Annotated in this window: 46 protein-coding genes and 1 pseudogene; 35 read left to right on the forward strand and 12 right to left on the reverse strand. The window is 40.0% G+C overall.

Annotated features, from left to right (window positions below; genetic code table 11):
* Nucleotides 1-118: 118 nt before the first annotated feature.
* The 6 genes from J7E81_RS18755 to J7E81_RS18780 form a co-directional block, all read right to left on the reverse strand.
* Nucleotides 119-2,047 (reverse strand): GAP1-N2 domain-containing protein, encoded by a 1,929-nt coding sequence (locus J7E81_RS18755; protein WP_215044836.1) that lies wholly within the window; start codon nucleotides 2,045-2,047, stop codon nucleotides 119-121.
* Nucleotides 2,044-3,309, reverse strand: a complete 1,266-nt coding sequence (locus J7E81_RS18760; RefSeq protein ID WP_215044838.1) for a TRAFAC clade GTPase domain-containing protein — start codon at nucleotides 3,307-3,309, stop codon at nucleotides 2,044-2,046. The genes J7E81_RS18755 and J7E81_RS18760 overlap by 4 nt, the downstream gene beginning before the upstream one ends.
* A gap of 11 nt (nucleotides 3,310-3,320) precedes the next feature.
* Nucleotides 3,321-3,959, reverse strand: coding sequence for a hypothetical protein (locus tag J7E81_RS18765; protein ID WP_215044840.1), 639 nt, complete (start codon nucleotides 3,957-3,959; stop codon nucleotides 3,321-3,323).
* Between the two features lie 406 nt (nucleotides 3,960-4,365).
* Nucleotides 4,366-6,714 carry a tubulin-like doman-containing protein gene (locus J7E81_RS18770; RefSeq protein WP_215044842.1) on the reverse strand — a complete coding sequence of 783 codons (2,349 nt, stop codon included), beginning with the start codon at nucleotides 6,712-6,714 and terminating at the stop codon, nucleotides 4,366-4,368.
* 83 nt (nucleotides 6,715-6,797) lie between these two features.
* Nucleotides 6,798-10,190 (reverse strand): tubulin-like doman-containing protein, encoded by a 3,393-nt coding sequence (locus tag J7E81_RS18775; protein WP_215044844.1) that lies wholly within the window; start codon nucleotides 10,188-10,190, stop codon nucleotides 6,798-6,800.
* Nucleotides 10,191-10,230: 40 nt separating this feature from the next.
* A complete protein-coding gene (locus J7E81_RS18780; RefSeq protein ID WP_215044846.1) occupies nucleotides 10,231-12,012 on the reverse strand; it encodes a vWA domain-containing protein in 1,782 nt (593 codons plus the stop codon).
* 177 nt (nucleotides 12,013-12,189) lie between these two features.
* On the opposite strand from J7E81_RS18780, the gene J7E81_RS18785 reads away from it, so the two are divergent.
* On the forward strand, nucleotides 12,190-12,339 hold the full coding sequence (locus J7E81_RS18785; RefSeq protein WP_215044848.1) for a hypothetical protein: 150 nt from the start codon (nucleotides 12,190-12,192) through the stop codon (nucleotides 12,337-12,339).
* A complete protein-coding gene (locus J7E81_RS18790; RefSeq protein WP_215044850.1) occupies nucleotides 12,332-13,279 on the forward strand; it encodes a hypothetical protein in 948 nt (315 codons plus the stop codon). The genes J7E81_RS18785 and J7E81_RS18790 overlap by 8 nt, the downstream gene beginning before the upstream one ends.
* 166 nt (nucleotides 13,280-13,445) lie before the next feature.
* Here J7E81_RS18790 and J7E81_RS18795 read toward each other — a convergent pair whose 3' ends face one another.
* A complete protein-coding gene (locus J7E81_RS18795) occupies nucleotides 13,446-13,754 on the reverse strand; it encodes a DUF4359 domain-containing protein (protein ID WP_215044851.1) in 309 nt (102 codons plus the stop codon).
* Between the two features lie 319 nt (nucleotides 13,755-14,073).
* On the opposite strand from J7E81_RS18795, the gene J7E81_RS18800 reads away from it, so the two are divergent.
* A complete protein-coding gene (locus J7E81_RS18800) occupies nucleotides 14,074-14,988 on the forward strand; it encodes a CPBP family intramembrane glutamic endopeptidase (protein WP_215044853.1) in 915 nt (304 codons plus the stop codon).
* Nucleotides 14,989-15,020: 32 nt separating this feature from the next.
* On the opposite strand, the gene J7E81_RS18805 is transcribed toward J7E81_RS18800, so the two are convergent.
* Together J7E81_RS18805 and J7E81_RS18810 are read right to left on the reverse strand one after the other, a co-directional pair.
* On the reverse strand, nucleotides 15,021-15,620 hold the full coding sequence (locus tag J7E81_RS18805; protein ID WP_215044855.1) for a hypothetical protein: 600 nt from the start codon (nucleotides 15,618-15,620) through the stop codon (nucleotides 15,021-15,023).
* 139 nt (nucleotides 15,621-15,759) lie between these two features.
* A complete protein-coding gene (locus J7E81_RS18810; protein ID WP_215044857.1) occupies nucleotides 15,760-16,149 on the reverse strand; it encodes a GtrA family protein in 390 nt (129 codons plus the stop codon).
* Between the two features lie 131 nt (nucleotides 16,150-16,280).
* Here J7E81_RS18810 and J7E81_RS18815 point away from each other — a divergent pair, with 131 nt between their 5' ends.
* The 17 genes from J7E81_RS18815 to J7E81_RS18895 all read left to right on the forward strand — a co-directional run bounded on the left by J7E81_RS18815 (nucleotide 16,281) and on the right by J7E81_RS18895 (nucleotide 37,269).
* Nucleotides 16,281-16,991 (forward strand): peptidoglycan recognition protein family protein, encoded by a 711-nt coding sequence (locus J7E81_RS18815; RefSeq protein WP_215045195.1) that lies wholly within the window; start codon nucleotides 16,281-16,283, stop codon nucleotides 16,989-16,991.
* 252 nt (nucleotides 16,992-17,243) lie between these two features.
* Nucleotides 17,244-20,558, forward strand: coding sequence for an SH3 domain-containing protein (locus J7E81_RS18820; RefSeq protein ID WP_251028751.1), 3,315 nt, complete (start codon nucleotides 17,244-17,246; stop codon nucleotides 20,556-20,558).
* 240 nt (nucleotides 20,559-20,798) lie between these two features.
* Nucleotides 20,799-22,265, forward strand: coding sequence for an oligosaccharide flippase family protein (locus tag J7E81_RS18825; protein ID WP_215044861.1), 1,467 nt, complete (start codon nucleotides 20,799-20,801; stop codon nucleotides 22,263-22,265).
* A 171-nt stretch (nucleotides 22,266-22,436) separates the two neighbouring features.
* Nucleotides 22,437-22,826, forward strand: a complete 390-nt coding sequence (gene tagD / locus J7E81_RS18830; protein ID WP_215044863.1) for a glycerol-3-phosphate cytidylyltransferase — start codon at nucleotides 22,437-22,439, stop codon at nucleotides 22,824-22,826.
* A gap of 65 nt (nucleotides 22,827-22,891) precedes the next feature.
* Nucleotides 22,892-24,097 carry a CDP-glycerol glycerophosphotransferase family protein gene (locus J7E81_RS18835; RefSeq protein WP_215044865.1) on the forward strand — a complete coding sequence of 402 codons (1,206 nt, stop codon included), beginning with the start codon at nucleotides 22,892-22,894 and terminating at the stop codon, nucleotides 24,095-24,097.
* A gap of 239 nt (nucleotides 24,098-24,336) precedes the next feature.
* Complete coding sequence (locus J7E81_RS18840) at nucleotides 24,337-25,302, forward strand: LCP family protein (RefSeq protein ID WP_215044867.1); 966 nt, start codon at nucleotides 24,337-24,339, stop codon at nucleotides 25,300-25,302.
* A gap of 296 nt (nucleotides 25,303-25,598) precedes the next feature.
* Complete coding sequence (locus tag J7E81_RS18845) at nucleotides 25,599-27,209, forward strand: peptide ABC transporter substrate-binding protein (protein WP_215044869.1); 1,611 nt, start codon at nucleotides 25,599-25,601, stop codon at nucleotides 27,207-27,209.
* Between the two features lie 254 nt (nucleotides 27,210-27,463).
* A complete protein-coding gene (locus J7E81_RS18850) occupies nucleotides 27,464-28,561 on the forward strand; it encodes a hypothetical protein (RefSeq protein WP_215044871.1) in 1,098 nt (365 codons plus the stop codon).
* Entirely contained in the window at nucleotides 28,545-29,441 is an 897-nt protein-coding gene (locus J7E81_RS18855) for a glycosyltransferase family 2 protein (protein ID WP_215044873.1), read from the forward strand. Before J7E81_RS18850 ends, J7E81_RS18855 begins: the two co-directional genes overlap by 17 nt.
* On the forward strand, nucleotides 29,434-30,366 hold the full coding sequence (locus J7E81_RS18860; protein ID WP_215044875.1) for a glycosyltransferase family 2 protein: 933 nt from the start codon (nucleotides 29,434-29,436) through the stop codon (nucleotides 30,364-30,366). The genes J7E81_RS18855 and J7E81_RS18860 overlap by 8 nt, the downstream gene beginning before the upstream one ends.
* 15 nt (nucleotides 30,367-30,381) lie before the next feature.
* Nucleotides 30,382-31,197, forward strand: coding sequence for a glycosyltransferase (locus tag J7E81_RS18865; RefSeq protein ID WP_215044877.1), 816 nt, complete (start codon nucleotides 30,382-30,384; stop codon nucleotides 31,195-31,197).
* A 108-nt stretch (nucleotides 31,198-31,305) separates the two neighbouring features.
* Nucleotides 31,306-32,181 (forward strand): glucose-1-phosphate thymidylyltransferase RfbA, encoded by an 876-nt coding sequence (gene rfbA / locus J7E81_RS18870; RefSeq protein ID WP_215044879.1) that lies wholly within the window; start codon nucleotides 31,306-31,308, stop codon nucleotides 32,179-32,181.
* Nucleotides 32,182-32,191: 10 nt separating this feature from the next.
* Nucleotides 32,192-32,752: a dTDP-4-dehydrorhamnose 3,5-epimerase gene (gene rfbC / locus J7E81_RS18875; protein WP_215044881.1), complete on the forward strand. Its 561-nt coding sequence runs from the start codon at nucleotides 32,192-32,194 to the stop codon at nucleotides 32,750-32,752.
* A gap of 10 nt (nucleotides 32,753-32,762) precedes the next feature.
* Nucleotides 32,763-33,785, forward strand: coding sequence for a dTDP-glucose 4,6-dehydratase (rfbB, locus tag J7E81_RS18880; protein ID WP_215044883.1), 1,023 nt, complete (start codon nucleotides 32,763-32,765; stop codon nucleotides 33,783-33,785).
* On the forward strand, nucleotides 33,786-34,631 hold the full coding sequence (gene rfbD / locus J7E81_RS18885) for a dTDP-4-dehydrorhamnose reductase (RefSeq protein ID WP_215044886.1): 846 nt from the start codon (nucleotides 33,786-33,788) through the stop codon (nucleotides 34,629-34,631). It abuts the gene before it with no gap.
* 341 nt (nucleotides 34,632-34,972) lie between these two features.
* A complete protein-coding gene (locus tag J7E81_RS18890; protein WP_215044888.1) occupies nucleotides 34,973-36,070 on the forward strand; it encodes a glycosyltransferase family 4 protein in 1,098 nt (365 codons plus the stop codon).
* Nucleotides 36,071-36,210: 140 nt separating this feature from the next.
* Entirely contained in the window at nucleotides 36,211-37,269 is a 1,059-nt protein-coding gene (locus J7E81_RS18895; protein WP_215044890.1) for a glycosyltransferase family 4 protein, read from the forward strand.
* A 91-nt stretch (nucleotides 37,270-37,360) separates the two neighbouring features.
* Here J7E81_RS18895 and J7E81_RS18900 read toward each other — a convergent pair whose 3' ends face one another.
* Nucleotides 37,361-38,005: a YigZ family protein gene (locus J7E81_RS18900; RefSeq protein WP_215044891.1), complete on the reverse strand. Its 645-nt coding sequence runs from the start codon at nucleotides 38,003-38,005 to the stop codon at nucleotides 37,361-37,363.
* Between the two features lie 234 nt (nucleotides 38,006-38,239).
* Here J7E81_RS18900 and J7E81_RS18905 point away from each other — a divergent pair, with 234 nt between their 5' ends.
* The 8 genes from J7E81_RS18905 (at nucleotide 38,240) to J7E81_RS18935 (ending at nucleotide 45,501) form a co-directional block, all read left to right on the forward strand.
* Entirely contained in the window at nucleotides 38,240-39,382 is a 1,143-nt protein-coding gene (locus J7E81_RS18905; RefSeq protein ID WP_215044892.1) for a sensor histidine kinase, read from the forward strand.
* A 48-nt stretch (nucleotides 39,383-39,430) separates the two neighbouring features.
* Nucleotides 39,431-40,117: a response regulator gene (locus J7E81_RS18910; protein WP_215044893.1), complete on the forward strand. Its 687-nt coding sequence runs from the start codon at nucleotides 39,431-39,433 to the stop codon at nucleotides 40,115-40,117.
* A gap of 96 nt (nucleotides 40,118-40,213) precedes the next feature.
* A complete protein-coding gene (locus J7E81_RS18915) occupies nucleotides 40,214-41,053 on the forward strand; it encodes a DegV family protein (protein ID WP_215044894.1) in 840 nt (279 codons plus the stop codon).
* Nucleotides 41,054-41,329: 276 nt separating this feature from the next.
* On the forward strand, nucleotides 41,330-41,476 hold the full coding sequence (locus J7E81_RS18920) for a hypothetical protein (protein WP_215044895.1): 147 nt from the start codon (nucleotides 41,330-41,332) through the stop codon (nucleotides 41,474-41,476).
* A 226-nt stretch (nucleotides 41,477-41,702) separates the two neighbouring features.
* Nucleotides 41,703-41,828 (forward strand): hypothetical protein, encoded by a 126-nt coding sequence (locus J7E81_RS30950; RefSeq protein WP_285292032.1) that lies wholly within the window; start codon nucleotides 41,703-41,705, stop codon nucleotides 41,826-41,828.
* A 422-nt stretch (nucleotides 41,829-42,250) separates the two neighbouring features.
* Nucleotides 42,251-43,279 carry a nuclease-related domain-containing protein gene (locus J7E81_RS18925; RefSeq protein ID WP_215044897.1) on the forward strand — a complete coding sequence of 343 codons (1,029 nt, stop codon included), beginning with the start codon at nucleotides 42,251-42,253 and terminating at the stop codon, nucleotides 43,277-43,279.
* Between the two features lie 6 nt (nucleotides 43,280-43,285).
* Nucleotides 43,286-44,788 carry an ATP-dependent helicase ComFA gene (locus J7E81_RS18930; protein WP_215044899.1) on the forward strand — a complete coding sequence of 501 codons (1,503 nt, stop codon included), beginning with the start codon at nucleotides 43,286-43,288 and terminating at the stop codon, nucleotides 44,786-44,788.
* Nucleotides 44,785-45,501, forward strand: a complete 717-nt coding sequence (locus J7E81_RS18935; RefSeq protein ID WP_215044901.1) for a ComFC family protein — start codon at nucleotides 44,785-44,787, stop codon at nucleotides 45,499-45,501. The genes J7E81_RS18930 and J7E81_RS18935 overlap by 4 nt, the downstream gene beginning before the upstream one ends.
* Nucleotides 45,502-45,525: 24 nt before the next feature.
* On the opposite strand, the gene J7E81_RS18940 is transcribed toward J7E81_RS18935, so the two are convergent.
* Nucleotides 45,526-46,023 (reverse strand): spore coat protein, encoded by a 498-nt coding sequence (locus J7E81_RS18940; RefSeq protein ID WP_215044903.1) that lies wholly within the window; start codon nucleotides 46,021-46,023, stop codon nucleotides 45,526-45,528.
* 274 nt (nucleotides 46,024-46,297) lie between these two features.
* Here J7E81_RS18940 and hpf point away from each other — a divergent pair, with 274 nt between their 5' ends.
* Nucleotides 46,298-46,846 carry a ribosome hibernation-promoting factor, HPF/YfiA family gene (hpf, locus tag J7E81_RS18945; RefSeq protein WP_215044905.1) on the forward strand — a complete coding sequence of 183 codons (549 nt, stop codon included), beginning with the start codon at nucleotides 46,298-46,300 and terminating at the stop codon, nucleotides 46,844-46,846.
* 73 nt (nucleotides 46,847-46,919) lie between these two features.
* A pseudogene (locus J7E81_RS18950) lies at nucleotides 46,920-47,760 on the forward strand (DUF1028 domain-containing protein).
* A 640-nt stretch (nucleotides 47,761-48,400) separates the two neighbouring features.
* On the opposite strand, the gene secA reads toward J7E81_RS18950, so the two are convergent.
* Nucleotides 48,401-50,911, reverse strand: a complete 2,511-nt coding sequence (secA, locus tag J7E81_RS18955) for a preprotein translocase subunit SecA (RefSeq protein ID WP_215044907.1) — start codon at nucleotides 50,909-50,911, stop codon at nucleotides 48,401-48,403.
* A 524-nt stretch (nucleotides 50,912-51,435) separates the two neighbouring features.
* Here secA and J7E81_RS18960 point away from each other — a divergent pair.
* The 5 genes from J7E81_RS18960 to J7E81_RS18980 all read left to right on the forward strand — a co-directional run bounded on the left by J7E81_RS18960 (nucleotide 51,436) and on the right by J7E81_RS18980 (nucleotide 57,669).
* The gene (locus tag J7E81_RS18960; protein ID WP_215044909.1) at nucleotides 51,436-52,830 is read left to right on the forward strand and encodes a NapC/NirT family cytochrome c; all 1,395 of its coding nucleotides are present in this window, start codon (nucleotides 51,436-51,438) and stop codon (nucleotides 52,828-52,830) included.
* A gap of 26 nt (nucleotides 52,831-52,856) precedes the next feature.
* Nucleotides 52,857-54,020, forward strand: a complete 1,164-nt coding sequence (locus J7E81_RS18965; RefSeq protein WP_215044911.1) for a NapC/NirT family cytochrome c — start codon at nucleotides 52,857-52,859, stop codon at nucleotides 54,018-54,020.
* A 34-nt stretch (nucleotides 54,021-54,054) separates the two neighbouring features.
* Nucleotides 54,055-54,762 (forward strand): tetratricopeptide repeat protein, encoded by a 708-nt coding sequence (locus J7E81_RS18970; RefSeq protein ID WP_215044913.1) that lies wholly within the window; start codon nucleotides 54,055-54,057, stop codon nucleotides 54,760-54,762.
* 20 nt (nucleotides 54,763-54,782) lie between these two features.
* On the forward strand, nucleotides 54,783-55,748 hold the full coding sequence (locus tag J7E81_RS18975; RefSeq protein ID WP_215044915.1) for a 6-bladed beta-propeller: 966 nt from the start codon (nucleotides 54,783-54,785) through the stop codon (nucleotides 55,746-55,748).
* 118 nt (nucleotides 55,749-55,866) lie between these two features.
* Nucleotides 55,867-57,669 carry a cytochrome c3 family protein gene (locus J7E81_RS18980; protein ID WP_215044917.1) on the forward strand — a complete coding sequence of 601 codons (1,803 nt, stop codon included), beginning with the start codon at nucleotides 55,867-55,869 and terminating at the stop codon, nucleotides 57,667-57,669.
* Nucleotides 57,670-57,671: the final 2 nt, after the last annotated feature.

A 57,671-nucleotide genomic window follows, 5' to 3' on the forward strand; every position in this document is an offset into this window, starting at 1 on the left:
AGTTAAGCTTCTCAGCGCCGATGGTAGTTGGGACTTTGTCCCTGTGAGAGTAGGACGTTGCCAGGCACGGAAAAGGACAGCTAAATGTAGCTGCCCTTTTTTGTCGTTTAAAAAAGTTTTAAAAGGGGTTAATTCCAGTCTTTTTTAGGAACCTAACCAGTGGGTTGACAGTGTCTTTCTCTACTTCCTTTAATAAAAGCTTAAATTTACCATCATTAACATCCTGCAGTTCCTTACGCCACTTTTTATCCTTCCAAATCGATTTTGGATGAGTTATAAAATAGATTCTCAAGGATTTTCTATAGAGTACATCCGTTTCAACAAGGTGGGCATTTTCTTTTATAAACGAGCACATGGTGTTCTCGTTATAATGGTCAATAAGAAAATCAAATAACTTAGGATAATCAACACCGTCACCACTCGTTTCAAAGGCAACAAAGAATAACTGTATTGGTATAGGTGATGATACTTCACAGAGTATTCTCTGAAGTATCCGGTTAAGCTGTTCACGCCCATTCTTCGTTAACAACTTCAACAAATGTGAAACTGATTCTGTTGGGAAATTAATTAATTTGTAAATAACTTTGAGAATTAGAAATTCATCCCGCAGGATATCCTCCGTAATTTTAGCAGCAAAATCATTTGTTATAATCTCCTTATGGAACGTTATATCCTCTAATTTCAAATGATTGATACGAAGGGTAAAATAATCTTTTAGTAAATACGCATAGTCTGGCTGATTACTGATGTAGCAGACCAAAGATTCAAAAGCAAGTCTGTCACATTCAATGATCTTCCATAGCTCTAGATAAAGCGGGTCTTTGTGATGAAAACGGAGTGTCTCTAGTAAAAATAAACATACTTCATCAAACCCCACTAGATTGTTTACAGACACAATAGATTCTATATAAAAACGTGCCATTGACCAATCATCAGCCATTTTTTCATTATCTAGAATCCTCAAAAAGAGTTCCACTAATTCTGATTTTTCCTCTTTTTTTAACTGGAGGCATTTAACCAGTGTATTTAAAAAGCGACGTTTATCTTTTAAGTAAAGATTGAAATCACGATTTTTCCAGATAAGATATAAACCAGCTAACTGATTGTAATTAGCTAAAGAATGTTTTTCCTCCTCCGGTAAACCGGCTAACGCCATTTCGGCGAACTTAAAAAAATCATCCATCCTTTTCAGCTCGGTTACATGCTGTATGGCAATATCCAAATACTCGTTCTGTTCCACTGCAGCCGATACACCGGAAATAAATCCGTGAGAAAAATCAAAAACAAATTGTTTTTCAATCGAACGATCCCCGAGATTAAGTGTTCCAGGTTCAAAAAAGGTAACATGAATATACGTTCTTGTTTCAGGCTCACTTGTAAAGGTAATCGCACCCAAATTTCTTCTATACCCATAGGGCAGATAAAGATAAAGTAATTCGAGCAGCAGGAGTGCGTAGTTTGTATATTCTTGCAAAGGCACATTTAGAGAAATAAATACCTTCTTCTTACCGGAAATTGACGTCATAACAGCAAATAAAAGCTGCTGAAAGTGAGCATGACTAACCCCAAGCGTTTTTAATGTTTCATGCTCCAAAATGTTAGTATCATGAAAAGGCACTACCTCTAGTTCAGGTAAAATAGGACCATTGCTCAGATCATATGCTGTTTGGAAGGCCTCTAAATGGAACAGCATCTCTGGATGCCGAACCCACTCCTCTTTCCGGAAAGGAGGGATCACATAGGTATGCATGAAATAAGTGCTGCGAGTACCAGTAAAATCGGCAGCGATAAATACGGCCTGGCCCATCACAAGGTCCCCGGTCTCAGGATGAACGATCGTCACCGCAGGAGGATAGAGAGAAGGATCCCTTTCCCCGTGTTCTCTTAACGCTTTCGGAGCATGATAATAACAAAAGGGATGCACATACTTCTTCACAAAAGAAGGCTCAAGTCCTTCCGACATAGCAATGGTGTCATATCCGGCGGTGTCGTGAAAAACTCCTTTCCGTTCCCGTGTATACATATGCTGCTGAATCTTACCTCTCACTCCCTGTGTCTCCCCTCAATATACCCCAATTTATAAAGCAGCCAAATAAATGGTTCATCCACACGAACTGGGCTAATCATTCCACTTACTTGTTGATTTATGGGATTACTTCCCAGTGAAGATACAGCAAAATAAGAGATTTCTTTAAAATACACCTCTAGGGCATTTACTAACGGGTTATCCACTTTCGCCAAAAATCTTTTTATTTCTCCATTGATGTTTTCATACTCATCTAAATCTAGATATCCTCGGTGAGTAAAATTACGGAAAACATTACTGTTTGTTCCGATATAATCCCCATCCTTTTTTATCACATCTAAAAGATCGCTTTTTGTAACGATCACCGCGGTTGGAATTGTTGTTTTGCTGTCTTCCAAATGGGCAATAAAGTCACTAAACATTGAAATGACCACTTCGCGAGGCTCATCGCCTATGCCGGCAATTTCGCCGGGGTTTTCACCCATCTGATAAATGAGCTTATCGCGAATGGTTCGAATTTGGATAGGGTCGACTAAGAACATAATCCCGGCTGAATTTTTTATATGTGCCGCATGAAGCTTGAGGTAGTCTCTGTCTACCATACCTTCACCTGCGACATCGAAAAACACAAGGGTCAAAGGGGCTTGGTCTTCATTTTTGAAAATAAATTGAAAAATAAACGGCTCTTGCCGGATTGTTTTTTCTGTTGATTGTAATAGGCTCCCGTTTTCAAAAAGAGGAACTTCATAGTTGCCTCGAAAGCGCCTGCTAATGTCAGTAGTTAGTGGAATACAGGCAGCATTAAAGTTATTGGCTGTCATATGTTGAAGTGTGTGAATCAGTGTGGTCATATAAACGGTCTTACCGACTGAGGTTGCCCCCACAATCGAGACGATATTGCTTGGATATTTTCCGGCTGTGATGGGCAAATCGTTATGGCAAGCCGGGCAAATTCGATTTCTCGTTTCCACCGAGTATTTATCAGAAACCCCCATCAGAACGTTATTGGAATAGATCTTATGTTTTTCAGTGATTTTCGAAGGGTCAATTATGGCCTCCAGTTCGTCAATCGGTGCAAGTCCAAATTTGGCACGGTAATCGTTCAAACGTTCATCCTCTTGGAGCGCCATTTCCTCATCATCGTCACGATAATGGGCTGCTCTGAAAACCACCTCTTCATGGTGGAATTTAATAAAACAGTAAGGGCAGACGATATCGTAAAACGGTAGTCTTTCCTTTACTGGTTGTTTAGTTTCGAAGAGTCGTTTTAATAGTGAGAACATGGGTGGCCCCCCTATACAGGTATCAGCTCGAATGGTTGAGCAGCATCATTTCCTTTGTTTAGAAAAATTTGAATGAACTCATGTTTATTTATTTCTATTTCTGGGAGGATGGTTTTTCCGGGAACAATGTCCCTGATAAAAGGATAGATGGTTCCATCCTCCAATGAGAGGGGTACGGAGCCTCTTTTTTTTACATAAACAAGCTGCTCTTTACTAATGGGTATTTCGGTCGTAATCGACATCTTTACTTTTCTAAGAGTTTGAAAGAGTTTCTGTTTATAGGTGATTGAAAAATAAACCTTTGCCCTTGAACCGTTGATATTAATCCGATTTTGGTCATTATTCTGACGAAAGACAATCAGATGACCATCAACTTTTTTCCCAGGGAAAATCCGGATAACAATCTGCCCCATTGTTTCTAGGTTAAAAAAGAGCCCTTGGTTGGCTTTATATTCCTCACGAGTGTAGAGCTTTAAAAAATGTGGTTCGAATTCTTTTTGAGACTGACCCTGATCTGCAGGGGTTTGCTGAATATAGACAAAGTCAATCCCATTTGGCCAGTACCATTGTACGTGGACCCTCGTATCGATTATTGTCTTTTTGATATCCCTTATTTCATCATTAGGGGAAGGAATCGGTTCCCAGTTCATTACACATCACCCCTAGACCTAAATCCCAATTGAAGAACTCCGGATCCCTTTAAAATGACTTTTTTTTCTCAGTCGAAGCGCTCCAGTCTATACGCCGCTAAACGGACGCTTCCGCTTTTGAAAAATAAAATAGTATAGGACTTTAATTTTGTTAACCGTCTAGCTCCAGCGTCCAGCGGCTAGTGGACTTCGCTCTTCTCCCTACGATAAGTCAACATCGGATCGCTTTCGCTCTCCGTGTTGTCTAGCTGCAGCGCCTAGGGGCTCGGGGTCATAAGCCAATCCGTCAAGAAGGCTAAAGAACAGCCTTCCCGCCGGCTCGTCTTATGCCTGTCGCCCCTGGTCAAGGCGCTTCCGCTTTTCGTTTTTCCTTTATCTCAGTCGAAGCGCTCCAGTCCATACGCCGCTAAACGGACGCTTCCGCTTTTGTATGAAATTCATATCCATTTTCAATGTATTTCTTATAATACTTTTCTCCATTGCGGTAAAACATAAGATCTTTTAGGGTAAAGCCTCCCATGAGGGTGAGCTTTTCTATTCCACTTGATTTCTTTTCATGGGCACAGCCGACCTTCCATTGCATCCCAGGATCTTTGTCCATGGCAAATCGCATGAATTGACTGTTAAAATCGCCAAAGTAATACTTCTCTTCATATCGGTTCGTTTGGGTGTAGTTGAAAACTTCAATGTGGATCGACGAACTTTCGTCCAATCGAAGATATAACTTTTGAAACAATTCCTCTTTAGAGAGAATTTCCCTATTTTCATAATCGGTCATCACATTGGCTCTTTCTAGCAGTTCATCTTCAAAGGTGCGGTGGAATTCTTCGTGGGTTAATACCTCCCGGTCGCATACAACCAACAGTCGCTCTAAAAGGATTTCAGGTTGATCGTCTTCCAGATAACGATAGAGATTTTTAAAAAAACGTTCATTCAAAAAGAAGTGGGGTCCTCGTTTTTCCTGTAGCTTTGCGGTAATCAAATCATTCACTCTAGAGTAATATTGGGCAATATTCCTGTCTAAATCATCATCAGAATCAAACAAACTATCCGCCGCGGTCTTTTTAAGGAAGGTATCTACCTTTTTCATCAGTCTGATCTTAGGCTGTAATGTGCGGTGCAGTCCCTTGAGGACCGTTCGGTATTGTTTTAAAATTTCCAGTTTCACTTTAAGCCTTAACAGCTCGTATTTGGATCCATAGATTTCCTCGAAAAAGTATTCTAGGAAACTGGTCAGGTTTTTCTTGCTTGAAAATGGCAGAAGGCTTTTTTTAAAATCACAATGATCCACGATTTGCTGATAAGTAAGTTCCAGATGTTCTTTAAGCCTTAGCTGTTCTTGTTTTGTCTCTTCTAAAATATGGCTAATCGCATTCATCACATTTGACTCGGCGTGAACGTTGTCCGCTGTCCAACTATAAGCGCAATAGATTCCGTACTGTTCATGATTAATGATATTTTCATAAAAGCACCATTCAATTTGTTCCCTTAGGTCTAAAACCTTTAAAAACTCATGTACAGGTTCTTCAAAGTTCTGGTAAAAGAACGTTTCCGTACCACCTTCGTAAAGGAACTCTTCTGTTTCGTTCAGTGTCAGTTTTCTTATGGCCCGATAGGAATTGCTGACCCTCATTAATTCATGCATGTCATAAAGCCGGTCCGCTGGAGGAAGGAAGTGCTCATAATATTTTTGAAAAGATGACTCAGATAAATCGAAGAGCTGCAGGACTTTCTCCTTAGGTTGTTTGCTTTGTTTTTTTAGAGTATCTAAAAGCCCTTGATAAAATTGACTTGCAACGTGCAGTACAATGGCTTTATTGGGCCTTGTCACTTTAGCAAATCCTGCTGATGCATAAACAGGATCCCCTGCATTTCCCTTCATTGCCCGCTTAAACGATTGGTGGGAATAACTATTCATTTTTTCATAATGCTCGGTCCATATTTTGCGATTCTTTAACAGGTTCAGATGACTGATTAGTTCATAGTTTTGTTGAAGGGCTTCATCCTCAATTAAGCCATTCTCATTTTTATCACTTAATAAATAGACCATGTCAAAGAGCGGGGAAGGGGGATGGCAAACAGGCAATCTTAAATGGTCCTCTGTCAGCTGGAGGTCTTTTTCGAAATGATAATCATTCTGTTGATACTCATCCAGTTCCTTTAGAAAGCTGATGCCAAGTGAAGTGGTGAAGGCAAAGTTTTCACCGTCCTGTTTTTCCATTAACAGTCCATATAAATCCATCTCCACGATTCGGAACGATTCTTGCAGAATGCTTTTTAGGAGAAGGGTGAATTCTTGGATTAGGATATTTGCCGGGTCATGAATAGCGGTGACCACGCAAAGGTTTACTTTCTGGAGCGAAGAAAAGGCCCTTCCATAGTCAGCTAGCTTTGATGTTAGTTTCCGAAAGGTTTTATTCAGTTCGATCAGCATTGTTTCATCCTGGTTAAATGTCTCTGCCAGCTCTTTCCGTTGTGATTGGCGATCGTACCCAGTATTGGCCAGCTGCAGTGAAAACAGATTATCAGCGAGGATGGTTTCGGATTGATAGGCATGGAAGTATAAGATGCCATTACTGTTATGCCATTTTTCCTTATTCATCTTTTTGATTGTTAATAGGGCATCCTTTACGAGGTCGCCTAAAAATATAAAGACAATCGGATAATTGACACTGCGCTGTACGTTTTCGGATTGACTGATTTTCTCGAGTTTGATGGAGAAGGAATCGGCATATTTTTGTACTAGATCTCGCACAGGTGTATCCCTCCTTGAAAAACATGAAATAAGGCGGGCCACATGCATCGGGAATGCGTGCGGCCTTCTTGGCCTCTAGGTTCTTACGACTTAAGTTGTCTAAGCATTTCCTGCACCTTAATCATCATCTCTTTATAGAAGCCGTACACTTCTTCGCCATTGACTAAATCCTTGTATTCATAATCAAGATCTTCTTTTTCTCGTTGAAAGGTGTCTGCCATTTGTTCTAAGGCAAAGATTAACTGTGCCGCGCTTTCCTGTTGGATTAACTCATGGCTCCGCTGCTCTGATTTTTTTTCAAGCTGGGCGATTTCTTTTGGGGTCAATGCTTTGAATGCTTGAAAGATTTCATAGTCAATGAATTTCGTGGTCTTCATCAGATTCACCAACGGCTCCCACGCATCTTCCTCCAATCCATGATCGTAAATGTAAAGGGCTCCGCGTTTTTTGACCGTATGGGTGTAAATGGCCTGGATATACAGGTTTTTAAGCCTCTCATTCTCTTTTTGTAAGGAAATGAATCGTTCAATTTCCGTGATCATTTCTTGTATGAATTGGTATTTTCGAACCTCTATTTTCAATTTTTCAATCAACTTAGGCGAACGAATTAAGTTTTCTTTTGCCATTTCTAAGTTGCTGCTTCCGAAAATGTCGCTGCTGCCGTCAGGATCCATGCCGCCTGCAGACCATTCTTTCAGTTTTCTTAACACTTGATTTAAGTTTCCAAGACTGGCTCGATCCAGCTTGTTTAGGTCGATTTCATACTTGGAGAAAAATGCTCCCCTGTTTAATTCCTTTGTAAAATGGCACCGGTATTTGGCACTGGTATTCCGTTCGTCCTCTTTGACCGTGATACAGCCGAATGCCAACGCTTGATCGAATAGAGCCCGTACTCCGGCATTGTATTCTTCCACACGAAGGTTTTGGTACGTATCTCCCCAGGATTTTTCCGGGATCGGTGAGGGGAGGTAAAGCCAGTTTTCCTTCTCTGTCTGCACCAAGTGCCGGCCCACTCCTTCTTTTTCTAAGATTGTCTTTTCATAGGATGCCTCGTAAATTTTTAAAGGCGAATAGGCAAACAGCGGAATCCCGTTTTTCGTATTTAACCAGAAAATCCGATTCCTTAGCTCGCTTTCTTTAATCGTGAAGCGGGAATGGCTTAACGAATGCTTTTCAAAATTTTTAATCCCGTTATAGATATTTGGAGCTTTTACTGGCACGCTGACAAACCCCCATTGCGGGAAGTGGAGCTGGCCGTTGCTGTTGGCAAGGTGGAACACTGGCAGGGCATCGCGGTCCAAACGGGCAGCGATTTTTTCTTCAATAATTTTATCAATTGGTTTATCCTCGCCATACTTCAGATGCAGAAAGTCTTCCATCGATTTCGTGATCAAATCTCCGAACTGATCGGTGAGAAACTCGGACACGGTGCCGACCACATCGACATCTTGTTCTTTGATCCAATAGGCTGATTTTTCAAGGAGCATTTCCGACCATTTCTGAAGCAGTAATTCGCCATCCTTCGAATCAAACATCAGCTGAATCTCTGGGGAGGTATCAGGGATACTGACCAAATGCCAATAATAGGTGAGGGGGGCTTCCTGATTGATTTCCTCTTTTTCTATTAATATACCGGCATTTTTTTCAAAGATATTTTTCAAGGTTAATAAGATTTCTTGATAGACTTCATATATTTTGTTGTTCTGGTTGTAAAGAATCTGGTACAGCTCCTCATAAAATTCCATCATTTCTTCGAGTCTTGCTTTTTCTGCCCTAGCAGCGAATTCGTTTAATTTTGCTTCGATATAGGCATTTTTCTTGCGGTCTTTGGAGAGGAATGCACTCTTTGCCTCCTCGAGCTTGCTATAGGCGTAATCTTGTTCGGATTGAATGGCACGCGGCAGGTGTTCCAACCGATCCCGCAATCGCTCGATATAGGTCTTTATTGTTTTTAACAGACAGGAACTGTCATGGGCGTAGATCAACCTCGATGCATAGATTGGACCCTTTTCAGGACTAAGAAAGATTCGCTCCATTTGGCGCCGGAACTCCTCGAGGCTCTCGCCTGGCAGCTGCTTTTTGCATTTCCGGTATTGTTCTTTCGCCTTTACTAAATAGTCTCTCTCCAGTTCTTCGTCAAGATTGATCACGGCTGATTTAATGACATTGTTATAGGAAAAACGTTCACTATGCTCATACCCTGAGAGGGGCTCCGGCACACGCTCATTGAACCGCTGATGAATGGAATCAGGGTCCATCCGCAGTTTTTCCGCAAACCGTTCCACTTCTGTTTGGTCCGGTTCCGCTTCAAACATCTTCTTCATTTTTTCAAATAGTTTAAAGCCGATATAAGTGGTCATTTCTTCCACGGGAATTTCAGCCATCGAGGCACCGATAATATTGTATTGGTAGTTGGCGGCATAGGGCTTTGGCATTTGGGCGATATTGGTGCGGATATTGCTGATATAGTCATGGATTGCAAATTCCTCGCTGGATTTTTTATCCTCATTGGCCATGAAGTTGGTAATATTTTCAGCGGTGACATTCATGCAGTAATCATAGGCATTTTCCAGCCATTTCCCTTCAAGATTCGTTCCTGAGATGAAATGGCAAAGATTAAACGGCGGCATCGGAGAGTTAACGTCCAAGATGCTGCCATATTTCATTTTGAAACGTTCATTTCGTTCATCACAATTCATCCAGTAATCGAGTTCTTTTAGGGCAGCATAGCCATTTTTCTCGATATATTCGACCGTATGGGAGCTTAAGCCGCGTTTGGACAGATTCACATCCGGCATGAACAGATAGCCGAGCATGCTGACTTTATCAATACCGGTCGGGCCGAATTTTCGCTCCATGATCCCGCGCGTGATGTAGGCAATATCAAGAAAACATCCACTGCCAGTGCCTCCTGAAACACCGGTCAAAATGAATACATATAACCGTTTATTGGTTCCTTCGAGGACCGACTCGATTTTTCGTTCCATCGTTTGGACCACTTGATTGATTTTTGTAAACAGCAGCAGCCGGCCGGCCTGGCGGACACCGGAGGCACCGCTGATCCCATCCGTGATCGATAATTCCGGTGACAGCCATTCTTTAATGCACGGCTCAAGTGTGCTGCGGTTTTGGAGCAAGCCGCCGATCTCAGGGTTAGAGAGGAGGACGAACTCCTTATTCGGATCAAGACCAATTCCTTTGTATGTTTTGTAGCGGTCATATTCATTGGTTTCAAAGGCCAGGAACTCAATATTGTTGGGTTTTTCCTTTTTCTTCTTCGATAAAGGATCCTGCGGCAGCTTAAAGCGGCGGTTCACCTGGTATTTAAGCCGGAGCAAGGCATCAATCCCAGTCCCGCCCAGACCAATGACAAGCATGGGATTCTCAATCGTATCAACACGGATCTTCTCCGATATAATCCCACCGCCTAAGGAAACATCCAACTGCTGAATATGCTCTCTTACACTAGCTTTCATCATTATTCCTCCCTCGGTGTTCAAAACGGTGCCTGTCACCTTATGAAATATACTCAATGTAGATAGATTTATTAACTTTCTTCGGTATGATGCGCAGGCGGTCGTTTCGTTTGATCGTCAGGCCTTTTTGGGCATTGATTGCCCGGCCGTTTTTTTCTATGGTGCAATTAGAGTGGTTAATCAGTAATAAAGAGTCATTGGCGAGTGGTTTAAAGATGATTTTCTCTGTTTCCGCAAACTCTGGTGCCAGAGATAAGAGTTGATGAAGACGGAATTTCCCCTTAAAGAATTTCAACTTTTTATATTGCGGGCTGACACGTTCCCCGGTTTCTTCGTCCTTGACTTCCATGACCATCTGCCCGCTGAACCTGCGGTTTCTGCTCTTTAATTTGGACCAAAGCAGGGAAGCGAGCCCAGCCAGTAAGAGGATACCTGCTGCAGCTCCGCTGATCGGAAGCCAGGGGAAGGATTTGCCGCCATCATCCGTCACGCTTCGCGGTTTCTCGTTTACAGGGACCTCGGGTGCTGTTAACAACGTGATTTTCTGTGGAATCGTCTGACGGAAGAAGCTGTTATCTTCTGCTTTCACCGTCACTTCATAGGCAGAAGCACTGCCAAGCTTAAACGCACCCGAAAATCCGCTAGTTCCAGGTTCTAACGAAAACTCCTCTGTTTTTCCTTTATCGAGGTCTTTGACTAACAATGTACCTTTCATCGAGTGATAAAAAGCTTGATCCTTAAGGGCCGTGCTGTCGTCCTCAAAGAAGGCACGAACTTGAACGGTGTCACCAGCTTTGTAGCTCTCCTTGGCAAGGGCCGCCAATTTCAATTGTAAATCATAGTTGAAGATAAGATTGATATCGATTTTATCGTGTGGGACGCCCTTGACCTTTAGTGTCCAATCCCCCTGAACGGGTTTAAGCAGCTTGACCATCGAATAGGTTCTTGATTTCGTCAGCACGACCTGATCAGATGGAATCTCCACCACTTTGCCCGAAGGGTTCATCAGTTGAATCTCCACAGGCTGATCAGACATAAGGGAGATATTGGCTTCCCGGACGTTTTCGTTTGGCACGGTAATCTTGATATCCTGATACGCGCCAGTACCAATTAGTTGTGAAACCGGAACAATCTTTAATTTAAAATGCCGGGCAAAGATTTCGCTCAGGATCTTAGGGAGCTGCTCCGCTGAAGTGGCCTCAAAGAATTTCCCATTTGTACTGTCTGCCACATTCGTCAGGACTGCCTGATTGAGCTTCCCATCCGCGTTCAAGCCAATCGTATAAATGGGGAAGCCCTTGGCTTTTGCCTGACTGACCGCTGATTGGAGGTCTTGATCCGCCTGCGAAATCGTTTTAGACTTTCGCGGATTCAGTTCATTATTTCCGTCTGCCAGCAGGACAATCAATGGGGTAAAATCCTTTTCATGGCTGGATTCAAGCATCTTTATTGCCTCAGAAACCCCGGTTGATAAGTCTGTATAGGAGTATTTCTCAAGTGAATCGATGAACGACTTCAATTCTTTTTTATCTTGTTCCGAGCCGATTTTTACGAGCGACTTTTCTCGCATTACCTCGTCCGAGTAGGCAACGACCCCGATTTTATCTCCTTGGAGCGATGACATATCGATAAACATCTTCATCGCTTCCTTACTGATATTATTCGGATCGCTGTCCCTCATGGAATTACTGACGTCCACAACAAGCATTCCTTCCATTCGTGAGGTGGAATGTATCGGACTTGCCGCGCGTACATTAAGATAACTAATGCTGCAGACAATAACCGCCAGTATGATGAAACTACTAATTGTCTTTCTAAACATGTGCTGCCACCTCCATTAGCAGTATCGATCTCTAAAATGGAACAACCTCCAAGCCCATCCCAATTGTTGTCATTATATTCCCAAGCTGTACTCCCTAGAATGATAAAGTTGGACGTTTAGAAAGATGTCTCATAGAGAAGTACCTAGGATTACGATTGGTGTAAAGGGGGAGAATTCATGTATGGACTGATGTTTACCAGCATCCTAGTTTTCACTCTGATTTATAAAACTTATAAATTACGAAAAAATAAACGCAGCAACGGGAGTTTCGAAGAGATCGACGAGGAATTGGAGATCATGCTGACAGAGGGTGATACCTTTGGCTAAACGGGATGAAAAGCCTGCAAAAAATGAAAAATATCAGTTTCAAAAACTAAAAATGTGTAAGAACTGTCAACGCTATTCGGTTCTGAAGGACCCGATTTGTCCGGTCTGCGGCAAGCACTATAAACTAGTCCACCAGCTTGTTAGAAAGAGTGTCTTAAAACGCTTATTTACTGAAGCCATCTGGGTTCTAACTGGTACCGGTATGGGGGTCATATTCGCCCCAACGACGCAAACTAGGTACTTCTTGACTGGCGGGACGATGTTTTGCATCAGCTATATCATCGTAATGTCTATCTTTTTTAAAAGTGAATATCACTGCCAATTGAAAAAACGGCTTAGGAAGGATTTACGCAAAATTCAGGCGGGGATTCGGTTTGACAGTAACCTTGCAAAAGAAGCTGAAAGTGAGGGACAGTTAGAGGCGGCATATGAAAAACTTTGTGAAATAGGTGACTTCGTTTACAGCGATGAAGTGAAAATAAGCCAACTAATCGTGTTAAACAAGTTACCATTTAGAAGTGGAGTTGAACCCGAGCTTGAAAGGCTGATCCCGTCGTCATATGACAAAAATTTTGTGAACTATGCACTCAAGGTTTTAAAACAGAATCGTGCCCGGTTCACTAAGAGGTGTATCGCTTACTTTATCTGCTACCGAGAGAACATTATGATGGATTTTGGAGGAGATTCACTCATTAGCATAGCGGATACGGCCTTACGAATGAAGCTTTATATCCTCGAATTTTCCGGGTTTATTGAAGAATTTCTTGAGTATTTGCCAAAAGAACGCCTCCTAAGGCTTTGCAGCATGATCGAAGCGAATCCCAACATAGACTGGGGCAGTCTAAAGGGGAGCACGATCCGTCTGATTGAGCGGAAGTATTCATCCGATCCGGATCTTAATCGCTTCTTTGCCCATTTGAGAGTCATTGACCACGCATAAAAAAGGCCGAGCGGGCATATTCCCATTCGGTCCTTTGATTGTCTAGCTCCAGCGCCTAGCCCCTCGAGGTCATAAGCCAATCCGTCCAAAAGGTTAAAGAACAACCTTTCGGCCGGCTCGTCTTATGCTGGTCGGGGCTGACCAAGGCGCTTGCGCTTTTCTTAATTCACTTTTCTTTTTCAAGGCTTGATAAAGGGATAAACTGATGAAAGATCCCAATCGTCGTCATCTTGCCCATCCCGACATCTGTAAAATCTGTCTTGTAGATTGAAAAAACAACATAATCGGATTTGCTTGTACCGGCATCAAAGATGGATTTTCCGGCAATGGAGAGGATCCCCCTTTTTAGCAGGTTGGACGACTGATCCATTGATTTGTGATTAATCCAATCAATATATTCCGACCGCCCTGGATTTGTCGCAGATAATACATAGATGATGACAACCAATAGAATCAAAGAAACAAAACGCCTCAATTCATAACCTCCCAACTCTAAGAAAATGGACATTCAGCCTGTACAATCTTATGTACGGTAAACCTAAAAAATCACCGCAACGAGTACGAATGGAAAAACATAATAATGCTATTTCTTTGCTGGTATGATAAATTATTACTATTATTATCTATTCATAGATTGGGTAAACATCTTAAACAATCATTTTAAAGGAGAATAATCAGTGAAGAGAACCTATAAGTGGCTCATAGGCTGTTTACTATTCCTGCTATTACTTAATGGATTCGGAATATTGGCTGTAACGCTATTAAAATAAGCACGAAGGCAGGGAGGGACGCAGATGACAACAAACTTAACAAAACCGATTTCAATCAAGTTACTCTTTGCCATGCTGGTGATCACGATTGGGGCTGAAGTCCTCCTTTATTTAACCCGGTACAGCTATTTGGCGAGTACCCTCTATGATGCGATGATGGTATCTTCCTTGTTTGTCGGCTTAAAACTGCACCGGCGGATTAGCAGTTCCGAACCGATTCAGGCAACAAAACGACAGCTGACCTTAAAGTTTACAGGCGCTTTCTTAATTTTCTTTATTGGCAGCACGATTATTAATATCTATTCATCGAACACTTTTAACGATTTTAACGTGGATTATGATCAATACGTTCAAGACTATACCGATATGCAAATGGATGTGGATCAGCATTCAAGTGCTGCTGATTCCGAGACAAAGACCAAACCCGATTCCACCTTTTTTGAAAAAGTAGATACCATCGGCCCGGATTTATATACAGATGCGCTCGCAGGCTTAGAAGAGGTGTGGCGCCTAGCCTACATTATCCTTCTCCTGGTCGTATGTAAAAAATTCTTTCCAAACAGATGGGCGAGCGGGAGAAGAGATATTTTTCTGATGTGTGCCTTATTTCTCACTTCGATCCTATTTGGAATAGATCATACTTTAGACTCAGTGGAACCATGGGCTGTTAAAATTGGGGCCATCGTTACCTTTGCGAATATGGGGTTATTATTTGGGTTAATCTTATTATGGACACGAAACCTGTGGGTAACCGTCCTCGTTCATTCTCTTTATGACATTACCGCGACACTATCGTGGTACTACCTAGATTCGGCGGTCGAACTAATGACCTTGATTGTTTTAATCGTTCATGTTATTCTCCAAACGGTAGAAAAATTACAGCAAAAACGCTTGCTGCACCAGCTGGAAACAGAAGAAAGGGTGCAAGCGGCCGAATAGCAAAGGGGTTCCGCATTTTTTGCGGACCTCTTTTAATATGTATAAACCCTGGAATCCACCCAATAATGAACTGTCCCATCCTCGAGTCTCTCATACTTAATCTTTTCGCGCTCGAGCGCACTCTGTAAACTCTCCATCACCAGCTCTTGCTTGACTCGGAGTTCGATTATTTTATGGTTTAAGGTAGCCGTATTTGAAACCTTGGAAACGTCGAGATAGGTAAGAATCTCTTGTTGCTGCTCCATGACATGCAGCAAATCAAGTTTATGGGCTTGTAAGCGTGAGGGTGGATCCAGAGCGGAAAGTCTTTTCCATAAGTGAATTTGTTCTGCCTTTGCTTCACGATAGTCAACCGTGTGCCCAGAAAGAGCTTGATTGAGCAATTGTTCACTTTGCCTATATAAAAGCTGCTCTTTCGTTAAATAGGCAGCCAAATCGGATTGATTAGGGTGAAAGGAATACAGAACAGCCATTAACAAGATGAGCAGAAATCCGGCTGCTAGTATGACCCATTTTTTCATAGAAGATGGATGTGGCGTAAGGGATCCAGTTTTTTCCGCGTGGTAGAATCGCCCCGCCGCCTGTAATTCTTCCAGCTCTTGTTTCACTTTTTGTTGGGCAGGAGTCAGCAACTTTAAGCCCTCCAATAGAATAGGATAGATAAACTACTACTATCCTACTATAAAACCTCGCGTAAAATCCATTTATTATCCAAATTTATAGATAAATACTCTTAACTTCCACCATCTCTAGCATTTTGAGTGTTCAAAATTAATGTGTTTGTTTAGTTGTTCTGTTTGCTTCAAAGGTCCACTGATTATTTAAAATGAAGTTGATTCCCATTCCCAGCGCAGTTGCTGCTAATTGTGAACCATACTGATTGAATCCCCATTGATGGACAAGTAAGAAGAGGCAGCCTGTATTGATACTTAGCACAATTAAATTAACAATGACAAATTTAACGAAAACAGCTAGATGGTTTTCTGTATTTTTAAACACCCACTTCTTATTCCAGTAATAGCTATTCACTAACCCAATCAGGTAAGAAAGGATATTGGCTGCGATGTAGTGCATGCCTAATTTGACAAACAATATATAACAACCAATCGAAATAAGTGTATTCACAATCCCAACCAGTCCGAACTTCAGTAACTTTTTCATACGAACCCTTCAATCCATAAATATGATTACCTCCATACTAATGATTTGGGAAAAGAAATGCAAAAAAGTAGTCAATGCCCTGTCCAGATCCTTGTGTTTTCTATAAATAGAGGGGAAAGGAGAGGTTGTATATGAACATAATTCAGCGATTGATTCCTGTTTCAAATAAAGACACGCGCCCTGGCATTAAAATGGTCCCTGCCTACATCACCATTCATGAAACAGATAATCCCAGCCCGGGTGCAGGTGCTCGGGCACATGCCAAATTACAGGAACGGGGAAATGACCGTTTGGCTTCCTGGCACCTGCAAATTGATGATCGTGAAGCAATTCAATCCATTCCCTTTCATGAGACAGCCTGGGCGGCAGGGGATGGAAGAAGTGGTACGGGTAATTCTTCTTCGATTCATATTGAACTATGTGTAAACAGTGATGGGGATTTTAAAAAGGTGGTCAACCATGCAGCGGAGGTCACAAAACAATTGATGGAGACCTATCAAATCCCCTTAGATAATGTGGTCCAGCATCACTATTGGAGTGGGAAAAACTGTCCTAGATTTCTCCGCAGCGGGGAAAAAGGGATCGACTGGAATGACTTTATTCAATTGGTCAATAGTCAGGATAATCACAAAAGCTCACAAGAGAACATGCCCTTTCCCGGCAATTTAATAAAAAGAGGCTCAATCGGCAAAGACGTCGAGCGAATACAGAGAGCTATTCATGTAAAAGTGGATGGCATTTTTGGCCCAAAGACAGAAAAAGCTGTCATGGCCTTCCAAAAACGCAACGGATTAGCCGCAAACGGAATGGTAGGCACAAAAACCTGGACAGTGTTGTTTTAACAAATTCATTTATCTAAAAAAAGTACTGGATATCGCCCTGCATATTCCAATATAGGAAATATTGCTTATTTTCCTCCAATTAATAGAGGATTTGGCAGGAAACTATTTAAAAATTCGTCATAATAAGCGATAATAAACTATATTTCGGAATATTTTTCTAGTTTTCGAGGGTAGACAATCAAATTAATTGTCATTTTTTATTTTTTTCATATAGGTAGATTTATATATATAGGAGTGGATGAATTGAAAAAAATGGGGAAAGTGATGGTCCTTTCTACCGGTTTGCTGCTGGGAAGCGGTGCAGTTATCCCTTATGCATCCAACAGTTTGGGTCACGTTTATGCTGACACGATTAGTAAAACCTCTTACCAAACGACTGCAAATCTAAATGTCCGTATAGGAGCAGGAACGAACTATAAAACTATTATTACCATCCCTAAAGGGAAAATTATTACATCCGCAGAGAGAAAAGGTGCGTGGTATAAAGTATCCTATACCTATCCGGTCAAAGGAAAAAATGTTAGTATAACTGGCTGGGTAACGGGGAGTTTCCTAAAGGAATACTATATTTATAACAATACAGGCGGGACTTATTATTTTACTAATAAAACTAGTAGTCTATATCCTACACCAGATAAAAAGAATAAAGCAGTAGCTACTCTTGCAGCAGGAAACGGCTTAGTATCTACTCAAAAAGTGGTCAACAGCATTGGACAAACCTGGTATCGGGTCTCCTATAACGGAAAAACCTTGTATGTGATCAGCAGTGATGTTTCAGCAGGCCCTGTAAAATCCTTTACAAAAGCCAATTATCAACTTACAAAGAATTCTTATTTATATTCCTCTTATGGAACTAGTTATCCCAAATTGATGGGGATTCCTAAAGATACCCTGATCTCCTCTGTAAAGACTGTTGGGAGTTGGTATCAAGTAACCTATCAAGGAAAAACAGGATACATTCAAGGAACGGACCTTAAATCGGTTACGCAAACTCCTGTGAATCCAGTGGTACCGACAACTGTAGTAAAAACGTCTTACCAAACGACTGCAAATTTAAATCTGCGTTCAGGGGCAGGAACAAGTTTTAAATCGATTATGACGATTCCTATCGGCAAAATTGTTACTTCTTCACAGAAAAGTGGGGCTTGGTACAAAGTATCCTATACGTATACGAGCAAAGGAAAAAATGTTACCGCAACCGGTTGGGTAAGCGGAGAATTTTTAAAGGAATACTATAGTTATAGCAATACAACTGAAACCTATTATTTTACCAATAAAACGGTGAGCTTATATTCTACACCAGATAGTAAGAATAAAGCAGTATCCACTCTTGCAGCAGGAAACGGCCTCGTATCTACTCAAAAAGTGGTCAACAGCATTGGACAAACTTGGTATCGGGTCTCCTATAAGGGGAAGACCTTGTATGTAATCAGCAGTGATGTTTCAGCAGGCCCTGTAAAATCCTTTGCAAAAGCCAATTATCAACTTACAAGGAATTCTTATTTATATTCCTCTTATGGAACTAGTTATCCCAAATTGGTGGGGATTCCTAAAGATACCCTGATCTCCTCTGTAAAGACTGTTGGGAGTTGGTATCAAGTAACCTATCAAGGAAAAACAGGATACATTCCAGGAACGGACCTTAAATCGGTTACGCAAACTCCTGTGAATCCAGTGAAACCAGTGGTACCAGTAGTACCGACAACTGTAGTAAAAACGTCTTACCAAACGACTGCAAATTTAAATCTGCGTTCAGGGGCAGGAACAAGTTATAAATCGATTATGACGGTTCCGACCGGCAAAATTGTTACTTCTTCAGAGAAAAGTGGCTCTTGGTACAAAGTATCCTATACGTATACGAGCAATGGAAAAAATGTTACCGCAACCGGTTGGGTAAGCGGAGAATTTTTAAAGGAATACTATAGTTATAGCAATACAACTGAAACCTATTATTTTACCAATAAAACGGTGAGCTTATATCCTACTCCTGATAGTAAGAATCAAGCAGTATCTACTCTTGCAGCAGGAAACGGTCTTTTATCGACACAAAAAGTTGTCAACAGCGTCGGACAAACCTATTATCGGGTTTCTTATAATGGAAAGACCTTGTATGTGATCAGTAGTGATGTAACAGCCGCTTCAGTTAAATCTTTTGCAAAAGCCGATTATCAGACAAATAAAGATTCTTATTTGTACTCATCCTATGGAACTAGTTTTGGAGTATTAATGAATCTTCCTAAAGATACGATTCTCTCCTCTGCAAAGACGATTGGCAGTTGGTATGAAGTGACGTATCAAGGGAAAACAGGATATGTTCCGGGTACCGATCTCCAATCGCCTCCGAAAAACACGGAAAATCCGTTAGTATTAACGGAAAAAACGTACTTAGTGACAGACGATTTAAGATTAAGACAAGCAGATAACACTTCAGCAGCGGTTCTTACTGTTATTCCTAATGGATCGACAGTAACATCTGCAGAGCAAACAAGTAATGGCTGGTTTAAAGTTACGTATAACGGCAATACAGGGTATGTCTCCGGTACTTACTTAAAAGAATACCAAAAAGAAGATAATTATAAATTTATTGATTTGCGGACGGCTTCTCCTGTAACCGCCAGTCAAATTAATGCATACATCGCTGCGAATGTAAACGGCCGTCCAAGTGTGTTGTTGAATAAAGGCCAAGCCTTTATCGATGCAGGAAAGACGTATGGGGTAAACGCCCTATACTTGGCAGCACATGCCATCCACGAAAGTGGCTTTGGAACCTCCAATATTTCTTTAGGTAAATTGAACCTATTTGGCTATGGAGCTTTTGATATCACTCCTTTTGTAGGAGCCTATCGTTTTTCAACCATTGATGACTGTATCAATTATATTGCTCAAAAAATAAAATCAGATTATTTAAATCCTGAAGGTACACATTTTGAGGGTGCTTTCCTTGGCTACCGGACGAATGGAACAAACGGGACTCGAGATGCAAGCAAAAGTATCGGTATGAATTATTGGTATGCGTCCGATCCAAATTGGGCGAATGCCATTGCCCAGCACATGCAAAAGATTTTACCGTTTGATAAAAATTATTATGCCAATGCCGCCATTAACACCACGATTCCGGCTGTTCCTGGTATTCCGGCAGGAAGCGATCAATTTCCTGCTAACATCCAAGCGGCAGCGAAAGTTGATATCATTGCGAATACAAATACGATTAAAGCAGGATCAACGTTTGTTCTTCTTGAGAAGTCCAATGATTATAAGTTAAAGGTACAATTTAATGATACGGTCAATTGGACAAACAGGATTGACTTTTCTAGCTATAAAAAATCGTTCACTGTCCTGAATTTAGGAAGAGTTTCAGGCGCCAGCAGCGTAAATGTTCGCTCTACACCAGAAGTTACGGCCGATAATCTTATTGGAAGTTTAACTTTAAATAGTTATGTGGAACTGGTTTTGGATGAGAATCAAAAGGTGATAATGGACCCATCTCTAAAGTGGTATAAAATCAAATTGCCAAATGGAAATGACGGCTGGATGAGTTCACAGTATATTGTGAAAGAGCTTCAGTAATTTTCTTTTTGAATTGCATGAGAGTGCCATTTACTTAGCAGACTGCAAAGTAAATGGCACTTTTTTATTGTTCAACTCCGAATATATTTCACTAGAATGACTAGATTTTACTGGCTGAAAATTGGTATTATTGATGTCGGTAAAGGATTGTGTCGAAATTTGCTCTTTTATCGTCATATTACTTAAAATGGAGGGTAGAGTGACTGTTTACTTTTCCCTAGGATAGGAGCGAAACTACAATTGGAATCTGAACGAAAAAATAACTTTTTTAAAGGAACACTATATGTTTTTATCATTAAATTAGTAGGGGCAGGATTAGCATTTTTAACCCAAGTGATCTTGAGTAAATCATTAGGGATTGAATCCTATGGTTCCCTGAGTATATTTTTATCATTAGCGAATATATTAATGGTTTTACCTGTGATTGGAATGGATACAGGGATCATTCGCAGTGTTGCAGGTACGGATGAAAAAAGCCAGCGCAAATGGTTTCTCACGATTTCTTTAAAAATAACAAGCTTATTATTAGTCCTAGTTTTATTGGTAGTGTGGGTAGCGAAAAAAAATATATTTGCGTCGTTTAAGTTAGATCCAGAGTTAGGGATTTATTTATTGGTTTATGTGATTTTTTTAACGTATGCCAAAATTTTGGATGGTTTTTTTCAGGGAGAGAAAAAAACAGTTTTGGCGAATATCTTTTCCCCGTTTTTAAATAATGTGCTCAAATTCATTTTACTAGCTGCTCTGTTTACCATTACACACAGTCTAAAGGCAGCGGTTATCGTCATGTTAGCAGTTGAAATGGTGTTAGTGGTGATCCGGTTTATTTATATTGCCAAGGACTATTTAAAGGTCCATTCTAAGCCTAAGGGTCAGGTGAAAGAATATGTTAACTATTCAATCCCATTATTTTTTGTTGCTTCGATCTCGATTGTCCTTATTTCCCTAGATAAATTTGTCTTAAGTTATTTAACGGGGAATTTTGAGGTAGGGATTTTACGGATTTTTGAAAACTATTCAGCCATATTGGGATTGTTTGTGGCACCTTTTGTTACAATGTGGCCAATCATGTCTGAATACTATAAGAAAAATAAAATGAGTGAATTAAGTGAGCTATTTAAGCAATCTACGTTAGTGATTGCGGCGTTAGTATTACCTGCCTGGGTGACGTTGACGGTTTGTACAGAAGAGATGCTCAGCATATTTGGAGTGAAAGCCTCACAGGTAGAGAACATTAAGTTAATTATGTTTTTGTTTTTCCTTGGAACCGTATATGATGCAATCATTGGCCCGGCGGGAGCCCTGCTAAGCATGACAAAGTATTCAAAAACAAACTTGCTGAATAATCTATTGTTATTTGTTTTGAACCTCGGGCTAAGTATCATTTTGATTTCTAAAATTGGTCTGCTTGGCTCTGCTATTTCTTTTTCGGTCTCTAAAGTATTTATTAATACACTTAACGTCGTTCAAAATAAAAGGCTGTTTAATTTATTTCCCTATGGAAAACTGCATTTCCTTTTAATTGGTGCGGGGATTCCCATTTATTATGTTGGTACTCTAGCAAAAGAAATAATCCATTCAGGAACGATTATTAACTTAATCGCTGTAGGTGTCATATCCTACTTATTATATTTAGGATTATTTCTCTTATTGAACAGAGAAAGTGCCAAAAAATTATTTCTCCAGTTCAAAAAGAAAAACGCTTAGAGAGATAAATCGAACTTCAGACCATTCGACTTTGTTCTTCATCATTTGTTGAAAATACCATATTTATGATAAAATTCTTGAATAGTGAACAAGTATTGGTTTAGTATTGTGTAGGTAAACTAAAATCAATGCTTTGAAAAAAATCTTACTAAAAATATAAGAGGGTAAAAAATGCGAAAAGTAATTACTTACGGTACGTTTGATTTATTACATTACGGTCATATAAACCTTTTAAGACGAGCTAAATCATTAGGCGATTATTTAATCGTGGCACTTTCTACAGATGATTTTAATGAAATAAAAGGGAAGAAATCTTATTTTTCATACGAGCAAAGAAAATTACTGTTAGACGCAATTGTCTACGTGGATGAAGTCATTCCAGAAAGAACGTGGGAACAGAAAAAAGAGGATGTCATCAATCACGATGTCCATACTTTTGTCATCGGGGATGATTGGAAGGGGAAATTTGATTTCCTTTCTGAATACTGTGAAGTGGTTTACCTGCCTAGAACGGAAGGTATTTCGACTACGAAGGTTAAAACAGATTTAAATAAACAATAGTAAAATACTTTCTTCTTATTTATAGATGCATATAAGAGTTGTTTTCAAAATTTGGGGGACTTCTAATGAAAGACTTAAAAAATAAAGTAAAGCAGTTCATTAATTTTTTCTTCTATCTCATCAGCTGTCTGGTTATAAAGAAGAAAAATCGAATTGTCTTTGGAGCTTGGTTAGGTGACAGGTTTGGTGATAATCCCCGGTTTCTGTTTGAATGGCTTGCAGAGAAACATCCAAATGAATTTGAATTAATTTGGATTGGCAAGCCACATATATATGATCAAATAAAAAAGATCGATAACATTACATTCTATAAAAAAAATTCACTGCAGGGACTTTTCAAGTCGATGACAGCTAAGTATGCTTTCTTTTCCCATTCCCATCATGATATTTCCAATTTAAATGTTTTCGGAAATTGCATAACCGTCCAGCTTTGGCATGGAGTCCCTTTAAAACGAATTGGGGACGACTCAATTGGCTATGAAAGCTCGAATGATTTCTTTAGTAACTTTAATAGAAATAAAATGACTAATTATCGTTTTTATATCTCATCTTCTCAAGAAAATTCAAATAAGCTGTTAACTGCTTTTCGACAATTTAGTATAACGGCAGATAAAATTCTTTCAATTGGACAGCCTCGAAACGATTTTTTAATCAATCAAAAGGATTTTACGTCAACGTATAAAAAGAAACTTTATGACCTTTTTCCTGAAATAAAGGATAAAAAAATTATTACCTATATGCCGACTTTTCGTGATAAAACGGCGAACAACTTTTCATTTAAATTATTAACAGGAAAAGAGCAAGAAAAGTTGATAGAAGTGCTTACTAAACATAATGCGGTGATCTTAGAGAAAAACCATTATGCAGAAACAGGGTCTTCTCGGGCCACTTTAGCTCCATCGCCATTTATAAAATCTCTTACGGATGTTCCGTTTGACTCGCAAGAACTGCTTCTTGCTTCTGACATGCTGATTACAGACTATTCGAGCTGCTATTTTGACTTTTTATTACTTGATCGACCCATTATTCATTACGCCTACGACTATCAATCATATGGCAGTATTGATAGAGGTTTTTATTATGACTTAGAAGATGTTTCTGGAGGATCCATTGTTAAAACAGAGGACAAGCTCCTCGAGTCGATCGATAAAAATCTAACTGAACCTAATTTATACAAGAGTAATCGTGACAGTACTATAGCTTTTCTGTTAAATAATGAAAAGGGAATTAGTAGTGAGGAAATTTATCAGCGTATTTTACTTTTGCAGTAAAACTGAATATAATCTTCTAACTCGGTGGTGAGAAGCCTGTTCTCTACAGGTCTCTCACCACCGAGTTTTTTTATGGTGGTAGATACCATATGAGGTTAAAACCATAAATGGTAGAATTAATGAACAAACTCCTAACAAAAACATGAAAATATGATTAATTATTTTTATATGAATTACAAACTCTTCAAAAAATTATATAATGGATTTTGGCAGATCAACTACTGAAAAGGATGGAAATAATGAATAGACAAATCCACAGAAAAAAGAAAAAAAAGTTTAAAGTAAGGAAAGTTCTTTATTGGATTTTTGCACTTTTAATAGGGCTTTCAGGATATATATATTATCAGTACTCACAAGGGATTAAACAAGCTCAGGGTAAATCTATTTCCAATGAAACAGCAAAACAAGAGTTTAATGGATCAAAAAGAGGAAATATGGATAAAGTGAATATTCTTTTGCTGGGGATTGACACCAGAGGAGAGGAAAAGTCACGTACGGATACGATCATGATTGCGCAATATGATCCTAAAAAACAAACGGCAAAAATCATCTCTCTAATGCGGGACATATATGTTGATATTCCCGATCATAAAAACTATAAGCTAAATACGGCTTACTTTCTTGGTGGACCAGAGCTGCTAAGACAAACCATTGAGCAAAACTTTGGTATCGATATTCATTATTATGCAGTAGTTGATTTTAAAGGCTTCGAATCAGTGGTAGATACGTTAGCGCCAAATGGAATTGAGATGAATGTTCAAAAGAGAATGTCCAAAAATATTGGAGTGGTTTTACACCCAGGCTTACAATATTTAAATGGGAAAGAATTACTTGGATACGCCCGTTTTAGATATGATGCTCAAGGTGACTTTGGCCGGGTTGAACGTCAACAAGAAGTATTGAATTCCCTAAAGGATCGAATTATAAGTGTCAATGGTGTAACGAAATTACCAAAACTAGTCGGGACGATTCAGCCATATATTGATACCAATTTAGAGGGTGTTGATCGCTTAGCGATATTAAAGGACTTTTTCCTAAATCCTCCAGGTAAAATTGAATCATTACGTATTCCAGTCGATAACTCCTATACAACGGCAAATTATGATGGGGTGGGCTCCGTTCTTGACATCGATTTTGACAAAAATAAACAAGCTATCGATGAATTTCTTAATGGAACAGAAAGTCAGACCAGTTTAGATAAATAAGATTTACTAAACGTATAAAACGCTAGACTACTATCTTATAGACTATAAAAATAGTCTATGAGGAGTAGTCCTTTTTATGGAAAGATTTATAGTGAGTAGAATCTGGTTACATGTAACCAAATTCAAGTTAAAAGTTGAAGTAAATGAGTAGGTTATGTATATTAGTACATGTCATGTTTAGGCTTCAGAACGATAAAATTCTTGTATAGGTTTGGTACGGCATCTTAAAACTATAAAGGTAAAATGGGGAAAGACTTTATTATAATACTCTAAATAGAGTAATGAGGGGTAATAAGATGAAAAAAAATATAATTCTGATTTTAAGCTCACTGCTAATCTTATCTATGTTTCTTAGCATTTTTTATGCTGCTTTTTTTCATAAAAATAATAATGTGTTGAATCAAAGCGATGAAAATGTCCAAAAAGATCTCCGAATTAACATTGGTTCAGAACCGCAGTCCTTACATCCTGGTCTTGCCGATGATTCTACATCAGGATCAGTCCTTTCACAAGCCTTTGAAGGGTTAACAAGAAAAAATGTATGGGGGATAACGGTAAATGCAGCTGCTAAGGTCATAAAAATATCAGATGATTTAAAAACCTATACCTTTACACTTCGGGATGCAAAATGGACAAACGGTGATCCAGTTGTGGCACAAGATTTCGAATATGCTTGGAAATGGGTTTTGGACCCGGCCAATAAGGCAGAAAATGCCTATCAACTTTATGATATTAAAGGTGCAAAAGCTTATCACGATGGAAAAGGAAGTAAAAGCGACGTAGGGATAAGGGCGCTAGATGACCATACATTAGAAGTTGAACTTAATCAACCGAATTCGCATTTCTTAGAATTAGCTACACTAAGTACCTACTTCCCAATCAATCGTAAAGTAGCAATGGCACATCCTTCTTGGGCAAATGAAGTGGGGAAATATTACATAACAAATGGGCCTTACACCATAACAAAATGGAACCATAATAAAGAAATTTCCTTCGAAAAAAATATGAATTACTGGGATGCCCCGAAAGTTAAAATAGAAAGCATTTCCATGCAAATGGTGAATGATTCAACAAAAGCGTTATCCATGTATGAAAATGGCGATCTCGATGTCATGGTGGCTGCCACTACTAAAACAAAAGAGGATGATCAAGATTTATATGCTCACTCCCTTACTGGTTTATACAAACTTGTCATCAATACGGAAGCAAAACCCTTCACTAATAAGAATATCCGAAAAGCTTTAGCTTTTGCCATTAATCGCCAGGAGCTGGCTGATCATAGTGGGCTTGATGAAGTCGAACCGGCCATGGCTGTCATTCCCCCAGTCCTATTCCCGGAAAATAAGAATAGGTATTTCCAAGATCATGATATAACAAAGGCAAAACAATACCTCCAAACAGGTTTGAAAGAGTTGGGTTATAACGATGTTTCTGCCCTTCCTGTTATTACACTCTCTTTTAATGGAAGTGAATCAGACGAAAGAATGGCCCAAACAATTGTGGATATGTGGAAAGAAAATCTAGGTGTTAAGGTGAAATTGGATAGTTCAGCCCTGAATACGCAAAATAAACAAGAAACCAAAAAAAGTTTTGATGTTTCTTTAATCATGTCTGTAAACGATTATAATGACACACTCCATATCCTTGAACAGAATACTCATTCTTTATTCAATAGGACAGGTTGGGATAACAAGCAATTCGAATCAATGGTAGAACAGTCTAAAATGAACATGGATAAAAACCAACGTCTGGAATTGATCCAAAGAGCGGAATCAGTACTAATGGATGAAATGCCGATTATTCCTATTAATTTTACTACAACTGAAATTATCCAAGATTCAAACTTACACGATATTGCTATTAATAATCAAGGGAATTTACAGTTCAGGTGGGCTTGGTTTGAATAGACTTTTCCTACTGGATTTTAAAAAAAAATGACGAAATATGTTACAATACAACTTAGACTGAATCGTTTCTAGGGTATTGGAATGTTTAACAGGGGGAGTTTGTTATAAAGAATCAACGGTTTTTTCCATCTGCTTTATCGTTACTTTCAATCTTGTCTTATTTTTTATGTGTATTTGCTTTAACTAGACAATTTCCATTTTACCAATTGTCGAAGTTAATAAGCATAAGTCTCATTTTGGTGTTTGTTTTTTCCGTGCCCTTTTTGTTAAAAAATTTCTGGAAAAGTGAAAAATCAATCAAATACTTGTTTATTCTCAATATCGTTTTTTTGACTATCTTGCTGGTGTATTCGATTGTAGTTAAGCATAATAGTCTGTCGTTAGCGCTTCGCTTTTACTCTGTGCTTGTCTTAATACTGGCTGCCTTCTTTTTACCGCCAAAGAAAATTTACGTGAATCTATTTATTTTATTAGCAGTGGTGCAGAGTGTTTTGTTAATCGGGTTTGAAATCTTTATCGTCTTAAAGGGAGACCCGGGATTTGCTGGATATATAAGATCAAAGGTGCTTAGTTTGAAGTTAGGGGACATTTATACCTTTAATAATTATTTTTATCGTGTGCAAATAAAGGGTAATCCCGTATTACCAATTGCCTTTTTAGTTAGCTTATTTGCAATTCAATCGAAACGAATCAAAATCTCTGCCGCTGCCCTTTTATTTGCAGGAACCATTGTAGCGGGGAATTTTGCTTTTATATTAGCCATTTTATTCTTTTTTGGTATGTACCTTGTTATCCTATTTTTTTCCAATAAAAGGATATCTGCCTTTTTGAAAAATTTATTAAAAAGTAGAACGAGAGTATTTTTGGGAGCAGGTGCGGTTTTAGTAGTTCTCTGCGTGGCTGCCTTTGTAATATACCCTTATTTTCAGAGTTTGTTCCTTCTGAAAATGCAACGTTCGATTCCAACTCGTTTTGACCAAGTGATTCATCTTATGAATGATTTAAGGGAGACAACTAGCTCCTTACTATTTGGTCAGGGTTTAGGGAACTTAATTAATGTAATCACAGACTACCGCGACTATCGCAATTACTACTACTATGAATTACAAACTATCTATATTCTCAATCAGGTAGGCGTTTTGTATTTTATCTTCTTCCTAATTACAAAAGTTACTTTTATTATCAAATTTTGGAGAAATAAATTTGTCTATCTAATTTATCTTGCTTACGTATTGTATGCTTTTTCCAATCCTTATTTATTTGATGCAACCAATATTATTGTACTGATTGTATTAAATTCATTAAGTAAACTATATCTAAAAGAAGGTTATAACAGTGAATCGAAAATTTAAGGTTTGTGCTGTTATGGTTTGTTTCTATCCTGACATAGAAGAACTTTCCTCTAATATTAATGCCATTGTTGGACAAGTTGAGAAATTAATCATAGTTGATAATAGTGAAAAGCCAGTTAATCACAATTTTTTAAATGAAAACGATCAGGTCAGTAAAATTGAATGGGTTTCTTTGAAGGAGAATCTGGGAATTGGCGCGGCGCATAATGTAGGAATCAAAATGGCATTGGAACAAAATTTTGATGGCATCCTGCTGCTGGATCAGGACAGTAATCCACCCAAAAATCTAGTAAAGGAACTCGCTTCAGGTATGGAATTTCTGAACGATCAAGGGATAAAAGTAGCTTGTTTGGGCCCGGATATTTTTAATAAAAACACCAATGAAACCTATAAGCCTCTTGTCAATAAGGGAGTAGAATTAAGTGAGGATTTTGTAGAAAAGGATGTTTTGATTAGTTCTGGAAAATTAATTTCGGCAGAAGCTGTCAAACAAATCGGAATGATGGATGAAGCTTTATTTATCGATTTAGTCGACTTTGAGTGGTGCTGGAGAGCAAGAAAAGATGGCTTTAGAGTTTTTAGTAGTAAACGGGTTAGAATGGGACATATGGTTGGGCAGAAAAATGTAAAAATTTTAAATGTCTATAATTTATTAATTCCTTCTCCGCTCAGACACTATTATCAATTTAGAAATACCATTTTCCTTTTAAAAAGGGGTTATGTTCCTCGTTATTGGAAGATAAAAGCACTAATTGAAAGATGTATCGAACTTTTCCTTTACTCTTTATTAATCTCCCCAAGGTTAATCCGATCTCGGTATATCTTTAAAGGGATAAAAGATGGCTTATTCAACAGGAAAGGGAAATTAATTAATGGCTGATCGTATGATAAATATTGATAGCGTATGTGCAATTGTTGTGACCTATAACCCTAATATTGAAGAGCTAAAGGAAAATATGGAATCCGTTGTTCATCAAGTTGGAGGAATCTGCATTGTGGATAATTCTACCGATGTAACTCTCCAGGAAAAGCTGCTGACTTTTCAAGAGAATAAAAAGTTTCATGTCCTATCCAACAAAGGAAACTACGGGATCGCCTTTGCGCAGAATATAGGGATGAAGTGGGCCTTAGATAAGGGTTATGAGGCTTTTTTTCAATTAGATCAGGATAGTAAATTGATGGAAGATACCGTGTTAAAATTAGTAAACGAATATAATTTTTTATTATCCCAAGATAAAAAGATCGCTTGTATTGGACCATTAGCGTTTGATCGTGATAAATCGGAAGATGATGTCTATCACAATTACAATTCAACGAATGAAAGAATTATTAAAGTTCCACAAACCTTAAGTTCCGGTTCCTTAATTCCAAAGGATGCTTTTATAGGCATTGGCGGAATGGAAGAAGACTTATTTATTGATTTAGTTGATTATGAGTGGTGTTGGCGGGCAGAAAAACAAGGCTATTCCACCTATGTAACAAATGATGTAAAAATGGCCCATCGTTTAGGGGAGGACAGGTATCACTTTTTAGGCAAGAGTATTGGCGTCCCTTCTCCGATCAGACATTACTATCAGTTCCGGAACACCCTGGAAATGTTAAAAAGGTCTTACGTGCCTTTAAATTTTAAAGTTAAATATATCCCCATTTTACTTTTTAAGTTTTTCTTTTTCAGCCTGTTTGTAAAACCAAGAGCGGTCCGTTTTAGGATGATGGTAAAAGGGACGATGGATGCACTAAGGGGAGTTAAAGGGAATATTAATGGAGACCGGCCAGGTATCGTCAGGATACAAAGTCATGAATAAAATGGAGTTGAAATAATGAACTTTTCAGTTCTTATGTCCGTATACTTTAAGGAAAAACCAGAGTTCTTAAGAGAATCAATTGAAAGCATGTTACGTCAGACGTTAAGACCAACTGAAATTTTAATTGTATTTGATGGGAAACTCACGGATGAATTGTATCAATTATTAAATGAATATAAAAAGGCAGAGCCAGATTTGTTTAAGTATGTTGAACTAGAACAAAATATGGGATTAGGGAAAGCCTTGGAGATTGGGATTAAGGAATGTACGTATGATTTAATCGCAAGAATGGATAGTGATGATATCTGTCATCCGCAACGATTTGAAAAACAAATAAACTTTATGAAGAGCAATCCTGATGTACAAGTCCTTGGATCATGGATCGGTGAATTTGAAGAGGATGTCGAAAAAATAGAATCGATTCGTAAAGTTCCTGCCAGCTATGAGGAAATTTTAAAATATGCGAAAACACGCTGCCCCTTAAATCATATGACTGTCGTTTACTGGAGGGATGCTGTTCTGAAAGCTGGCAGCTACCAGACCTTAATGTGGAACGAAGATTATTATTTATGGGGAAGAATGTTAAATAGTCATATAAAAATAATGAATTTACCAGAAATTTTAGTCTATGCTCGTGCGGGCGCAGATATGTTCAACCGACGCGGGGGACTAAAATACTTCAAAAATGAAATGGAACTGCAAAAGGAATTTGTAAAAATGCATTTTATCGATAGACAAACGTTTATTAAGAATGTTATTACAAGGGGAGCTGTCAGAATACTTCCTAACTCCTTTAGGGGCTTTGTTTATAAAAGGCTGCTAAGACGCTAAGAAAGATAAAAAAGAACCCTTGATTTCAAGGCGTTGAAAAATAGTAGGAATTACATATTTTTAAAATGTTATTAGCATAAATAACCTTGAATGGGAGCTGAATGAAAAATGAAGGGAATAATTCTTGCAGGCGGCAGCGGAACACGTCTTTATCCATTAACAAAAGTGGTTTCAAAACAGTTATTACCTGTTTATGACAAACCAATGATTTATTATCCGCTTTCTGTTCTTATGTTGGCTGGTATAAAGGATATCTTAATTATTTCTACCCCAGAAGATACAGCACGATTTGAGCAAATTTTAGGAGACGGATCCGATTTAGGAATGAATTTTTCGTATAAAATTCAACCACATCCTGGCGGGTTAGCACAAGCATTTTTAATCGGTGAAGAATTTATTGGCGATGACAATGTTGCCCTCGTTCTTGGTGACAATATTTTTTATGGCCATGGACTGACTGATCTATTAAGAAGCGCAGCTTCAAGGGAAACGGGAGCATCTGTATTTGGATATTACGTAAACGATCCAGAGCGTTTCGGTGTGGTTGAATTTGATAGCGAAGGTAAAGCCGTCTCGATTGAAGAGAAGCCTCTAGAGCCTAAGTCAAACTACGCAGTGACCGGACTTTATTTTTATGATAATCGGGTTGTAGAGATTGCCAAGAACATCAAGCCTTCTCCACGTGGTGAACTTGAAATTACCGACATTAACAAGGCGTATCTAGATATGGGGGAACTCAATGTCGAATTGCTTGGACGCGGTTATGCTTGGTTAGATACCGGAACGCATGCGTCATTGTTAGAGGCATCACAATTTATTGAGACAGTGGAAAAGCGGCAGTCCTTAAAAATTGCCTGTTTAGAAGAAATTGCATATAAAATGGGTTATATAACAAAAGATAAGTTATTAGAATTAGCGGGGCCGTTAATGAAAAATCAATATGGGCAATATTTACTAAAAGTAGCCACTCAAGAATTGAAATGAGGTAGAACGAATGAACGTTATTGAAACCAAGCTTTCTGGTGTTAAAATTTTAGAACCAAAGGTATTCGGTGACCATCGCGGTTACTTTATGGAAAGTTATAATAAAAATATATTCGAGCAATTAGGTTTAAACTTTGATTTTATTCAAGACAATCAATCGCTTTCCGCTCCGGTTGGAACTTTACGCGGATTACATTTTCAATTAAATCCAAAAGCACAAACAAAAGTTGTTCGTTGTGTAACAGGAGCCATTTATGACGTTGCAGTGGATATTCGACAAGGTTCTCCTACATATGGACAATGGGTTGGCGTGATCTTAAGTGAACATAATAAACGTCAGCTGCTAGTTCCAAAAGGTTTTGCGCATGGGTTCTGTACGTTAGTACCCGATACCACTGTTGCTTATAAAGTGGATGAATATTATTCGCCTGAGCATGATGGGGGGATTCTCTGGAATGATCCTGAATTAGGCATTGATTGGCCAACGACGAATCCTATTCTTTCTGATAAGGATACCAAGCACCCAACATTAGCAGAAGCAAAAAATTTAAATTTTATGTTTGAAAAATAGGAGGCACCTTATGAAATTGTTAATCACAGGCGGAGCTGGTTTTATTGGCAGCAATTTTGTCCGCTATATGGTAAATAAATATCCAAACTATCAAATCGTCAATCTTGATTTACTGACCTATGCAGGAAATCTTGAGAACTTAAAGGACATCGAAAATGCAGCAAATTACACGTTTGTTCGTGGTGACATTGCAAACCGCGAATTTATCGGTGGTCTATTTCAAGAAGAAAAGTTTGATTACGTGATTAATTTCGCTGCTGAATCACATGTAGACAGAAGTATTACTGATCCTGGAATCTTTGTTCAAACAAATATCCAAGGGACACTTGCCCTTCTAGATGCGGCTAAGACCATTGGCGTAAAGAAATACCTTCAGGTTTCGACAGATGAAGTTTATGGAACCTTAGGAGAAACAGGCTACTTTACAGAGGAAACCCCATTAGCGGCTAATAGTCCTTATAGTGCTAGTAAAGCTGGTGCGGATCTGCTTGTTCGTGCTTATCATGAAACATTTGGCCTGCCAGTGAATATTACACGCTGCTCAAATAATTATGGACCTTTCCATTTCCCTGAAAAGCTGATTCCATTAATGATCATTAATGCTTTAAACGACAAGGAACTTCCTGTTTATGGAGATGGCCTAAATGTTCGTGACTGGCTTCATGTTGAAGATCATTGCCAGGCAATCGACCTCGTACTTCATAATGGCCGCAATGGCGAGGTATATAACGTCGGCGGCAATAATGAACGCACAAATATTGAAATTGTTCAAACCATTTTAAAACAATTGGGCAAGCCAGAATCGTTAATTAAATTTGTTAAAGATCGTCCTGGCCATGACCGCCGTTATGCTATTGATGCTGCGAAATTACGGAATGAACTTGGATGGAAACCAAAATATACGTTTGATACCGGCATTGAGCAAACGATTAATTGGTATTTAGAAAATAAACAATGGTGGGAAAACATCATTTCTGGAGAGTATCAGGATTATTTTAAATCCCAGTATGGTGAGAGATTAGAGGTAGAATAAATGAAAGTTGTTGTTACTGGAGTGAAAGGCCAGTTAGGCTATGACCTTGAAAAGCAATTAACGGCCAGAAACCACGAAGTATTTGGCCTTGATCGTAATCAATTGGACATTACTGACGAACAAGCTGTGAAAGCCTATATGGAGTCAGTAAAGCCTGACGCTATTTTACATTGTGCCGCTTATACGAATGTAGATGCAGCGGAACAAGACAAAGAAACAGCCTATAATGTTAATGCATTAGGTGCAAAATTCCTTGCCGAAGCAGCCAGCAAGGCTGGAGCTAAAATGGTTTATGTGAGTACCGATTATGTTTTTGATGGTACAGCTTCTGAGCCATATGAGGTAGATCATCCGACCCATCCGCTTGGTGTCTATGGAGAAACAAAATTCGCGGGTGAGGAATTTGTTAAAAAGTCTTTAGACCGATATTTTATCGTTCGAACAGCATGGGTATTTGGCATCAACGGAAATAACTTTGTCAAAACCATGCTTCGTCTTGCAGAAGAGCGTGATGAATTAGGGGTTGTTCACGACCAGGTTGGCTCCCCGACTTATACCGTTGATCTTGCCCGATTTATGATTGATTTAGTGGAGTCTGATCAATATGGTGTTTATCATGCCACTAATGAAGGTGTTTGCTCTTGGTACGAGTTTGCGGTGGAAATTTTTAACCAAGCTGGTGTGAATGTGAAGGTAAATCCATTGACTTCAGAACAATTTCCCCGCCCAGCGGCTAGGCCTAAATATTCAGTTTTAAGTAAGAAGAAAATCACTGATCAAGGTTTTATTCCGCTCCCAAATTGGAAAGAAGCTTTATCAGCATACTTAAGGGAAATTAAAGGTTAATAAGTTATAATGAAAGGGATATGTAAACAGTCGTTTCAGCGACTTTTTAACATATTCCTTTTTTCATACATATTCTTATTGTTATGTAAAAGAGCATCAAACATTTATAAGCGAAATGTAACCTAGTTTGCAATAATTCGTCTAACTAGTGGGTACATAAAAGGAAGTGTGTTAACTAATAGTTTTCAATATTAGAGATTTATTACAAAGTAAATTTAATAGTTTCATTGAGTAAAAGTCTGTGCTATAATCCTTAGGGAGTATTTTATCGAAATTTGGCTTTTTTTATAGTTTAAATCACTACAAGAACAGGTAATGATAAAACCACGGAGGGTCCATTTATGTTATATTTAACTTTATTCTTGTGTTTTTGTGCTTCGATCTTCCTCACACCATTAGTAAAAAAATTAGCTTTTAAAATTGGCGCAACTGACAAGCCCAATCAAAGGAAAGTTCATCAAAAAATTATGCCTCGTTTAGGCGGATTGGCTATTTATATAAGTTTTATCTTAGGAATATTAATTATTAAACCAATTGAGAATTTTCATTTGCCACTTTTACATCCTAATGGAAATGTACACATCGCCATCTTGCTTGGAAGCTTAATTATTATCCTCACAGGTGCAGTTGATGATGTGAAAGAAATATCACCAAAGGTAAAGCTTTTAGGACAAATTCTTGCTTCCTTGGTCATTATCATGTTAGGAGATATTAAAGTGGAGTTTATTAACCTGCCCTTTGGTGGGGGTCGGTTAGACTTTGGGATTTTTAGTATCCCATTCACAATGGTTTGGATTATCGGTATAACCAATGCGATCAATTTAATCGACGGATTAGACGGTTTAGCTGGCGGGGTATCAACAATTGCCTTGTTTGCCATTGCAGGAATGGCTTATATAACAGGTAATCCGTATGTAACGGTTGTAGCCTTAATTGCTGCCGTTTCAACACTAGGATTCCTTGTCTATAACTTCCACCCAGCTAAAATCTTTATGGGTGATACGGGAGCTTTATTCTTAGGTTTCTTAATTAGTGTCCTATCGTTATTGGGTCTAAAAGGTGTTACATTTATTTCACTAGTCATTCCGGTTATTATTCTGGGTGTACCTATTTCTGATACATTCTTTGCGATTATCCGCAGACTTGTCAACAAGCAGCCCTTATCGGCACCAGATAAATCGCACTTACATCATTGTTTGCTAAGATCCGGCTTTTCACATCGTCAAACTGTTTTACTCATTTATGCTATGAGTGCCATTTTTGGACTAGCAGCATTTATCCTTTCACAGTCAACGCTTCTTGGAGCCATTCTTATTATCCTCACAATCTTAATTACCATTGAGATTATTGTGGAGAAAATTGGTCTTGTACGTGAAGATTACAAACCACTCCTAAAACTAATCAGAGGTTTTAGATTAGCGAATGTGCGAAATAAATAGTTATAAAAAAACAGGCGGCCAACATTCAGTTTGGCTGCCTGTTTTTTATATTTTCCAATTGAGATTTCCGGATATTAACATCTCCTAACATGTTTTTTATCAGCATTAATGGACAAACTTATTTTTAAGGAGGATGTTATATGTTTTTTCTTACCTTGATATTATGTTTTGTCCTATCTGTTCTTATTACACCTCTTATAAAAAAGCTTGCATTCCGAATAGGTGCTACTGACAGACCTAATCAACGTAAGGTTCATCAGTCTGTTATGCCAAGGATTGGAGGATTAGCGATTTTTATTAGTTTTATAATAGGAATGATCCTCTTGCATCCTGAAAACCCATCCTCATTACCCATACTAGTTGGCTGTTTTATCATTATCGCTACAGGCTTTTTGGATGACTTGATCGAACTGCCGGCAAAATACAAACTGATTGGGCAACTCGCTGCGGCATGCGTGGTTGTTCTGTGGGGGAATTTGCAGGTTGTCTTTATTAATCTGCCGTTCGGCGCACAGCTTCAATTTGGTTTTTTTAGCATTCCTTTTACGATCCTTTGGATTGTTGGCATTACAAATGCCATAAACTTAATCGATGGTCTAGACGGCCTGGCGGCAGGGGTTTCATCGATTGCCTTAATTTCAATATCAGGGATTGCTTTTATTCAGGGATATTTATATGTCTTCGTCATTGGTTTAATCGTACTCATGAGCACACTTGGATTTTTAATATACAATTTTCACCCCGCTAAGATTTTTATGGGGGATACAGGTGCCCTCTTTTTGGGTTTTATCATCTCCGTCTTATCGCTGCTAGGTTTTAAAAACGTAACCTTTATTTCGTTTATAATTCCCGTCATCATTCTCGGAGTACCCATTTCAGATACGCTTTTCGCAATTATCCGAAGAATCATTAACAAACAGCCCTTGTCAGCTCCTGATAAATCTCATCTCCATCATTGCATGCTAAGAATGGGGTTCTCCCATCGGCAAACCGTGCTGCTTATTTATGCGATGGCTGCGTTTTTTGGACTTGTTGCCGTTATCTTTTCGCAGGCAAGAATTGGCGGTGCCCTCGTCTTAATCGGTGTAATCGTTTTGTTAATCGAAATCATTGCTGAAAAAATCGGCCTAATGGGCAAGGACCATAAGCCGCTGTTGAATATCGTACGAACATTAACAACAGCCAAAGACCGCTCCTAATAGGACAAGGGACTCAAAAATTTGAGCCCCTTAATTTTTTTCCCAATTGTCTAGCCGTTATGGTCCTATTATAATGGACCTAAGGGGAAATTTATTCTTTTGCGTAGTCTTGTTCGAGATAGAGCATTTCACCTTGCTCAAGTGTACATTGGCCGTTGGTTAGTTCAATCATCCAGTCTCTGAAGGATTGGACTTGACTTTCGTCTACATATGTTTCGACCTCGACGGTATCTAAGTAGTGAATTTCTTTTATTTTATAATCGGAGGCGCGCAGTTCCTTCTCAATTTTCCCAAGCCAAGGATACTCAAATTTGGCATGAATGACTTGAGAAAGCTTTCTTTCGACGATGCCTACCGCATCAAGCCCTTCAGAAGTGGCTTTGCCGTAAGCACGGATCAGCCCGCCGGCTCCTAATTTAATGCCTCCAAAATAACGAGTCACAACTACCACAGTATCCTTTAGCTTTCGCTTTTTTAAAACCTCAAGGATCGGCACACCCGCTGTTCCGCTTGGTTCACCGTCATCATTGGCTTTTTGAATGTTGTCATGCTCGCCGATGAGGTAGGCTGAGCAGTTATGCGTAGCATTCCAATGCTGCTTCTTAATGGTTTGAATGAACTCTACCGCTTCATTTTCAGTTTCGGCTCTTTTCAAATGGGCAATAAACCGGGATTTTTGAATCGTAATCTCATGTTCGCCGCCGCTCTGTTTTACAGTATGGTAACGAGGAAGCATAATAAGCTCCCCTCCTTTTTTAAAAAAATATTTGTAATATACCTTTAATATGGTGGTAACCTTCGAATGATATAATAGTAATAGTTCAATAAGTATCCTTAAAGGAATGTAACACTATCATTATATTACTTTCACCCCAGAAGAAGGTCAATAAGAGTGTTATCGTTCGCTAATTGCTTTTATTCCATGTAAAATATGTTAAGGGCCTTAAGGGAAAACCCTGGAGGGAATGAAATGAAACTTAAAAAGGTCAATACAAAGTCAATTGATGAAATTCGTGAAGAAATGATTGACAGGGTAACAAGCAGTAAAAGTGATATCTTTCGAATTGGTGAGCAGTGCCGTCAAGATTACGAGAGTATGACATCGGAACTTCGAAATATCAAGGAAATGATGGTTAAGCTCATCGAAGAGGGGAACCAGCTTGAAGATCAGGTTCATCAAGCCCGGCTGATGTTATCAGAAGTTAGTATGAATTTTAAAAAGTATACCGAAGAAGAAGTGCGTGAGGCTTATGAAAAAGCCCACCAGCTTCAAATGGACCTTTCGATCAATTGGCAGTATAAAAAACAGCTTTTGGAAAAACGGGATGATTTGGAGCGGAGATTAATTGGGTTAGATGATACGATTGACCGCGCCGACCAGCTTATTTCCCAAATTTCTGTGGTGATGAATTACTTGACAAGTGATTTAAAACAAGTCGGGGAAGTCATCGAAACGGCCAAAGCCAAACAAGACTTTGGTTTGAAAATTATTGAAGCTCAGGAAGAGGAGCGGAAACGTTTGTCCCGGGAGATTCATGATGGTCCTGCCCAAATGCTGGCCAATGTGATTATGCGTTCTGATCTGATTGAACGTGTTTATCGAGATAAAGGGCCAGAAGAGGCATTTGCTGAAGTTCACAGCTATAAAAAAATGGTGCGGGCCGCGCTTTATGAGGTGCGGAGAATTATTTATGACCTCCGTCCGATGGCACTTGATGATTTAGGCCTTGTCCCCACCCTCAAAAAATACTTACAAACGATCGAAGAATATCATAACCACTCAAGGATCGAGTTTGTGAATGTCGGTCTGGAGCTCCGCCTGCCAACCAAGTATGAGGTTGCGTTGTTCCGGATGATCCAAGAGTCTGTGCAAAACGCGCTTAAGCACGCGAATGCCTGTGTAATCAACGTCAGATTGGAAATTACCAATTCTGCTGTCATCGTCCTTATCAAGGATAACGGTGTTGGATTCGATACGTCGATCAAGAAACCCGAGTCGTTTGGGATGATTGGGATGAGAGAGCGTGTCGACCTGCTTGAAGGGGAAATCACCTATGATTCGAAAATTGGTAAAGGAACGTCCGTCCTCATTCGTGTTCCATTCATTAACTAAAGAAATTATTGCAGCAAATGATAAAATTGTAATAAGGGGGAGTACCACATGACAACCAAAATTGCTATTATTGATGATCACCAACTATTCAGAGAAGGTGTGAAAAGAATACTAGAGTTCGAAAAGTCATTCCAGGTTGTGGCCGAAGGCGATGACGGAAGCGATGCTGTAGGACTAGTGGAACAGTACCAGCCTGATGTGGTAATTATGGATATCAATATGCCGGGTATGAATGGTGTCGAGGCAACCCGTGAGCTTGTTGAAAAATATCCAAGTACAAAAGTCATTATCTTATCGATTCACGATGACGAAAATTATGTGACCCATGCCTTAAAAACAGGTGCATGCGGCTACTTATTAAAGGAAATGGATGCGGACGCTCTGATTGAGGCAGTTCGAGTTGTGGCGGATGGGGGTTCCTACTTACATCCAAAGGTTACCCACAACCTTGTGAATGAATATCGCAAGCTGGCGACAACTGCCGGCCGTTCCGGAGGCGGTTATGTGCAAACACTTGATATCCGCCGGCCATTGCACTTGTTAACCCGCCGTGAATGTGAAGTTCTGCAAATGCTTGCCGATGGAAAAAGTAACCGAGGCATTGGCGAATCCTTATTTATCAGTGAAAAAACAGTTAAAAACCATGTAAGTAATATTTTACAAAAAATGAATGTTAATGACCGTACCCAAGCCGTTGTATCTGCGATTAAAAATGGCTGGGTCGAAGTGAGATAGAGTTGTTAAGGAGCACGCCTAAAATGGGTGTGTTCTTTTTTTGTGGCTTCATATAAAATAAAAGTGTAGTCAAAAATACAAGGATGGTACATTTTTATGAAAACGGCAATTGTCACGGATAGCACCGCGTACATACCGGAGGAATTACGAGAACAATTTACTATACATATGATCCCGTTAAATGTGATTTTCGGGACAGAGGTATACGAAGAAGAAATCGATTTAACCGCGAATGCGTTTTATGAAGAGATAAAAACAAAAGATTTACCGACGACATCCCAGCCTCCGATTGGGAAGTTTGTCGAGCTTTTTGAGGAACTGGCAGCCGATTATGATGCGGTGATTAGTATTCATTTGTCGAGCGGTATCAGCGGTACGTACCAAGGCGCTGTGACTGCTGGGACCATGGTGGAGGGGATTAAGGTTTATCCGTTTGATTCTGAGATCAGCTGCATGGTTCAGGGGTTCTATGCGCTAGAGGCAGCTGAAATGGCCCGGCGCGGGGAGTCGCCTGAGCGGATTATCAGCCGGTTGGAAGAGTTGAAGCAGTCAGCTGATGCTTATTTCATGGTGGATGACTTGTCTAATCTGCAGCGAGGCGGCCGTCTGTCGAGTGCTCAAGCCTTTATCGGCAGTTTGTTGCAGGTGAAGCCGCTGCTGCACTTTGAAGAGAAGGTCATTGTGCCATTTGAAAAAATTCGTACCCGGAAAAAGGCGTTAAAACGGATTGTTGATTTACTGGGTGAAGCTGTCTCCGACGGCGCGGAATACCGGGCTGTGATTATCCATGCCAATCGCGAGGCGGAGGCGGAGGAGTGGCGTGAAGAGTTAGCGGGTCTGTATCCTCAGGTTGAGTTTATGACCGGCTATTTTGGAGCGGTGATTGGTACCCATCTTGGTGAGGGTGCGATGGGAATGGGTTGGATGAAAAAATAAGATTGTTAGTTTGCTGCCATTCCGGTGTTTGGACCGGGATGGCTTTTTTGATTGGTGCTGGAATGGTGAGTGGGGTGGGAGTGCGGAAATAATGGGGATTTGTCCGGGAAAAAGAGAGATGTGTACGGAATTATTAAGGAAGTTCGCGGAAATAAATCGGGAGCCTGCGGAATTCTGTATTAAGTGTGCGGAAATGGAACGGGCCGGCAACTTGGTTTAAAGCGAGATATAGAAAAAGGTAATTGAAAAGAGGAGGTTTACGGAAATAATGGAGATTTGTACGGAAATAAGAGAGAAGTGTACGGAATTATTAAGGAAGTTCGTGGAAATAAATCGGAAACCTGCGGAATTCTGGGCCAAGTCTACGGAATTGAAAAGGCAGCCAACCAGGTAACAGAGCTAGATTTAAAACATGGTAATTGAAAAAGAAGGTTGTACGGAAATACTAGGGACTTATACGGAAAAAAGTGAGAAGTGTACGGAATTATTAAGGAAGTATACGGAAATAAATCGGAAACCTGCGGAATTGTGGGCAAAGTCTACGGTATTGAAAGGCCCCCAACCTGGTAACAGAGCTATTTTTAGAAAAAGGTAACTAAAAAGAAGGGTTTACGGAAATAAAGGGGATTTATACGGAAAAAAGTGAGAAGTGTACGGAATTATTAAGGAAGTATACGGAAATAAATCGGAAACCTGTGGAATTGTGGGCCAAGTCTACGGAATTGAAAAGGCAGCCAACCAGGTAACAGAGTTAGTTTTAGAAAATGGTAATTGAAAAAGAAGAGTTTACGGAAATAATGGGGATTTGTACGGAAAAAAGAGAGAAGTGTACGGAATTATTAAGGAAGTATACGGAAATAAATCGGAAACCTGCGGAATTGTGGGCCAAGTCTACGGAATTGGAAAGGCCCCCAACCTGGTAATAGAGCTATTTTTAGAAAAAGGTAATTGAAAAGAAGAGGTTTACGGAAATAATGGAGATTTGTACAGAAAAACATGAGAAGTATACGGATTATTAAGAAAGTACACAGAAATAAATCAGAAACCCACGGAATTCCAGTCCAAGTCCACGGAATCACAAACGGAGTCAACCCGATCACATTAGAAAAAAACTTAAAAAAACCAAAAAATTTTCCACCAACAGGTAGGAATCTATCAAAAAATGTAGAATTATAAAGAAAAAAGGAGTGATGTATATTGGTTATAAAAGAACTAACGCTTCCGCAAAGACTTACCCTAACCGTTAGCTTAAAAAAATACCTAAACCGCAACCACCCAATGTATCCAGTAATAGAAAAAGATCTAGCCAAAAGATGGGCAGGCTACTGGGGCGAATGGGCACTAGCGAACTACATGAAAGAACTGCCGCAAGAAAAGTACCTAATCCTCCACGACCTTCAGCTCAAACTCCACGATATCTGCTTCCAAATTGATACCTTGCTAATCTCTCAAACCCATATCCTGATCATCGAAGCCAAAAATATCATCGGAACATTATATTTTGATAATGTCTTTAACCAACTCATCCGAAAAAACCCGGAAGCACCAGAAGAGTCCTTTGAGGACCCGCGAATCCAATGCCGAAGACTGCAATCCCTTCTTAAAAGATGGCTAATCCTTCATCATTTCCACTTGCTCCCTATCGATTACCTTGTTTTTTTCAAAAGCACCAACAAAACCATCTTAAAAACCAGCGGTACCGGAACAGATCTTACAAGAATTTGTAAAGGAAGAGACCTTTTTAGTAAAATTGAAGATTCCGAAAAACGATTCCAACAAGGTAAAATCCAAGCCTCCAAAAGGAATGAAATAGCCCAATTCCTCTTAAGCCAGCATACCCCAAAACAAATTGATATATTACAAGAGTATGGTCTCACCAGAACAGACTTACTCAAAGGTGTCCCATGCCCAAATTGTACCTACCTTCCAATGGATTACCAAGCAGGAAAATGGAACTGTCCAAAATGCAGCTCTGCCTCCAAAGAAGCCCATATCGAAGCACTCATTGATTATTTCCTCTTGATTAAACCGTCCATCACAAACCGTGAATGCCAGACCTTCTTTCAAATCCCAACACCAGACATCTCAAGAAATATGTTAATCTCTCTCAGCCTTCCAACTTCAGGTCATACCAAAAAACGCTTGTATCATCAATGGCCCGGCGATAAAAGTTATGTAATGGCAGCAGACAAAATCATCGCCCAACATCAAATTTATAGAAGGTGATCACACATGCGATTTATCGAAAAAGACAACCTAATAATCCCAAGCACAACAAAAGAGGATACCCTGCCCATCTCACAAATCCCAACCATTCCGAACCCACCGATTAACCCCGCATTCACTTACAATCGGGATCTACAACAGCAGCTTACCGGCAAACAGCTCCTTCTCGAGGACCTTCCATTCCCGCTCACTGACATTCAGGCACATTATCAACATGGATACCTCACCTACCGAAAAGGAATCGAAAATAGCGGTAAACACCCACTATGTGCCCGTTGTGGCAACAAGGATCCGCAATGGTTTGCTGCCTTTCCATGCGCTCGATGCAAAGAGACCTGTCTGTATTGCCGCAACTGTCTGATGATGGGGAGAATCAGTGAATGCACACCGCTTATAGGCTGGAACGGCCCTGCCCCTGACATTCAGATCCCAGCCCAAATCATGGCCTGGCAGGGGACACTCTCTGAAGGGCAAAAAGTTGCTTCCCATCATGTTGTCGAGGCGATCGAGCAAAGCCAAGAGCACCTCATTTGGGCCGTTTGCGGGGCAGGCAAAACGGAGGTCTTGTTTGCTGGAATCGAATCCGCACTAGCCGCGAAAAAAAGAATCTGCATTGCCACGCCAAGAACGGATGTTGTCTTAGAACTCACCCCCAGATTAAAAGCGGCCTTTCCAGATATCCCCATTGCTTCCCTATACGGTGGGAGTGAGGACCGCCACCTATTTGCCCCGCTAACCATCGCGACCACCCATCAGCTTCTTCGTTTTTATCATGCCTTCGATGCCATCATATTAGATGAAGTCGACGCCTTTCCTTATACAGTCGAAGAGTCGCTCCAGTATGCAGCCGTTCAAGCCCGGAAACCAGCTTCCGCGATGATTTACCTCACCGCGACTCCTAATTCCAAATGGCAAAGAGAATGCCGAACAGGTAAAAGGCCGTATACGACCATTCCGGCCCGATTTCACCGTAAACCGCTCCCGGTCCCAGAATTCATTTGGTGCGGCAACTGGCAAAAACAGCTTGAAAAAGGGAAGCTGCCTCCCAATGTGGTTAAGTGGATTAAAACCAGAATCCAAGCGGACAAACAAACGTTAGTCTTTTTTCCACATATTCCGTTGATGGAAAAAGCATTGGCCATCTTACGAAAAATTCATCCTGCCATCGAAGCAGTCCATGCCGAAGACCCGGACCGAAAAAGAAAGGTGCAAAAAATGCGGAACAAAGAAGTTCTAATGCTCCTTACCACCACCATCCTTGAGCGAGGGGTAACTTTTCCCAATATCGATGTAGCCGTAGTGGGAGCGGAGGATGCTATTTTTACCGAAAGTGCCCTCGTCCAAATTGCCGGACGTGCAGGGCGAAGCAAGGATCACCCAACTGGGGTGGTAACTTTTTTTCATTATGGAAAAACCGAAGACATGCTAAAGGCGAAAAGACAGATTGTCACGATGAACCGAGAAGGATTTAACAAGGGATTACTTGATCAAAAGGGGGCTGTAAAATGAATCTATTCCAGCAAGACCGTTGTCTTTACTGCCACAAGGTGATAACACCTCTTGTTAGTTGGGATACATTACTCTCACCAGAAAAGGAATCCCTTCTATGCCCAACTTGTGAAGGCAGGCTGGAGAACATTGCAGGGGAAACCTGCCGGATTTGCAGTCGGCCATTTCACCATTTAAATGAACAATTCCGTGATGGGGACTTGTGCCATGATTGCACACGCTGGGAGGAGGACCCTGACTGGCAGGGCTTTCTTGAAAAGAATCATGCTCTTTACCTATACAACGATTTTTTAAAAGACTTGATTGCCGTGTACAAATTTCGCGGAGATTATGTATTGGCCAAGATATTTGCGGAACTTTTTAAAAAGGAAATCACTAAAATTACCCCAGATTTACTTGTTCCTATTCCTTTAAGTGAAGAGCGGCTGTATGAACGCGGCTTTAATCAGGCAACGGTAGTCCTAACCTTTGCAGGCTTCCAATCGGATGATATCCTTTCGCGGGTCCATTCTGAAAAACAATCGAAAAAATCAAGGGAAGAGCGGATCCATATCCCGCAGGTCTTTAAAGTTGAGCCTGACAGTGAAATACAAGGAAAAAGGATTTTATTAGTTGATGATATATACACAACCGGCTCGACACTTAGGCATGCAGCTAAACTTCTAAAAGGGGCAGGGGCGGCGAGCGTCCAATCATTTACGATTGCAAGATAGACTCGGCGCCCGCCGCGCCTGAAATTAGAATCGCATCTTTAGTGCCTTTTGAGCATTTTCAATATCATGACCGAGCAGAAGACCTAAATCGTAGGCAGGATAGTAGCCATGTTTGTGCATATAGTTAAAAACTCTCTCGTGGCCATGAATTGCTCCCATCAGCTGATTTGTAAAGGTTCTTCGTAAAGCAGGGGTGGCTGTTTCCGTGATGGCAACAGAAAGATTTCGCACCATTGTTTTCGATAAAGCCAATAAATCGCCGGCGAAGAAGCCAATATCTTCGCGAACCTCTTCCTCTTCACGGGCTTGATAGCCTTGGGCGGAAGGATAATATTTCAGTAATTCGTTAAGGTTTTTTTCCAGATCCTGAATACATAAACGGTATAATTCTCTTAGCTCGGAGTCAGTCACTTTATTGATCGACATTTTCAGTTTCATTAATCCTAAGGATTGAAATGCCACCAGCTCATGTAATTCCAGGGTCTCATGCCAGGCTAGCTTCTTCCGATTTTCCTGTTCCATGATTTGCATCCTCCATTCATGTTCACATCAATGTAACGTATTCCCTAGGCATATGAGTGGCAAATTGTCCTCCAAAATAATAAGATAAATATATGAATAACCATTCACTTTAGTAAAAATATCCCAGTAAAGTCAACGATTGTAATCCCTATAGGCACTATTACCCTATTGTTTTTGTCAAAAATTCGACAAAATTAATATCCGGTTTTAGCAGGAATCTCATAGGGTAAAATAGAATTGTATTTACATAGCCTTAACAAAAGGAGGAGTCCACATGAAATACAACGTACGTGGCGAAAACATTGAGGTTACTCCAGCAATTAGAGAGTATGTTGAAAAGAAGATTTCTAAATTAGAGCGTTATTTTACTGAGGCACCTGATGCAAATGTAAACGTGAATCTTAGATTCAATCAAGATAAATCTTCAAAAGTAGAGGTCACTATTCCACTACCGCAACTAGTATTACGCGCTGAAGAAACAAACGTTGATATGTATGCAGCGATTGACTTGATTACTGACAAGCTTGAGCGTCAAATCCGCAAGCACAAAACGAAAGTAAACCGTAAATTCCGTGAAAAAGGGGAACCTTCATTCACTTTTGCAGCAACTGAAAGCCCTGAAGCTCACGATCATGATGAAGAAGATTTAGAATTAGTCCGTACGAAGCGTTTTGACTTAAAACCAATGGACAGTGAAGAAGCAATTCTGCAAATGAACATGCTGGGCCACAGCTTCTATGTATTTAATAATTCTGATACTAACCGTACAAATGTTGTTTATAAGCGTAAAGATGGCCGTTATGGCTTAATTGAAGCACAGTAAACGTGATACAGGAACGCTGCTCCCTTTTCGGAGCAGTGTTTTTTTATAAAAACGCTTAGGTGGAGGTTACATCATGACATTTTCAATCGTTGGCTATGACCCAATAGAAAAAGAATGGGGAATTGCCGTACAGTCTAAGTTTTTAGGGGTAGGTTCAGTAGTTCCTTGGGCAAAAGCGGGTGTCGGTGCGGTTGCCACTCAGTCATATGCCAATACGGCTTATGGTCCAAACGGGCTTGAATTAATGGCTCAGGGAAAAACAGCGTTAAGAGGTGTTTGAACTATTAATTGCCGACGACCCTGAGCGGGAGATGCGCCAGTTCGGCTTAATTGATGCCGAAGGAAACGCTGCCTTTACTGGTAAGGAATGCTATGATTGGGCAGGAGGGCTCACAGGGGCTCATTTTGCCGCACAAGGAAATATTTTAGTGGACGAAAAGACCTGTGAACGCGATGGGACGCGTGTTTGAGGAGACTCACGGAACTCTTGCATCAAGATTGCTTGCGGCATTGGATGCGGGGCAAGAAGCCGGCGGGGACAGCAGAGGCAAGCAGTCGTCGGGACTATTCGTGGTAAAGGAAGCGGCGGCTATGGCGGCTTTAATGACCGCTATGTGGACCTCCGCGTTGATGATCATCCAGACCCGATTAAGGCCTTAATCCGACTCTATCAGCTTCAGCAATTATATTTTGCGCCATCAAAACCAAAGAAGATCGTCGCGGTTGAAGGGAAGGTAAAAGCGGAGTTAATTGTACAGTTGGGAAGATGGGGCTATTTAACGGGTGATATGATTGGGATCGAGGAAGTTTATCGTGCGTTAACCAACTTTATTCATACAGAAAACCTTGAAATGAGAGAACAGCCTACAGGATTAATTGACTTAGAGATCTTAGAATATATGAACAGGAACTAATAAAAATAGAGTTGTCCCCATGTGGATAACTCTATTTTTATATTCTTATCCACAAAATTCTGAATGTTATGCACATTAGTCACAGGTGTTAGATAAAAAATGTGTATAAAGTCCTGAGAGAAGGGGAGGGATGGTGGATTTCTATGAAAACTTCTCCTATAGAACAAAGTTCAGGTATTTCCTTTGTGAATTGTCTAAAAGGATTAAGCCTATTGGACAAAACGCTTAGTGTATATTTAATACTGTTCAATATAGAGCCCCAATAAGACAAAACTCTTGTGATTTATCGAAAATTGTTCAATAGAAGCACTCTAATAGACAATAACCTAGTGCTGCCAAAGAAGATTGTCCAATAGAAGGACTCTAATAGACAAAAACCTTGTGCTGCCAAAGAAGATTGTCCAATAGAAGGACTCTAATAGACAGAAACCTTGTACTGCCAAAGAAGATTGTCCAATAGATGCGCATCTATCGGACAACACTCTCGAGAATGCTAGAAAACTGTCCAATAGAGAGGTATTCATTAGAAAACGGATAAGAGCATAAAAATGGCCAGCGACAAAATCGCTGACCGAAACACAAAATCTTTAAGAATTTCCTGCGCCAATGCCATAGCGGCTGGTGTGCTGCGCTCTTCTTCTTATTTCCCAGCTCCACAGCAGTTTTTATACTTCTTACCACTGCCGCAGATACACGGAGCATTACGGCCGACATCCAGCTGCTTCACTTTTGGCTTCTGCTTCACTGGTTCGCCGTCTTCCTTCGGATTCACCGCTTGGCCTTTCGCCACCTCTTGACGCTCGAGATTATTGCGAATTTCTGCCTTCATGATATACATGGCTGTTTCATCCTCAATGGATTGAATCATCGCCTCAAACATGGCGAACCCTTCATGCTGGTATTCACGAAGCGGATCAATTTGTCCATAAGCGCGCAGATGGATTCCTTGACGAAGCTGATCCATGGCATCAATATGGTCCGTCCATTTAGAGTCAACCGCTCTTAATGTAACAACCTTCTCGAATTCACGCATTTGCTCAGGGAACAGAATCTGTTCTTTCTCCTCGTAGCGCTCCTTGACTTTTGCAAAGATCTCTTCGACGATCTCTTCCGGCTCTTTGCCTTTTAAGTCATCTACCGTGATATCACCTTCATGAAGAAGGGTGGCCTGAACATATTCAACAATCGCTTGCAGATCCCATGCTTCCTCATCCTCATGACGTGGGGCATGAACATCGACATTCCGCTCAATCGAGTTTAGAATCATCTTCTGAACGATGTCGCGCAGGTTCTCAGACTCCAATACCTCATCACGCTGCGAGTAAATGATCTCACGCTGCTGACGAAGGACATCGTCATATTGCAAGAGCTGTTTACGAGCATCAAAGTTGTTGCCCTCTACCCGTTTTTGCGCAGATTCAACGGCACGGGAGACCATTTTGCTCTGGATTGGCTGGCTGTCGTCCATGCCAAGTCGCTGCATCATGGCTTTCATATTGTCAGAGCCAAAGCGGCGCATCAATTCATCTTCCATCGATAAGTAGAACTGGGTAACACCAGGATCCCCTTGACGTCCGGAACGTCCACGAAGCTGGTTATCAATCCGTCGGCTTTCATGGCGCTCGGTGCCAATTACCGCGAGACCGCCTAGTTCGATCACACCCTCACCAAGCTTAATGTCTGTACCACGACCGGCCATGTTCGTCGCAATCGTAACCGAACCCTGATGGCCTGCTTCCGCAATGATCTCCGCTTCCCGTTCATGGTTTTTCGCATTCAAGACATTATGCTGAATCCGTTTTTTGGATAAATAATTGGAAATTAATTCGGATGTCTCGATCGCGACCGTACCAACCAGCACTGGTTGTCCCTTTTGATGGCGTTCCGCAATATCTTCCACCACTGCACGGAATTTGCCGTCCATCGTTGCATAAATCAAATCGGCACGATCATCACGGGCAATAGGTCTATTTGTTGGAATGACAATAACATTCATATTATAGATGTTGCGGAATTCCTCTTCTTCCGTTTTTGCTGTACCTGTCATACCGGCTAATTTTTCATACATCCGGAAGTAGTTTTGGAACGTAATCGTTGCCATGGTCATGCTTTCATTTTGGACCTCAAGACCTTCTTTCGCTTCAATGGCCTGGTGCAGACCTTCGCTATAACGGCGGCCCTTCATCAAACGGCCGGTAAATTGGTCAACAATGACAATCTCGCCGTCTTGAACAACGTAATCGATATCCAGGTGCATACTAACATTGGCTTTTAACGCCTGGTTAATATGATGGTTCAAGGTAACATGGGCCATATCGAAGAGGTTTTCAATTCCGAACGCTTTTTCAGCTTTACTAATTCCTTCTTCGGTGAGCATAACGCCCTTTGTTTTCTCGTCATAGGTGTAATCTACTTCTTTTGTCAACGTCCGCACAAACGCATTCGCTTGAATATAAAGGACAGCTGATTTCTGAGCTGAACCAGAGATAATCAATGGTGTACGGGCTTCGTCAATTAAGATGGAGTCAACCTCGTCAATGACCGCATAAAAAAGCGGGCGCTGAACCTTTTGCTCTTTATAAAGGACCATATTGTCACGAAGGTAGTCGAAACCAAATTCGTTGTTTGTTCCGTACGTAATATCCGCAGCATAGGCAGCCTGCTTTTCTTCACTATCCATACTGTTTAGGTTTAAGCCTACAGTGAGGCCTAAAAACTCATACAGTTGACCCATTTCAGTGGCGTCACGGCTTGCCAAGTATTCGTTGACGGTGACAACGTGAACACCCTTACCAGAAAGGGCATTTAAGTAAACCGGCATCGTTGCCGTTAATGTTTTACCTTCCCCGGTCTTCATTTCCGAAATGTTACCTTCATGCAATGAAATACCACCCATTAATTGGACGTGGTATGGATATAATCCAAGCACACGGCGGGCACCTTCACGGACAACTGCAAATGCTTCTACAAGCAAATCATCAAGTGTTTCGCCTTTTTGATAGCGTGCTTTAAACTCTTCTGTTCTTTCGCGAAGCTGATCATCTGTTAATCTTTCGGTTTCGGTTGCAAGTGTATCAATCTTGGCTGCAAGCTTGTCTAACCGCTTCAACTCGCGTTTGTTCAAATCAAATACTTTATTTAAAATCCCCATACCTGATGAACGCTCCTTTATCTGAGACTAATTCACATTAAATATCCATGTCAAAAATGTTCGATAATTACCCTTTTCATCTTACCATTTACTTTTTATAGTGACAACAATGTTAAAAACAGAGTAAAAAGGGTGATTCTACTATTATATAATAACTACTCATCGAACTACTACTAAAGCGCAATCAAAAATTCGATTTTCCGACAATATTGACAGACTTATGGCACTTTTGTGACCTGGGAGACCATGATGGTTTTAAATGAATAACGGTTGTATAAAATACAATACTTTTGTATAAAAATGAACAATTGCGGATGTTTGCACTATTGTAGTAGTGCTAATTAAACCCCCTAAAAACAACATTTGTATGTTGTTTTTAGGAAAAAACAAACTCGCGAAAAGTATGAAGAAATATTCACAAATTGTACATTGGAATATACTCTTACAATGTTAGATACTACCTGTAGAGAGGTTAATATGGAAAATAAATAGAGAAATAGTCCGAAATGGGAAGGGTGAGTTAAGTGGCCATTTGGGGGAAAAAGAAAAATAAAGAAACAGATCCCGATAGAAAAAAAGTTGGCCCAATCCGCAGACTCTGGCAAAAGTTCAGAGGAATTGACTGGAAGAACCCAGTTAATAGATGGAAGTTATTATTTGTTTCATTAATTGGCTGTATTGTTTTATTTGGCGGTGGATATGGAGTTCTTTCCTTTACCAACTCGCCGTCCTTCTGTTCTAGCTGTCATGAAATGCAGCCGGAATATACTTCTTATACAGCTAGTGCCCACAACCAGATTTCCTGTGTTCAGTGTCATATTAAGCCAGGTACGGTAAATATGCTGACACACAAAATGAAGTCGTTGAAAGAAGTGTACTACCACGTTACAGGAGTACCAGAACAAATTGTTCAAACAGAAGAAGAAGCAGTTTCAAGTCAGAACTGTTTACAATGTCACTCGAAAAACCGGCTGGTTACAGCCTCAGGCGATTTAAAGGTAAATCACAAAGGACATATCGAAAAAGGGATCCCTTGTATTACCTGTCACTCAGGTGTCGTTCACGCAAAAATGGCCTCTCGCGGTATCAACACGGAAGAGGTTCGCGGTGATTGGACAAAGGCAAGTGCCGAAAAGTTAATGGAAGAAAAATACTTGAGACCGAATATGGGTACCTGTATTGACTGTCACGACAAAGTAAATAATGGCGAAAAGCCTTGGTTAGAAGCTTCTTACAATGTTCCACCGAATCCGGAAGAAGCAGCGAAAAAATTGGAAGAAAGTAAAAACGTAACAACCAGTGAAACAACCACTACTGCTGCTGCAATTGAAAGTAAAAATACAGCCACAACAAGTGAATCAGAAGCTGCAACGCTAGCAGCACATGATCAAAAAACACAAGACATCATTCTTCAAGCCATTGGTAAGCAGCAAAAAGACGTAAAGCTTTCCATGGCCTGTGAAACTTGTCATAAAAAGGTGAAGGTGCCAAAGAGCCATAAAGTGGCAGGGTGGAGCGGAGCCCACGGCAGCACGGCCATTCAAAGCTTAGACAAGTGTGTAAACTGTCACCAAGATTCTAAATGGGCCAGAGCTATTCCAAAAGAAGATATTATCTCTCTTCTTAAGATGAAGACAAAAACACACTATGAACCAAACCTAATAGTTGTTAAAGATCAAACCAGAATCAATAAGTTCTGTAGTGCATGTCACGCCGACCGCCCATCAGGACACGGGACAAGTGATGCCTGGTTAACAGGACACGCTAAGAAGGCCTTAACAGCAGATCAAAAAGAAGAATGTTTCGTCTGTCATGACCGGGTAAAACCAGTAGCAGGTTCAACAACTCCAAAAGCACCAACGGATGTTTATTGCCAATACTGTCACAGAACAGGTTTTAAGTCTCCAGTAAAGAACTAATTAAATCTTAAAGGAGGGTCGCTTTTATGGATGAGGAGCACAATCAAGAGCTGCCCGCCCCTCCAAAATTTCGCTATAAATTAATCAAAATAGCAACGTTAACTCTGTTGTTTCTAGTTCTTTTGTCCTTTGCAGGGTTCTTCGGACTAGAAACAACCTCAAGCTCAAAGGTTTGCACATCCTGCCATGAGATGAAACCAGAGTACTATACGTGGAAAGCCTCTACGCACAGCGAGGTTGCTTGTACCAGCTGTCATAAGGATGCAGTGTACAAGGATTTAGCGAAAGATAAGGCCCAAAAATTAGTGGCTCAATTAAAAAAACAATCTAAGGGTACTTCAGCAGCACCGATACGTATGCCTGGTGAAATACCGAATATTGCATGTGAATCTTGTCACAATGTTTTTACAAGAGAAGTAACGCCTTCAGGGGATATCATTATTCCCCATGACAAACATGAAAATAAAGGTGTCGAATGTGTGCAATGTCATAGTGGGGTTGCACATGGAAAAGTAGCGGATCGAAAAATGACCTACACAACCGACTTAGATAGATGGGATAGTCAAGTTGGTACAGAAGCGATGTCAGATATTAAGTTTATCCGGCCGGATATGGATACGTGTATTGAATGCCATAAGGCACGGAAAGTGACAACCGAATGCAGTGCTTGTCATAAAACGGGAATGGTTCCAAAAAGTCATAAGAAAGCAAACTTTGCAACCAAGACACATGGACTACAAGCTGCAACTAACTTACAAAAGTGCAATCAATGCCATAAGGATATGTCAACAGTCCCAATTGAGGGATACGAGGATGTTCCAGCAGTAACGAAGTATCTTCATAAGGATAGCGGCACCATTCAAAAGTTAAAGAACCAATACGATTATGCAAAGGAAAATACCTTCTGTAAAGATTGCCACAGCAAGCGCCCTGCCAGTCATTCAAGCAGTTGGATGAAGGACCATGGCAGTGAAGCTTCAAAAAATAAGCAAGAATGTTTAGCGTGCCATAACTACCAACAAGCAGGTGGAGTTAGTACAACAATGGTTGCTTGCGCGTCTTGTCATCCCGCTTTGCATAAGGGATTTGATAAAGAAAGGCATCCAATACCACTAGCAGAAAAGCAAAGTGTTACTGAGAAATGTTATACCTGTCATGTAAAAAATAAATGCGCAGCCTGTCATAAATAATAGGCGGGTACGTTGCTAGATTAGGAGGGTTCATATGGAAGCTCAAGAACATCCACTCAATCAAGAACAAGAGACACGTACAAAACAAGAAACTGATAAGAAAAAAAAGACATCAAAAAATGAAAAATTTAAATGGTGGCAAACCCTTCTCCTATTAACCCTGACCTTAGTTATCTCAGTTGGAGCAGGATATTATGTAAGCAGTAAATATTTGTGGTCAAGCTACGATCAAGACCAACTAAAGCAGCAATTACAAAGCGCAAAAGATACTGTTGATAAAAAGCCTAATGACCCCAAATCCTACGTAAGCCTTGGTTATGCTTATTTCTTAAATGGGGACAACGATGAAGCCATTAACCAATACAAGATCGCTCTAGATTTAGATAAGAATGATTTTGATGCTTACTTCAATCTTGGACTTGTCTATAACAAAGAAAATAGACTTAATGACTCAGTGAAAATGGCGCAAAAGGCAACGGAGATCTCACCAAAAGACTACAAAGGATTTTTGTTAAAAGGAATGTCTTACCGTCAACTCAAGATGTATAGCGATTCCATTGAGGCATTAAATGAAGCAAATAAGTTAATGCCAGGAAATACAGATATACTTTATGAAATTGGTCGTGTTGCGGAAGACCAAGGTGATAAAAAGAATGCGGAAGAAATCTACAAAGACGCACTAAATTACGACCCTATGTACAAACCAGCCTTAGAAGGGCTCAAGAGAATCGGCAAAAAATAGCTAACAAGGGGTGAAAACCAGTGAAGAAAAAAACCATGTACATGTGGATGGGCGGAATAGTTATCCTAGTAATAGCAGCGTTTACTGCTATCTATTTTCTAAATATGGAGTCAACTGTAAAAAAGGCATCAAATGTGATTGACCCTAATTCACCTCCAACCTTTAGTCAGCTTTTTTACGGTGATTTTGATAATGCACTAGACAAACCAATGGATGTTGCCAAAATTGGAGAATTCATCTACGTATCTGATACTAACAATAAAAGAGTTCAAGTTTTTGATAGTTCAGGGTCACCTGTCTTTAAGTTTGGTAAAGAAGGCGAAGGTAAAGGTGAATTTAAATTTCCATACGGGATTGCTGGAGATAAAAAAGGAAATGTGTATGTAGCGGATTTATATAACGGTAAGATTTCTATTTTTGATTCAAAAGGCAAATTTATTAAATACTTTGATGATAAAGAAAAACTAATAAAGTCGCCTGCTGGAATAAGAATTTTTAATGAAAAATTATATGTAACTGATGTACAACAAAACAAAGTATTTGTATTAAATCTTTCTGGTAAGAAGCTACAGGAAATTAGTACCGGTGCAACTAAGGATGACACATTTAAAGCACCGAATGCAATTGCCTTAGATAAAAAGACAGATGAACTGTTTATCTGTGATTCAGGAAATCAGCGAGTCCTAGCTTATGATAAAAAAGGAAAATACCTACGAACTATTAATGGTTCTAAAGATGGTAAAGGTTCTTCCGTATTTGTTAATCCACGTGGAATTGGTATTGACTCAAGAGGTGTTCTTTATGTAGTAAACAATTTATCTCATACGATTTATGGATTTAATGAAAAAGGTGAGCAAGTCTTTACGTTTGGATCTATGGGAGATCAAAATGAACAGTTCTATCTTCCTAATGGATTATATGTGGATGATAATGACCGGGTTTATATTACCGATACGTTAAATCAGCGTGTGGCGTTATACTATTAAGCTTTCCTTATTTAAGGAGGTGGTGTCTGGAAGTAGGGTAATGAGGTAATTTCATAGTTTACATTAAAGAGAGAGAAAAAAAAGAAAAAAAGAGAGTTTCAATGGGAGGTTTTTTGGAATGAGTAAGATTAAATTAAGCTTTTCATTCCTGCTAACATTAATGTTAGTAGCAATGTTTAGCATTGTGGCTTCTGCTGCTGGTAACACTCCAAGTTACAATCCTGGAGTAGGCGACAAGAGCGGTACAGGCGTAGTAGATGGTAAGGCTACAACTGATAGTGATCATGATAATAGTTTCGACACTGTTACTAAAAGCAATGCCAACAAAACGGGTTCTGGTGTTGGCGGTCAAACTGAAAACTTTAGTAACGTTATCAAATCAGATGACATGGTTAAGGGACAAGACGGTTCTCACGGAACACAACGTACACACGGCGAATACATGAACAACACTAACTCTTGTGCCAGCTGTCACCAAACACACACTGGCGCAGGTGCAAGTTTATTGTTCAAAGACGGTGAATATGCAACTTGTACTGCATGTCATGACGGTACTTTAGGATTCTATAACGTTATGGGAACTGGTTCAAACTCTGCGGGTACTTTCGGCGGAACTCATGATGGAAACATGTCTGCTCACTTAGCTGACGGAACTGTAAAATTAAGCGCAGCTCCTGGCGGTAACATGAATGAAGTAACTGGTCGCGGCGGTGAGTGGACCGAAGAGTTCACTTGCGCAAACTGTCACGCACCACACGGTTCTTACTCCAGCCGATTATTACATGAGGATCCAAACGGCATGGGTAATACTCTTATCAAAGATGGTGGTAAGAAATTAGAAGGAACTCCAGTTCTTGACAAAACTACTTTGCCTGACATGAAAGTTAAGTATGCTGCAGCTGATATCGTAATCAAAGACGCATTAGACAAAGTATCATCTACTGCAAACTATATTGTTTACCGTTTCAATATTGGTGATGCTACTGATACTAACGCACCTACAAACGCTGACTATGCTGCAAAAGGTCTTCAAACTGGTGACGTTGTCCTTCAGTTGATGAAATGGAATGGAACACAATATGTAATCGATACAGATCCATGGTTACATGAGTATGATTTCGACTCTAGTCATACAAAACACTATTGGACCGCTTTCTATGATGGTTCAACATACGCTGCCAATTATGCAGATCCTGCATATGCTGGAAAGTTAAAAGATATAGTTCACACTGACAGCTTAAAAGCTGGTGAAAAACTAGGCGCGGGCTTCATTGGTGTTAGAAATGACACAACTACTTATCCTGGAGCTGATACATTAACAACTAATGTTGGTAAAGTAATAAAAGGTAATATCGCTCGCGGTTATGTAGTTAAGCTTGACGTTTCTGCTCCAGATGCAAATAATGTAACAACAACAAATGTATCTTCACTTTGGGGCTCATCTGCTGGAGGTAAAGGTGTAGCAATGTCTACTTGGTGTGCATCCTGCCACACTGACTACCTTGCTTCATCCGGTAAAGAAACTGGTACATTTGACCATGCATACCGACATACTACAAACTCTGACACTTACACTTGCGTACGCTGTCACTATGCACACGGTACTGATGTAACAATTATGCGTGATGCTCGTGGTTTAACTTACAATAACATCTTAAGTGATACAACTAACTACTTCCCAGGTGTAACTGGTGACGCTCGTACAGCAATGGTTAAAGATTACCTGCTAGACAAGAACCCATCTTCTGCTTTGAAGCGTTACACTAACATGGCTGTGTGTTGGGGATGTCACACTTCTTCCCACTCTGGTGGAACAAGAAATGGAGATACTTATCAGTACAGTACAACTCCTGGTGTAGATACAGATCGTAACGGAATTGATAATACTCAAACACCTAATACGCCAAATGCTGGCTATTAAAA

Source organism: Bacillus sp. ISL-18 (genome assembly GCF_018613415.1).
In the GTDB taxonomy this organism is placed as follows: domain Bacteria; phylum Bacillota; class Bacilli; order Bacillales; family Cytobacillaceae; genus Neobacillus.

Excerpts from the sequence above, each read along its gene's own strand:
- J7E81_RS18970 (WP_215044913.1), top strand. The coding sequence starts at position 54,055 with ATGGAAGCTCAAGAACATCCACTCAATCAAGAACAAGAGACACGTACA.
- J7E81_RS18895 (WP_215044890.1), top strand. The coding sequence starts at position 36,211 with ATGTTTTTTCTTACCTTGATATTATGTTTTGTCCTATCTGTTCTTATT.
- J7E81_RS18860 (WP_215044875.1), top strand. The coding sequence starts at position 29,434 with ATGGCTGATCGTATGATAAATATTGATAGCGTATGTGCAATTGTTGTG.
- J7E81_RS18980 (WP_215044917.1), top strand. The coding sequence starts at position 55,867 with ATGAGTAAGATTAAATTAAGCTTTTCATTCCTGCTAACATTAATGTTA.
- J7E81_RS18935 (WP_215044901.1), top strand. The coding sequence starts at position 44,785 with ATGAATCTATTCCAGCAAGACCGTTGTCTTTACTGCCACAAGGTGATA.
- J7E81_RS18780 (WP_215044846.1), bottom strand. The coding sequence starts at position 12,012 with ATGTTTAGAAAGACAATTAGTAGTTTCATCATACTGGCGGTTATTGTC.
- J7E81_RS18765 (WP_215044840.1), bottom strand. The coding sequence starts at position 3,959 with ATGAACTGGGAACCGATTCCTTCCCCTAATGATGAAATAAGGGATATC.
- J7E81_RS18900 (WP_215044891.1), bottom strand. The coding sequence starts at position 38,005 with ATGCTTCCTCGTTACCATACTGTAAAACAGAGCGGCGGCGAACATGAG.
- J7E81_RS18835 (WP_215044865.1), top strand. The coding sequence starts at position 22,892 with ATGAAAGACTTAAAAAATAAAGTAAAGCAGTTCATTAATTTTTTCTTC.
- J7E81_RS18775 (WP_215044844.1), bottom strand. The coding sequence starts at position 10,190 with ATGAAAGCTAGTGTAAGAGAGCATATTCAGCAGTTGGATGTTTCCTTA.
- rfbB (WP_215044883.1), top strand. The coding sequence starts at position 32,763 with ATGAAATTGTTAATCACAGGCGGAGCTGGTTTTATTGGCAGCAATTTT.
- J7E81_RS18905 (WP_215044892.1), top strand. The coding sequence starts at position 38,240 with ATGAAACTTAAAAAGGTCAATACAAAGTCAATTGATGAAATTCGTGAA.
- tagD (WP_215044863.1), top strand. The coding sequence starts at position 22,437 with ATGCGAAAAGTAATTACTTACGGTACGTTTGATTTATTACATTACGGT.
- J7E81_RS18845 (WP_215044869.1), top strand. The coding sequence starts at position 25,599 with ATGAAAAAAAATATAATTCTGATTTTAAGCTCACTGCTAATCTTATCT.
- J7E81_RS18890 (WP_215044888.1), top strand. The coding sequence starts at position 34,973 with ATGTTATATTTAACTTTATTCTTGTGTTTTTGTGCTTCGATCTTCCTC.
- J7E81_RS18910 (WP_215044893.1), top strand. The coding sequence starts at position 39,431 with ATGACAACCAAAATTGCTATTATTGATGATCACCAACTATTCAGAGAA.
- J7E81_RS18840 (WP_215044867.1), top strand. The coding sequence starts at position 24,337 with ATGAATAGACAAATCCACAGAAAAAAGAAAAAAAAGTTTAAAGTAAGG.
- J7E81_RS18760 (WP_215044838.1), bottom strand. The coding sequence starts at position 3,309 with ATGTTCTCACTATTAAAACGACTCTTCGAAACTAAACAACCAGTAAAG.
- J7E81_RS18940 (WP_215044903.1), bottom strand. The coding sequence starts at position 46,023 with ATGGAACAGGAAAATCGGAAGAAGCTAGCCTGGCATGAGACCCTGGAA.
- J7E81_RS18785 (WP_215044848.1), top strand. The coding sequence starts at position 12,190 with ATGTATGGACTGATGTTTACCAGCATCCTAGTTTTCACTCTGATTTAT.
- J7E81_RS18930 (WP_215044899.1), top strand. The coding sequence starts at position 43,286 with ATGCGATTTATCGAAAAAGACAACCTAATAATCCCAAGCACAACAAAA.
- J7E81_RS18865 (WP_215044877.1), top strand. The coding sequence starts at position 30,382 with ATGAACTTTTCAGTTCTTATGTCCGTATACTTTAAGGAAAAACCAGAG.
- J7E81_RS18820 (WP_251028751.1), top strand. The coding sequence starts at position 17,244 with ATGGGGAAAGTGATGGTCCTTTCTACCGGTTTGCTGCTGGGAAGCGGT.
- J7E81_RS18965 (WP_215044911.1), top strand. The coding sequence starts at position 52,857 with ATGGATGAGGAGCACAATCAAGAGCTGCCCGCCCCTCCAAAATTTCGC.
- rfbA (WP_215044879.1), top strand. The coding sequence starts at position 31,306 with ATGAAGGGAATAATTCTTGCAGGCGGCAGCGGAACACGTCTTTATCCA.
- J7E81_RS18800 (WP_215044853.1), top strand. The coding sequence starts at position 14,074 with ATGACAACAAACTTAACAAAACCGATTTCAATCAAGTTACTCTTTGCC.
- rfbD (WP_215044886.1), top strand. The coding sequence starts at position 33,786 with ATGAAAGTTGTTGTTACTGGAGTGAAAGGCCAGTTAGGCTATGACCTT.
- rfbC (WP_215044881.1), top strand. The coding sequence starts at position 32,192 with ATGAACGTTATTGAAACCAAGCTTTCTGGTGTTAAAATTTTAGAACCA.
- J7E81_RS18915 (WP_215044894.1), top strand. The coding sequence starts at position 40,214 with ATGAAAACGGCAATTGTCACGGATAGCACCGCGTACATACCGGAGGAA.
- secA (WP_215044907.1), bottom strand. The coding sequence starts at position 50,911 with ATGGGGATTTTAAATAAAGTATTTGATTTGAACAAACGCGAGTTGAAG.
- J7E81_RS18815 (WP_215045195.1), top strand. The coding sequence starts at position 16,281 with ATGAACATAATTCAGCGATTGATTCCTGTTTCAAATAAAGACACGCGC.
- hpf (WP_215044905.1), top strand. The coding sequence starts at position 46,298 with ATGAAATACAACGTACGTGGCGAAAACATTGAGGTTACTCCAGCAATT.
- J7E81_RS18810 (WP_215044857.1), bottom strand. The coding sequence starts at position 16,149 with ATGAAAAAGTTACTGAAGTTCGGACTGGTTGGGATTGTGAATACACTT.